Source organism: Acinetobacter sp. SM34 (assembly GCF_022012365.1).
In the GTDB taxonomy this organism is placed as follows: Bacteria; Pseudomonadota; Gammaproteobacteria; order Pseudomonadales; family Moraxellaceae; genus Acinetobacter.
Genome location: NZ_JAKLTP010000020.1, coordinates 1 through 52,357, shown reverse-complemented (window position 1 = coordinate 52,357; position 52,357 = coordinate 1). Strand labels below are relative to the sequence as shown.

General features: G+C 41.0%; 43 protein-coding genes and 4 pseudogenes. 23 read left to right on the top strand and 24 right to left on the bottom strand.

Going from position 1 to position 52,357, the window contains the following annotated elements:
• Nucleotides 1–559: 559 nt before the first annotated feature.
• Together LZZ98_RS14625 and tyrS are read right to left on the bottom strand one after the other, a co-directional pair.
• Entirely contained in the window at nt 560–853 is a 294-nt protein-coding gene (locus LZZ98_RS14625) for a hypothetical protein (protein ID WP_237788475.1), read from the bottom strand.
• A 529-nt stretch (nt 854–1,382) separates the two neighbouring features.
• On the bottom strand, nt 1,383–2,615 hold the full coding sequence (tyrS, locus tag LZZ98_RS14620) for a tyrosine--tRNA ligase (protein ID WP_171264069.1): 1,233 nt from the start codon (nt 2,613–2,615) through the stop codon (nt 1,383–1,385).
• A gap of 63 nt (nt 2,616–2,678) precedes the next feature.
• Between tyrS and LZZ98_RS14615 the strand changes: the two genes are divergently transcribed.
• Complete coding sequence (locus LZZ98_RS14615) at nt 2,679–3,806, top strand: anhydro-N-acetylmuramic acid kinase (RefSeq protein WP_237788474.1); 1,128 nt, start codon at nt 2,679–2,681, stop codon at nt 3,804–3,806.
• Nucleotides 3,807–3,897: 91 nt separating this feature from the next.
• On the opposite strand, the gene LZZ98_RS14610 is transcribed toward LZZ98_RS14615, so the two are convergent.
• The 4 genes from LZZ98_RS14610 to LZZ98_RS14595 all read right to left on the bottom strand — a co-directional run bounded on the left by LZZ98_RS14610 (nt 3,898) and on the right by LZZ98_RS14595 (nt 8,030).
• Nucleotides 3,898–5,187, bottom strand: a complete 1,290-nt coding sequence (locus LZZ98_RS14610) for a lytic murein transglycosylase (RefSeq protein WP_237788473.1) — start codon at nt 5,185–5,187, stop codon at nt 3,898–3,900.
• Between the two features lie 662 nt (nt 5,188–5,849).
• Nucleotides 5,850–6,971: a 5-(carboxyamino)imidazole ribonucleotide synthase gene (locus LZZ98_RS14605; RefSeq protein ID WP_237788472.1), complete on the bottom strand. Its 1,122-nt coding sequence runs from the start codon at nt 6,969–6,971 to the stop codon at nt 5,850–5,852.
• A 27-nt stretch (nt 6,972–6,998) separates the two neighbouring features.
• The gene (gene purE, locus LZZ98_RS14600) at nt 6,999–7,511 is read right to left on the bottom strand and encodes a 5-(carboxyamino)imidazole ribonucleotide mutase (protein ID WP_237788471.1); all 513 of its coding nucleotides are present in this window, start codon (nt 7,509–7,511) and stop codon (nt 6,999–7,001) included.
• Between the two features lie 180 nt (nt 7,512–7,691).
• Entirely contained in the window at nt 7,692–8,030 is a 339-nt protein-coding gene (locus tag LZZ98_RS14595) for a DMT family protein (RefSeq protein ID WP_086176740.1), read from the bottom strand.
• Nucleotides 8,031–8,286: 256 nt separating this feature from the next.
• Between LZZ98_RS14595 and mpl the strand changes: the two genes are divergently transcribed.
• The 3 genes and pseudogenes from mpl to LZZ98_RS14580 all read left to right on the top strand — a co-directional run bounded on the left by mpl (nt 8,287) and on the right by LZZ98_RS14580 (nt 12,061).
• Nucleotides 8,287–9,651: a UDP-N-acetylmuramate:L-alanyl-gamma-D-glutamyl-meso-diaminopimelate ligase gene (gene mpl, locus LZZ98_RS14590; protein WP_237788470.1), complete on the top strand. Its 1,365-nt coding sequence runs from the start codon at nt 8,287–8,289 to the stop codon at nt 9,649–9,651.
• A gap of 415 nt (nt 9,652–10,066) precedes the next feature.
• Nucleotides 10,067–10,393: pseudogene (locus LZZ98_RS14585) on the top strand (DUF4145 domain-containing protein); the annotation flags it as partial.
• Between the two features lie 585 nt (nt 10,394–10,978).
• Nucleotides 10,979–12,061: a zinc-dependent alcohol dehydrogenase family protein gene (locus LZZ98_RS14580; RefSeq protein ID WP_237788468.1), complete on the top strand. Its 1,083-nt coding sequence runs from the start codon at nt 10,979–10,981 to the stop codon at nt 12,059–12,061.
• Between the two features lie 55 nt (nt 12,062–12,116).
• Here LZZ98_RS14580 and LZZ98_RS14575 read toward each other — a convergent pair whose 3' ends face one another.
• A complete protein-coding gene (locus LZZ98_RS14575; protein ID WP_237788467.1) occupies nt 12,117–12,401 on the bottom strand; it encodes a GNAT family N-acetyltransferase in 285 nt (94 codons plus the stop codon).
• 53 nt (nt 12,402–12,454) lie between these two features.
• Nucleotides 12,455–12,723 (bottom strand): annotated as a pseudogene (locus tag LZZ98_RS14570) (GNAT family N-acetyltransferase).
• Nucleotides 12,724–12,897: 174 nt separating this feature from the next.
• Here LZZ98_RS14570 and LZZ98_RS14565 point away from each other — a divergent pair.
• The 5 genes from LZZ98_RS14565 to LZZ98_RS14545 all read left to right on the top strand — a co-directional run bounded on the left by LZZ98_RS14565 (nt 12,898) and on the right by LZZ98_RS14545 (nt 18,080).
• Entirely contained in the window at nt 12,898–14,088 is a 1,191-nt protein-coding gene (locus tag LZZ98_RS14565; RefSeq protein ID WP_237788466.1) for a sugar transporter, read from the top strand.
• A gap of 316 nt (nt 14,089–14,404) precedes the next feature.
• Nucleotides 14,405–15,355 (top strand): TerC family protein, encoded by a 951-nt coding sequence (locus LZZ98_RS14560; RefSeq protein WP_237788465.1) that lies wholly within the window; start codon nt 14,405–14,407, stop codon nt 15,353–15,355.
• A 220-nt stretch (nt 15,356–15,575) separates the two neighbouring features.
• Nucleotides 15,576–16,892, top strand: a complete 1,317-nt coding sequence (gene guaD / locus LZZ98_RS14555) for a guanine deaminase (protein ID WP_237788464.1) — start codon at nt 15,576–15,578, stop codon at nt 16,890–16,892.
• Between the two features lie 222 nt (nt 16,893–17,114).
• The gene (gene hpt, locus LZZ98_RS14550; RefSeq protein ID WP_237788463.1) at nt 17,115–17,642 is read left to right on the top strand and encodes a hypoxanthine phosphoribosyltransferase; all 528 of its coding nucleotides are present in this window, start codon (nt 17,115–17,117) and stop codon (nt 17,640–17,642) included.
• Nucleotides 17,643–17,822: 180 nt separating this feature from the next.
• Nucleotides 17,823–18,080: a GlsB/YeaQ/YmgE family stress response membrane protein gene (locus LZZ98_RS14545; RefSeq protein ID WP_086176722.1), complete on the top strand. Its 258-nt coding sequence runs from the start codon at nt 17,823–17,825 to the stop codon at nt 18,078–18,080.
• 84 nt (nt 18,081–18,164) lie between these two features.
• On the opposite strand, the gene LZZ98_RS14540 is transcribed toward LZZ98_RS14545, so the two are convergent.
• The gene (locus LZZ98_RS14540) at nt 18,165–18,866 is read right to left on the bottom strand and encodes a DsbC family protein (RefSeq protein WP_237788462.1); all 702 of its coding nucleotides are present in this window, start codon (nt 18,864–18,866) and stop codon (nt 18,165–18,167) included.
• 82 nt (nt 18,867–18,948) lie between these two features.
• Nucleotides 18,949–19,880 (bottom strand): annotated as a pseudogene (gene dmeF, locus LZZ98_RS14535) (CDF family Co(II)/Ni(II) efflux transporter DmeF).
• A gap of 118 nt (nt 19,881–19,998) precedes the next feature.
• Here dmeF and LZZ98_RS14530 point away from each other — a divergent pair.
• From LZZ98_RS14530 to LZZ98_RS14520, 3 genes are all read left to right on the top strand, one after another.
• Entirely contained in the window at nt 19,999–20,265 is a 267-nt protein-coding gene (locus tag LZZ98_RS14530) for a metal/formaldehyde-sensitive transcriptional repressor (RefSeq protein ID WP_086176739.1), read from the top strand.
• Between the two features lie 122 nt (nt 20,266–20,387).
• Nucleotides 20,388–21,566, top strand: coding sequence for an MFS transporter (locus LZZ98_RS14525; protein ID WP_442862723.1), 1,179 nt, complete (start codon nt 20,388–20,390; stop codon nt 21,564–21,566).
• Between the two features lie 1,022 nt (nt 21,567–22,588).
• Nucleotides 22,589–22,807 (top strand): hypothetical protein, encoded by a 219-nt coding sequence (locus tag LZZ98_RS14520; RefSeq protein ID WP_237788460.1) that lies wholly within the window; start codon nt 22,589–22,591, stop codon nt 22,805–22,807.
• Nucleotides 22,808–23,443: 636 nt separating this feature from the next.
• On the opposite strand, the gene mnmE is transcribed toward LZZ98_RS14520, so the two are convergent.
• The 5 genes from mnmE to rpmH all read right to left on the bottom strand — a co-directional run bounded on the left by mnmE (nt 23,444) and on the right by rpmH (nt 27,544).
• On the bottom strand, nt 23,444–24,799 hold the full coding sequence (gene mnmE, locus LZZ98_RS14515; RefSeq protein ID WP_237788459.1) for a tRNA uridine-5-carboxymethylaminomethyl(34) synthesis GTPase MnmE: 1,356 nt from the start codon (nt 24,797–24,799) through the stop codon (nt 23,444–23,446).
• A 100-nt stretch (nt 24,800–24,899) separates the two neighbouring features.
• On the bottom strand, nt 24,900–26,654 hold the full coding sequence (yidC, locus tag LZZ98_RS14510; protein WP_237788458.1) for a membrane protein insertase YidC: 1,755 nt from the start codon (nt 26,652–26,654) through the stop codon (nt 24,900–24,902).
• Between the two features lie 5 nt (nt 26,655–26,659).
• Nucleotides 26,660–26,980 (bottom strand): membrane protein insertion efficiency factor YidD, encoded by a 321-nt coding sequence (gene yidD / locus LZZ98_RS14505; protein WP_086176716.1) that lies wholly within the window; start codon nt 26,978–26,980, stop codon nt 26,660–26,662.
• Nucleotides 26,981–26,989: 9 nt separating this feature from the next.
• Nucleotides 26,990–27,379 (bottom strand): ribonuclease P protein component, encoded by a 390-nt coding sequence (gene rnpA, locus LZZ98_RS14500; RefSeq protein WP_086198919.1) that lies wholly within the window; start codon nt 27,377–27,379, stop codon nt 26,990–26,992.
• A 30-nt stretch (nt 27,380–27,409) separates the two neighbouring features.
• Entirely contained in the window at nt 27,410–27,544 is a 135-nt protein-coding gene (gene rpmH, locus LZZ98_RS14495; protein WP_000831329.1) for a 50S ribosomal protein L34, read from the bottom strand.
• Between the two features lie 664 nt (nt 27,545–28,208).
• Here rpmH and dnaA point away from each other — a divergent pair.
• The 5 genes from dnaA to LZZ98_RS14470 all read left to right on the top strand — a co-directional run bounded on the left by dnaA (nt 28,209) and on the right by LZZ98_RS14470 (nt 35,013).
• Nucleotides 28,209–29,588 carry a chromosomal replication initiator protein DnaA gene (gene dnaA, locus LZZ98_RS14490; protein WP_237788457.1) on the top strand — a complete coding sequence of 460 codons (1,380 nt, stop codon included), beginning with the start codon at nt 28,209–28,211 and terminating at the stop codon, nt 29,586–29,588.
• Between the two features lie 108 nt (nt 29,589–29,696).
• Nucleotides 29,697–30,842: a DNA polymerase III subunit beta gene (gene dnaN, locus LZZ98_RS14485; RefSeq protein ID WP_237788456.1), complete on the top strand. Its 1,146-nt coding sequence runs from the start codon at nt 29,697–29,699 to the stop codon at nt 30,840–30,842.
• A gap of 27 nt (nt 30,843–30,869) precedes the next feature.
• Nucleotides 30,870–31,952, top strand: coding sequence for a DNA replication/repair protein RecF (gene recF, locus LZZ98_RS14480; protein ID WP_237788455.1), 1,083 nt, complete (start codon nt 30,870–30,872; stop codon nt 31,950–31,952).
• Between the two features lie 53 nt (nt 31,953–32,005).
• Complete coding sequence (gyrB, locus tag LZZ98_RS14475) at nt 32,006–34,474, top strand: DNA topoisomerase (ATP-hydrolyzing) subunit B (RefSeq protein ID WP_237788454.1); 2,469 nt, start codon at nt 32,006–32,008, stop codon at nt 34,472–34,474.
• A gap of 191 nt (nt 34,475–34,665) precedes the next feature.
• Nucleotides 34,666–35,013, top strand: a complete 348-nt coding sequence (locus LZZ98_RS14470; protein ID WP_086176710.1) for a hypothetical protein — start codon at nt 34,666–34,668, stop codon at nt 35,011–35,013.
• Nucleotides 35,014–35,704: 691 nt separating this feature from the next.
• Here the strand turns inward: LZZ98_RS14470 and LZZ98_RS14465 are convergent.
• Nucleotides 35,705–36,876: pseudogene (locus LZZ98_RS14465) on the bottom strand (zinc-dependent alcohol dehydrogenase).
• A gap of 337 nt (nt 36,877–37,213) precedes the next feature.
• The gene (locus tag LZZ98_RS14460) at nt 37,214–39,154 is read right to left on the bottom strand and encodes an ATP-binding cassette domain-containing protein (RefSeq protein WP_237788453.1); all 1,941 of its coding nucleotides are present in this window, start codon (nt 39,152–39,154) and stop codon (nt 37,214–37,216) included.
• Between the two features lie 231 nt (nt 39,155–39,385).
• On the opposite strand from LZZ98_RS14460, the gene LZZ98_RS14455 reads away from it, so the two are divergent.
• From LZZ98_RS14455 to erpA, 4 genes are all read left to right on the top strand, one after another.
• Nucleotides 39,386–40,393 carry a putative solute-binding protein gene (locus LZZ98_RS14455; RefSeq protein ID WP_237788452.1) on the top strand — a complete coding sequence of 336 codons (1,008 nt, stop codon included), beginning with the start codon at nt 39,386–39,388 and terminating at the stop codon, nt 40,391–40,393.
• Between the two features lie 234 nt (nt 40,394–40,627).
• A complete protein-coding gene (locus tag LZZ98_RS14450) occupies nt 40,628–41,638 on the top strand; it encodes a putative solute-binding protein (protein ID WP_237788451.1) in 1,011 nt (336 codons plus the stop codon).
• Between the two features lie 238 nt (nt 41,639–41,876).
• A complete protein-coding gene (locus tag LZZ98_RS14445) occupies nt 41,877–42,887 on the top strand; it encodes a putative solute-binding protein (RefSeq protein ID WP_237788478.1) in 1,011 nt (336 codons plus the stop codon).
• A gap of 117 nt (nt 42,888–43,004) precedes the next feature.
• On the top strand, nt 43,005–43,340 hold the full coding sequence (gene erpA, locus LZZ98_RS14440; protein WP_086176706.1) for an iron-sulfur cluster insertion protein ErpA: 336 nt from the start codon (nt 43,005–43,007) through the stop codon (nt 43,338–43,340).
• A gap of 86 nt (nt 43,341–43,426) precedes the next feature.
• Here the strand turns inward: erpA and LZZ98_RS14435 are convergent, their stop codons facing one another.
• The 6 genes from LZZ98_RS14435 to LZZ98_RS14410 all read right to left on the bottom strand — a co-directional run bounded on the left by LZZ98_RS14435 (nt 43,427) and on the right by LZZ98_RS14410 (nt 49,521).
• Entirely contained in the window at nt 43,427–43,804 is a 378-nt protein-coding gene (locus LZZ98_RS14435) for a hypothetical protein (RefSeq protein WP_237788477.1), read from the bottom strand.
• A 119-nt stretch (nt 43,805–43,923) separates the two neighbouring features.
• A complete protein-coding gene (locus LZZ98_RS14430; RefSeq protein WP_237788450.1) occupies nt 43,924–44,835 on the bottom strand; it encodes a matrixin family metalloprotease in 912 nt (303 codons plus the stop codon).
• Nucleotides 44,836–45,002: 167 nt separating this feature from the next.
• Nucleotides 45,003–45,446, bottom strand: a complete 444-nt coding sequence (locus LZZ98_RS14425; RefSeq protein WP_237788449.1) for a hypothetical protein — start codon at nt 45,444–45,446, stop codon at nt 45,003–45,005.
• Nucleotides 45,447–45,561: 115 nt separating this feature from the next.
• A complete protein-coding gene (dnaK, locus tag LZZ98_RS14420; RefSeq protein ID WP_237788448.1) occupies nt 45,562–47,508 on the bottom strand; it encodes a molecular chaperone DnaK in 1,947 nt (648 codons plus the stop codon).
• Nucleotides 47,509–47,631: 123 nt separating this feature from the next.
• On the bottom strand, nt 47,632–48,180 hold the full coding sequence (gene grpE / locus LZZ98_RS14415) for a nucleotide exchange factor GrpE (protein WP_237788447.1): 549 nt from the start codon (nt 48,178–48,180) through the stop codon (nt 47,632–47,634).
• A gap of 804 nt (nt 48,181–48,984) precedes the next feature.
• Nucleotides 48,985–49,521 carry a hypothetical protein gene (locus LZZ98_RS14410; protein ID WP_237788446.1) on the bottom strand — a complete coding sequence of 179 codons (537 nt, stop codon included), beginning with the start codon at nt 49,519–49,521 and terminating at the stop codon, nt 48,985–48,987.
• A gap of 203 nt (nt 49,522–49,724) precedes the next feature.
• On the opposite strand from LZZ98_RS14410, the gene LZZ98_RS14405 reads away from it, so the two are divergent.
• Nucleotides 49,725–50,795, top strand: coding sequence for an alpha/beta hydrolase (locus tag LZZ98_RS14405; RefSeq protein ID WP_237788445.1), 1,071 nt, complete (start codon nt 49,725–49,727; stop codon nt 50,793–50,795).
• Between the two features lie 54 nt (nt 50,796–50,849).
• On the opposite strand, the gene LZZ98_RS14400 is transcribed toward LZZ98_RS14405, so the two are convergent.
• On the bottom strand, nt 50,850–51,518 hold the full coding sequence (locus LZZ98_RS14400) for an acetoacetate decarboxylase family protein (RefSeq protein WP_237788444.1): 669 nt from the start codon (nt 51,516–51,518) through the stop codon (nt 50,850–50,852).
• Nucleotides 51,519–51,620: 102 nt separating this feature from the next.
• On the opposite strand from LZZ98_RS14400, the gene LZZ98_RS14395 reads away from it, so the two are divergent.
• On the top strand, nt 51,621–52,190 hold the full coding sequence (locus LZZ98_RS14395) for a peptidylprolyl isomerase (protein WP_330848259.1): 570 nt from the start codon (nt 51,621–51,623) through the stop codon (nt 52,188–52,190).
• Nucleotides 52,191–52,357 lie beyond the last annotated feature (167 nt).

Here is a 52,357-nt window from a genome sequence, read left to right as displayed (position 1 = left end):
AATACCTCGTCAGTATTAAGAGCTGGACTTCAATAAACTTAACAACTCAGCGCTTCGCGCTTCGTTCGTTTCCGTCTATCTCGTCGGTATGGGGTGCATTCTAGAGGATTTCAGAATCATTGCAACCCCCAATTCACTATATTTTTCACGTATGTATCTTTTTTCAACGAAAATCACCAAAAAATCGCTTTTTCATCTAAATTTTGAGCATTTTTATGAAATAAAATCTGTATTCAGTGCAATTCATTTTAAAACAGCCCTTTTTATTAAGACCTAATAACTCTCAAAAAAGTGCTAAATTTTAATAAGACCACAAAATTTCAACTTTACACCCAGAATTTTCCAAAACTTTCTTATATCAGGTTACATATTTTGCTGTTTGCTATCCGACTTATAGATATAAGGTAAATCAACAAAGTCAGTCTGCTGCTTCTATTAGACTTTTCCTTCTAATTCCAGATTTTAAGTAGCGAAAAATAAGTAAATCATCTTTATTAAGCTTTAGATAAGATAAAAACTTAATTTCAAACCTATATAAAGCTAAATAGGATTTTAAGACTTAAGCTGCATATTGGGGATTGTTACCCCCTAACCAGTGTTGCATGACTTCCTCGATCACTTCTTTCTTACCCTTATAATCTTCAGCAGCAAATAATAGTTTAGCCCGACGTGGCAAACGTTCTTTAACTAAGGAAAATAGAAGATAGTGTGAGGCAAGATCTAATTGCTGTAATAAAGCATGTGCCAGCTCAAAGGATTTCCGCTTCTGTTCAGCGGTCTCGTATTCAAATAGAAAACGTAAAATGAAATCAACTTCCTGATCGAAAATATCCTGAGTTTGATAGTGGTACATAAACGCTATTTACCCTCTTTTTATAAATTTATAGATCTTCTTTGAGACCTCATATCATCAGCATACTGATAATTTTCTGGATGTCAGTATCTATCGGGCAATCTTCACGGGATTTGAAGCAAATGAAAAATGTGACTCTTAAATGAGAACACCGAAAGTAAAGGTGAAATTTTGGAAATAAAAAAGGAAGAGATCTCTCCCAAAATCTCTTCCTTGGAGTTGAATCTTTATGCGATCCATCGTGTCATTATTATAGTTATCTGCAAAAATTTAAAAAAGTCCCTTGGGGAAGAGACGTAAAATTGTAGAGCTTTTTTGTTATACACGTACCCTCTAGATATGTTTTCTACACAATGTCTAGATGGATAAATCTTAAACATAAAATATGACAAAATCAAGACAATTGGAAAAATTTAAGTATTGTTTTTATAAGCTTTTTTTTGAATTTAGTTATTTAGAATATTAATATACGGTATAAAAAATAAAAGCAGGCCAAAGCCTGCTTTTATTTCAATAGCTTAGCTTAGGCTTAGTCAACAAAAATGACTTTTGCAATTGCTTTTTTGCTGGCTTGAATAATTAAAGTGACGTTTTCTTTCACCGAGAAATTGCCATCAACTGGCTCCCAATCTACTTTTACCGCACCACGTCCTACCGCATCTTTTGCCTGAGCGGCATTTTTGGTTAAACCGGCAGCACGTAAGATAGAAGCAATAAAGATTTCACCACCATATTCACCACGTGAAATGGTCACTTCAGGCGTACCTTCTGGAAGTTCACCTTCAGTAATCAGGTTACCCGCACCTTTATGTGCAGTTGCAGCAGCTTCCGCACCATGGAAACGCTCAACCAGCTCAAGCGCAAGAATTTTCTTCACTTCTTGCGGGTTACGACCTTCAGCCACTTCTTTTAACAACGCTTGAATTTCTTCAACTGATTTAAAGCTGAGTAAGTCAAAGTAACGTTCAATTAAGGCATCTGGCATAGAAAGTACTTTTTGGTACATCGCGCCCGGTGCATCAAATACCGCAATGTAGTTACCCAAAGATTTAGACATTTTATTCACGCCATCTAAACCTTCAAGAATTGGCACAGTAATACAGACCTGCGCTTCTTGCTCATAACGACCTTGCAAGGTACGGCCCATCAACAAGTTAAAGGTTTGGTCTGTACCACCCAATTCCACGTCAGCTTCGAGTGCTACCGAGTCATAACCCTGTACCAAGGGATACAAAAATTCGTGGATCGCAATCGGTTGATGGCTGTTATAACGTTTAGTGAAGTCATCACGTTCCAACATACGCGCCACAGTCTGCTGCGAAGCCAACTGGATTAAATCAGCTGCAGTTTTTTGAGCAAACCATTCAGAGTTGAACACCACTTTGGTTTTTGCTGGATCAAGGATTTTAAATACTTGTTCTTGATAGGTTTTTGCATTTTCCAGCACTTTTTCACGCGACAAAGGCGGACGTGTCGCACTCTTGCCAGTCGGATCACCAATCATGGCAGTGTAGTCACCGATCAAGAAATAAACTTCATGGCCCAAATCTTGAAACACTTTCAATTTATTAATTAAAACCGTATGACCTAAGTGCAAATCAGGTGCAGTTGGGTCAAAACCTGCTTTAATTTTAAGTGGACGATTCTGTTTTAATTTCTTCAGAAGATCTTCTTCCGAAATAATTTCGTGTGTGCCTCGTTGGATGAGGGCAAGTTGTTCTTCAGCCGGCAGGAAATTTGACATCACAAAACCCAAATACATCAGTTATTCAATTTGTGCGATATACTAACACTTTTTCAGCACATTGCAGGCTTAAGAATAATCATGACAGCGATCTATATTGGGGTAATGACCGGCACGAGCATGGATGGTGTCGATATTGTTGCTGCTTCTTTTGATCCTTTACAGCTTCATGCCACCCTCACTCTGCCTTTTGAACCGGACCTACGTGATGAGTTGATGGCATTAACGCTACCTTCAGACAACGAAATTGATCGTATGGGTAAAGCTGACGTTGCTTTAGCAACCATGATTGGTGAAGGAATCAATACGCTCATTGAAAAGAATCATTTAGATCGCACTCAAATTAAAGCCATTGGTTCGCATGGACAAACCATTCGCCACCGCCCCGAACATGGCTTCACCTTGCAAATTGGTGATCCCAATATCATTACCGAAATGACGCAAATTCCGGTGATTTCAGATTTTCGTCGTCGTGATATGGCTGCTGGCGGACAAGGTGCTCCCTTAGTTCCCGCATTTCATCAGGCCTTGTTCCAGCATGACAGCATTCATCGTGTGATTCTGAATTTAGGCGGGATTGCCAATGTCAGCATGTTGCCTGCAGGCAAACCCGAAGCAGTATTTGGCTTTGACACCGGTCCCGCCAACATTCTCATGGATGCCTGGTGCCACCGATACACGGGTCAGCCTTATGATGAAAACGGCAACTGGGCAGCATATGGACAACCGATCCGCAGCCTGCTCGACCGCTTGCAAGCGCATGAGTTTTTTTCAAAAGAACCACCCAAAAGTACCGGTCGTGAAGACTTCAACCTTGAATGGCTAGATGAACAGATTCTGGATTGGCGTAATGACCTTGAATATGACGAGTTAGAAGATACGCCTGAAAATATCCAGGCGACTTTAATGAAACTCACCACCCGCGCGATTAAAAAAGCCATTTACCGTTCTGAAATGCAAACCGGCGAAGTCTATGTTTGCGGTGGCGGTGCCTATAACTCGAACTTACTTGAGCAATTGCGCTGGCGTTTACGCAAACACGAATGGACGGTACAAAGTACCGCTGATTTAGGTCTAAGCCCAACTTGGGTCGAAGCCACTGCTTTTGCATGGTTGGCGATGCGCTTTGTGAATCAGCAAAGTGGTAATCTGCCGGCAGTGACAGGTGCTGCAGGTTATCGTATTTTAGGTACGATGACTGCGGTATAAGTTTTTATTCCAAAAGACTTATATAAAAGGTCTGCATCAAGCAGACCTTTTATTTCTATACTTTTATTGCTTCTATACTTTATATAGTCACTTACTTCATCAGTTTTTTGGCATTTTCCTGACGAAAAGCATTCAAAATCTGTTGCCCTGCCCGTCCCGTCGGACTTAGGCCCAAACGAATTTGTTCCTGACGGATGGCTTGACGGGTTTTATCACCAATCAGACCATCTACAGTACCAATATCATAACCGCGATTGGCCAAGAACTGCTGAATCTCACGACGTTCAGCGCGTGAAGTACCCGGATCATCAGTTGGCCAGGCTTTACTAAAGCCACCCGCCTGACCCTGTAAGCGGTCGGACAAATGTGCAATCGCCAAAGCATAACTTTCCGCCGCATTATAACTATATATAGCATCGAAGTTTTTAAAGACCAGGAATAACGGTCCGTTCTCACCGGCAGGCGCCATTAAACCTGCAGCAGATGACTCGCTTAAATTACCTTGAATTAACGGTGAACCATCTGCGCGAACCACGCCTTGACTGATCCAGCTACTTAAAAGCTTTTTATTACGACGGCTTTCACCCGCAATTGACATGCCTTCAGGAACTTTCACCTCAAAACCCCAAGACATACCCGTTTGCCAGCCGCGTTTTTTCAGGAAGTTTGCAGTTGAAGCCAAAGCATCAGTGGTACTGGACACCAGATCACGACGACCATCCCCATCAAAATCCACCGCCAGTTCTTCATAAGTTGAAGGCATAAACTGGGTATGCCCAAATGCTCCAGCCCATGAACCCTTCATTTGCTGCTCGCTTACATCGCCACGCTGCAAAATGCGCATGCTGCTAAAAAATTCGCCACGAAAAAAACTTTGACGCCGCCCTTCACAGCTTAAAGTGCCCAAAGCCTGTAATAAAGGATAACTTCCGGCGATATCTCCAAAATTACTTTCCACACCCCATACCGCAACCACCGTTTCAGCCGGTACACCGTACGTTGCAGCAACACGATTCAACACATCACGATGCTGGGCTAATTTTTGACGTCCAAGCTGTACCCGTTCTTCATCGACCAAGCCAGATAAATAATCCCAAATGGGAGTAGAAAATTCTGGTTGATAATTCAGTTTATCAATCACCGAATAATCCGGTGTTAAATTTTGCGTATAACGGTCATAAGTCGAGCCACTTACTCCAGCACTGATCGCTTGAGAACGTAAATTGGCAATACATTGCTGGAAATTATTTTGCGAACTAAAAATTTGATTTGCAGGTGGAGTTGAAGTGACTGTGACAGGTTGACCATTAATAATCAGCTCAGCATTGGCTTGAGTCATTGCAAGGAAAACTGAACCTAAAATGAAAGCTAAGCGCTGCATAGTATCCTTTACGATCTTTGAATTTAAATTATGCTTTTACCATACCACCATCAACACATCGTTTCTGAATCAAATCGTAAATTTAAATTTATTTTCTTTATTTTAAATTCATATTTAAGTTTTGAATTTAAAAAATCTATCCACAACCCTTTATTTACAAGTTTTTAAATTCAAAATATCTGGAAATATGAATTTAAATTCATTTCTATAAATTTAAAACATTATTTTAAATTCAAATGGCTTGTGGATAAGTTAATTTCTTTTATTCTTATAGCTTTAAATAGCCAAAACTTTAAATTCAAAATCCCGTTTTTAAATTTAAAAAGCTTAAATTCATATTTCATAAAATACTTTGAATTCATATTTTTTAAATTCAAATGCATGGGTTTAAATTTAAATTCATATTTTTTGAATTTATTTTTATCTTTTGAATTTAAAATTTCTGCAGCGTTTTACAGTGCTAAAACTGAAATACAGAACCATTCTATTTGTTTGTTTTTTATGCATTACATTTACAAAGCATTGTATAAATTACACACAATTATTTTTATTCTGTTCCGATAAATGGCGCATTCTCGAAAAGAGGCGCAATCATGCCCGAAGTGCAGGCATAAAAAAAGCGGTCATTGGCATGACCGCTTTTTTATCATTCAAACTTAGGTTTAAATGGTCATATCTTCGCTAAGTGCCAGTGGATTCGGCAAAATTTTCGCCAATGCACGGCATAAAGCAGTCAGTTCAGCACTGTCATTCGGCATCAAGGTGATGTGGCCAATTTTACGGCCTTCACGCTCAGTCTTGTTATAAAGGTGCAAATGTGCGCCATTTAAAGCCAAGACATCTTCAGACTTCGGATGTTGACCAATGATATTGATCATGACTGTTGGACGTACCACTTCGGTTGAACCCAAAGGTAAACCGGCAACAGCACGAATGTGGTTTTCAAACTGCGAACAAACAGCCCCTTCAATCGACCAGTGACCCGAGTTATGCACACGTGGTGCCATCTCGTTGGCATACAAGCCCTTATCGGTCACGAACAGTTCCAGCGTCAATACACCGACATAATTCAAATGATTCAGCAGGCGAGTGATGTAGTCTTGTGCCACAGGCTGCAAATCGGCACTGTTAGGTGCCGGCACAATTGAATGCGACAAAATGCCGTTGTGGTGATGGTTTTCCGCCAATGGCCAGGTTTTTACATCACCATTTAAACCACGCACCGCAATAATCGACACTTCACGTGAGAAAGTCACAAAACTTTCTGCAATGAGTTCACCGGCAGGACCCAGTTCTGCCCAAGCCTGATCAATCTGATCTGTTGAACGAAGAACAAATTGCCCTTTACCATCATAACCCCCACGTGAGGTTTTCAATACGATTGGTAAACCAAGTTCTGCGACAGCAGCCTGCAAGCTCTCAAGTGAAGTGACCGCTTTATACGGTGCGACCGGAATCGCCAGTTCATCAAACAAGGCTTTTTCAGACAGACGATGCTGGGCAATTGCCAGAGCCTGACGTGGCGGGTGCAATTCTTTTTGCTGAGTTAAAATATCTACATCTGCAAGCGGGGTATTTTCAAACTCAAGACTGAAAACATCTGCACTTTGGATAAAGTCATTTAAACCATTTTCAGCTTGGCTTGAAATGACTGGCCCCAAGGCTGCCGCAGGACAGTCGGTATTGGCTTCAAAGAAAGTGCATTGAATATTCAGCGGTAGAGCAGCTTGCGCCATCATACGGCCGAGTTGACCACCACCAAAAATACCGATGGTTTTATTCATAACATGTGTCCCGTTTTAAGCTTGGCTTTAGATTTGACCAGGAATATTTTTGCTTGCTACTTTTTCAGTTTGCGCAGCGCGGAATTTAGCAACATTTTTGGCAATTTCAGGACGTGTTAAACCTAAAATTTGTGCTGCCATAATGGCCGCATTGGTTGCGCCCGCAGGACCAATCGCCAATGTACCGACAGCAATACCTGCAGGCATTTGCACGATTGAAAGCAATGAATCTACGCCATTTAGAATGGAAGATTTCACCGGTACACCTAGCACAGGTAAATCAGTTTTTGCTGCACACATACCTGGTAAATGTGCTGCACCGCCAGCACCGGCAATAATCACCTGAATGCCACGTTCACGTGCTGTTTCAGCATATTCAAATAAACGGTCTGGGGTACGGTGTGCAGAAACAACTTCCGCTTCAAATGGGACGCCAAGCTGTTTCAGCATATTGGCAGTGTTTTCCAGAGTTGCCCAGTCAGATTGGGAACCCATGATAATTCCAACGAGAGGTTGAGTGTCTGCAGCAGCCGCATTCATTGCAAATGTTCCATAAACGAATGTAAGGAAGGATAAATCTCGACAAGAGCCAAGCTTTAAATGAATCAGAAGCTCGATATTATAGACTGATTTTTCATCTCACCAAAATTTAACAGCCTACGCAGGTGGATATTTTCAATCTTTTTTATAGAAATAGATAAAAATAGGGCAGTGGTCAGTTTATTGACTACGAAAGACAAAATAAATACAGCCCAATAAACATAGACCTGCCCACAGATAATCCAGTTTAAAAGGCTGCTTAAACATCAAAATCATAAAAGGTACAAAGACCAATAAAGTCACCACTTCCTGAGTAATTTTCATCTGTCCCATGGCCCAGCCTTGTTGCGCCAGCAGGCGGGTAGCCGGAATCATAAAACTATATTCAAGTAAGGCAATCAGCCAGCCAAATAAAATGGCTTGCCAGAGCGGGGCACCATGTAAAAATTTAAGATGCCCATACCAGGCCAAGGTCATGAAACAATTAGAAATAATTAAAAGCAATAAAGGAAAGAACATGGCAAATTGATCTGGTGCTGTTGTGCATATTTTACGTTTTTCCTGCAAAAAAGCATGTTATTTGCGTACCGTTTTTTACTCCCTAAATACAGCATACAGGCTCAAAATAAAGCACCTGCTGCAATGCTATGAATAGATACAAGAAAGACTATCTTTTCCATAAAACCCTTGATATCGTTGCTTTCAAATTGAATTGATAATGACAACACCACCAACAACAACGTGATGTGTCTAAAAAGCAGTGGAGTTAAAACGCATGCATCTGCATATTTTGGGTATTTGTGGCACCTTTATGGGCTCGCTCGCATTATTAGCACGTGATTTAGGACATAAAGTGACGGGTTCAGATGCGAATGTCTATCCACCCATGTCAACCCAACTGGAAAATGCAGGCATTGGCTTAATGCAGGGTTATGATCGCAGTCATTTGCAGCCACATCCCGATCTGGTGATTGTGGGTAATGCCATGAAACGTGGCATTGATGCTGTGGAATATATGCTGAATGAAGGTTTGCCTTATATTTCAGGTCCGCAATTTTTGGCAGATCACGTTTTACAAGGCAAACATGTACTTGGCGTCGCAGGCACCCACGGTAAAACCACAACCACGACCATGCTGGCTTGGGTATTAGATCAAGCCGGTTTAAACCCGGGCTTCTTGATTGGCGGCGTACCTTTAGGTTTCACTGAAAGCGCGCGTTTAGGTGGCGGCAAATACTTCTGTGTAGAAGCGGATGAATATGATTCTGCTTTCTTCGACAAACGTTCCAAGTTTGTGCATTACCACCCAAAAACTGCGATTTTAAATAACCTTGAATTTGACCATGCCGATATCTTTGATGATTTGGCTGCGATTCAAAAACAGTTCCACCATTTAGTCCGTACCATTCCGAGTGAAGGTCGCATTATTGCACCAATCACTGAAACCAATATTGATGAAGTTCTGGAAATGGGCTGCTGGACTCCAGTAGTTCGTACCAGTCTAGATAGTAATGAAAAAGCATCTTTATCTGCCGAACAACTTTCTGCAGATGGTTCACACTTTAAGGTACTGCAAAACGGCGTCGTGAAAGGCATTGTGAAATGGAATATGACCGGTCAGCACAGTGTTGCGAATGCTTTAGCCACCATTGCTGCGGCGGAACATGTCGGTGTTTCTATTGAAACTGCATGTGAAGCATTGTCGAATTTCGGCGGTGTGAAACGCCGTATGGAATTGCTGGATACCGTGAAAGGTATTGAAGTTTATGATGACTTTGCCCATCACCCAACCGCAATTGAAACCACTTTAGACGGCGCACGCAAACGTCTTGGCGAACGTAAACTTTGGGCCATTATTGAACCGCGCTCCAATACCATGCGTATGGGTAGCCACAAAGATGGTTTGGCGCATTCCGCACGTCTGGCGGATGAAGTAATCTGGTATCAACCTGAAGGGCTGGACTGGGATTTAAAACCTGTAATTGAAGCTGCACCGAACAAAGCTGTGGTTGCACGTAGCTTAGATGACATCATTCAAACTGTTGTCTCTGGGGCAGGTGAGGGCGATGCTGTGGTGATTATGTCGAATGGCGGTTTTGGTGGATTGCATCAGAAATTGATTACGGCTTTAAAAGCTTAAGTCACAATTAATATTTGAAAATTAAGGACTATTTTTATAGTCCTTTTTTATTAGACTCAATGAATCATCTATTTTTATAATAAAACTTATGACATAAAAATATTATCCACCAATATTCCAAAAAGAAGAGTTTCATTGCCTCTATTGTAAAGTCTATGCACACCAGAGGTGGAGCAATGATGCAAAGTTCCCAATTCCATTTCAAAATGATAGATATTTTCATGATCAAAAAGAGCTGAGGAGTAGCCAATGTACTTGTTGTCAACAGAGTACTTTATGGTTAGATAATGAAATTATTTACCCATTACTTGATGCTCAAATACAACCTCATGAAGACATGCCTGATAGCCTTAAAAATGATTTTGAAGAGGCTGTCAGCATTGTTAATAAATCACCATGAGGAGCTGCAGCATTATTACGTTTAGTAGTCCAAAAATTAATGATTGAAATTAATGAAAAAGGGGAGCGAATTAATGAGGATATTCTAAATTTAGTCAAAAAAGGATTAGATCCACATATTCAGCAAGCTTTAGATTATTGTCGTGTCATCGGTAATAATGCTGTTCATCCAGGCAAAATTAATTTAGAAGATTCTCCTGAAATTGCTCAGACATTATTTGAAATGATCAATTACATTATTGAAGATTTAATCGCGAGACCTAAAAAAATTCGCGATCGTTTTGAAACTTTACCTGAAGGTGCTCGGGCAAGAATTGAAGAAAAAGATAAACCTAAAATATGATTCGTTGAAAGCGACACGGATGTCGCCATGTTGAACTGTGGTATAGGGATATACCATCAGTTCAACAGAAGATTTTTGTTACTTTTGATCTTTCAAAAGTAAGGCAATACTTACTGTATATATTTTGAATATTTCTATAAATTTGAAGTTGTGCAATAAAATTTAACTATTTAGCCAATATTCTTCAGACTTTTATCACATTCTAAATATTAAAATAATATAAAAAATTTCAGACATTATTTTTATAAAAACAGTCCTTATAAATCACCTGAAATAAAAGTTCACATTTGTAAATTTTTTATCGTGAATAATTTAAGTTCACCTTCAAATCAGATCATTCTGTAAGAAAACCTGTCCAAGTAATGACTTCGTCAACGACTATTGCTAGCTTAGAGAGCGAAGCTCTGTGTATCCATGCCACAATTAAACAAGCGACAAATACCGCAGAGCCTCCAATATACTTCTTTCATGCTACTGCTCATATTTGGTTAGACTCAATTTAAAGCAACAGGTTTCAATTTTGAGAAAAATTTAAAATATATCAATACATAATGAAAGTAGGTGAATACTAAAAGGAATAAGCTAATGACAACAATGAAAGCAATGGTCTATTACGGCGAAAATGATATCCGCTTTGAAGACCGTCCCATCCCCCAAATTATTGATGCAACGGATGCGGTCATCCGGGTCACAAAAACCACCATTTGCGGTACAGATTTAGGCATATGGAAAGGTAAAAACCCCGAAATTCAGGAAGAGGCCAAGAAGAAGACCGGTGAATTTAACGGTCGTATATTAGGTCATGAAGGGATTGGTATCGTTGAAGAAGTCGGCTCAGCCGTCAAAAATGTGAAAAAAGGCGATCGGGTTATTATTTCCTGTGTCAGCCGCTGCGGGACTTGTGAAAATTGTCAGAAACAACTCTACGCTCACTGCCGTAACGGAGGTGGCTGGATTATGGGCTACATGATTGATGGTGCTCATGCAGAATATGTGCGCACTCCATTTGCCGATACCTCTTTATATCCCTTACCAGAAGGCTTAAACGAAGACATTGCCGTGTTTTTATCCGATGTACTGCCAACTTCACATGAAATTGGTGTGCGTTATGGCAATGTTAAACCGGGGGATAGCATTGCAATTGTGGGAACAGGCCCGATCGGGATGGGCTGCTTGCTGACTTCACAATTCTATTCACCTGCAACCATTATCGCCATTGATATGGATGATCACCGTTTAGCGCTGGCTAAAGAGCTGGGTGCCACCCATACCATTAATTCCGGTAAGGAAGATGCGATTGCACGTATTCTAGAGATTACCGAAGGGCGAGGGGTCGATTGTGCGATAGAAGCTGTGGGTGCAGAACCCACCTGGAACATTTGCCAGAACGTGGTAAAAGAGGGCGGTCATATCGCCAATGTCGGGGTACATGGCAAGCCAGTCAATTTTGAACTGCAAAAGCTCTGGATTAAAAACCTGACCATCACCACCGGCTTGGTCAATACCAATACCACCGGCATGTTGCTGAAAACCTGTTGTTCCGGAAAACTGCCTTTGGAACGCTTAGCCAGCCATCACTTTAAATTTGATGAGTTTGAGAAAGCCTATGATGTGTTTAAACATGCCGCAGATGAAAATGCCATGAAGGTAATTATTGATATTGCCTAGTGGGCTGGAATGAGAAAAGCCCAGTTTTTTTGGGCTTTTTTAATCTATCTAGAATTTAGGCCGCAACATCTGTCAGGCTTTGATCACGTTTAAACATCACATCCACATAGGAACAGGTCGGTACAATTTTTAATTGGTTTTTACGAGCAAATTCCACTAAAACATCAAGCAACTGACGTGCTGTACCCTGTCCACGCAAAGAATCATCTACCCAGGTATGATGGGCAATAATCTGATGTTCACCGCGCCATAAATAGCTAATTTCTGCAACACGTTCTCCTGCAGCATTCAGCTGGAAAAACTCGCCTTGTTGGCCGTTATCGTCATGTTGAAACTGCATAACTCTCCCTCATTTTTTGGCTTTAACTATAATCAGAATACTTTAAAAATACATTATTTCAATAGATCATGCAGAGTTAAATCTCGATCAAAAACGGATTTTGCAACAGGACAGAATGGAATAATTTTGACCTGTTTTTCTCGGGCCAACTGCACCACAGGTCAATGCCTTGTCTACGCAAAGTATCATCCACCAGGGTATGGTCAATAATCAGGATACTGTCACCGACCCAGGTATAGGTCATTTCAGCGAAATGATGACGATGGTCACTGATATAAAATTCACCTTTTTTGCCATCATCCTTATGTTTAATCTCTAACATGATTATGCTCTGCTGAGGAGCAAGATATTCAACATGCCTTAACTGCTGGCGCCAGAGTGTTAAGTTTTTTACTGTTTTTGACCGCGCAGGATTTCTTTTTTTTAGCTGACTGTAAACTTAACAAGTGTAAGATTTCCACCTAAACTTCAACGCAAATTCTTATATTATTTCACTATGTCATCCCCATCTCCTAAAATTTCAGCCAATCCCACCCAGCAATGGATTTGTGTCATCACTTTAGCTTTTGCAGCCTTTATTTTTAATACCACTGAATTTATTCCTGTGGCCTTGCTGAGTGATATTGGCCATAGTTTCAACATGCCGGCCACCGATGTCGGCATCATGATTACCCTGTATGCTTGGGTAGTCGCACCCATTTCACTGCCGATCATGTTGATCACCCGCAATATTGAACGACGTTTTTTACTGATCAGCTTATTTATCGTGTTTATTGCCAGTCATGGCGTATCGTATTTCGCATGGAATTTTAACATGCTGTTGGCCAGCCGGATTGGCATTGCATTTTCCCATGCGCTGTTCTGGTCTATTACCGCATCCTTAGCGGTTCGTGTCGCGCCTAAAGGTAAAGAATTTCAGGCATTGGGTTTGCTGGCAACCGGGACGGCATTGGCGATGGTCTTGGGCATTCCTTTTGGCCGCATGATTGGTGAGGCCTATGGCTGGAGAAATACCTTTGCTTTAATTGCTATTGGTGCGGCAATCATCGGTCTAACACTGGCAAAAACCTTACCCAAACTGCCCAGTGTCAATTCCGGTTCACTGAAAAGTCTGGGCATGCTATTTAAGCGTCCAAGCCTGATGATGGTGTTTGCTTTAACGGTGATCATCATTACTGCCCAATTTACCGCATACAGTTATATTGAACCCTTTGCGCTGAATATTGCCCAGTTTAGCTCGGCACAGACCACCAGTTTATTGCTGATTTATGGCGCTGCCGGTTTTATTGGTTCTTATCTGTTTGGGAAGTTTGGCAATCAATATCCCAAACTGATGATTCCCTTAAGCTGCTCTTTGTTAGCTTTTTCAATGTTGCTGTTACTGCCCCTTGCTCAAGGTTTTATCAGCCTGAGTACACTCAGCTTATTTTGGGGAATGAGCATTATCTGCTTCAGCTTGGCGCTACAAGCCAAAACCCTGAATCTGGCTTCGGATGCAACCGATGTCGCCATGGCGATTTACTCCGGCCTGTATAATGTCGGTATTGGCGGTGGGGCATTGTTGGGGGGAATAGTCACGGCACATTATGGCTTAAGTCAGATTGGAATCGTGGGGGGCTTGATTGCTGTGCTGGGTACAGTGTTGGCATTCATTTTAGTGCAACGTAAAGACTTCATTAAAATGTAAATGGAATAGATAAAATTTGCACAATCCACATAAATATGCGATTCTTCCCGCATATTTGGAGTTAATCCAAAACAAATTTGAGTAGAACAAGGGGAGTAGCCTCCTCCAAGCCATAGCATTTTGAAGTTTTAAAATGCGGTGGTGTCAGAATATCGTCATTACACTTTGCAAAAAGTCGGTATCTGAGCATCTGAATTTACAAAATGTGGATTTTCAGATGTAGGCAAGACCTTGATCATGTTGACATAGATGTTTAATTCATCTGGCAACAGGTCAAGGTTTTTTTATGGCCAGTTGCCGGGTGTGGAGTTTTGTTATGGAATCCATCGGTACCCCGGGATTGTATCTGGCTTTTTTTGCGATGGTGGCAGTCATGCTCATTATCGACTTCATTGGCTTCAAACACAAAGAAGACCAACCCGTCAAAATTAAATCAGCAGCCTATTGGAGCATTGCCTGGGTCAGTGTGTCCATACTGTTCGCTGGCGGTTTATGGCTGTATTTACAGCAAACAGCGGGTGTTGCCTTAGCTAATCAAAAGACCATGGAATATTTTGCCGGTTATCTGTTAGAGAAATCACTGGCGATTGATAACGTGTTTGTCTGGCTGATGATTTTTGCTGCCTTCGCCATCCCTCCGGCATTACAACGTAAAGTGCTGCTGTATGGCGTACTCGGTGCCATTGTTTTACGTACCATCTTTATTTTTATTGGCGCATGGTTCGTTCAAGAATTTTCCTGGATTCTGTATATTTTCGGTGCTTTTCTGGTCTATACCGGTTTTAAATTTCTTAAAGGTCATGAAGAAAACCCGAATATTGAAGATATGGCCTTACTCAAGTGGTTACGCAAACATATCCGTATTACCCCTCAGCTAGATGGGCATAAGTTCTTTGTGCGTCAAAACGGCGTGTTATGGGCAACGCCATTATTTCTGGTGTTGATTTTGGTTGAAGCATCCGATGTGATTTTCGCGGTGGATTCTATTCCAGCTATTTTTGCAGTGACCAGTGATCCCTTTATTGTGTTAACCGCAAACTTAATGGCTATTTTAGGCTTGCGTGCCATGTTCTTCTTACTGGCAGGCGCGGCTTCTAAAATGCATTATTTACCCTATGGTCTCGGGATTATCCTGCTATTCATTGGTTTCAAAATGTTGATGCTGGATGTGTTCCATATGCCAATCTGGATTTCACTTGGCTTTATTGTGATTGTACTGGCAATTACCACCTGGTTATCGCTTCGATATAACAAGCAGCAAGAGTAACTGTAATTTTTAAATAAAAGATCCAGCCTTCCATCTCAAAGATGGAAGGCTTTTTTATCGGTTCTATTGCCATATTTTCCTGTTGTTACAAACTTCGAAACCCTCTTCAAAGCCCTGCTTAATTTATAAAAGAGAGAAGGGGTTAAAACCAAGCTGTTACGGTTTAAATAAAAATTTCAGGTACAATCAATCGAAAAAACGAGAAATTAAAGGTTATTCCATGTCTTCCCTTCAAGCACAACGCGCCGTTCGTGGCCGCTTTCTTGATATTCAACACACCGTTTCCCAAGCCTCCGACATTGCTCCAGCCATACGTTATATTGAAGATGGTTTAATCCTCCTGAATGCGGGAAAAATCAGCTGGTTTGGAACATGGGAAGAGGGAAAAGATCTGCTCAGTGCCGATACGCCATTTGAGCATTATCCAGACAAGCTGATTGTGCCGGGATTCATCGATACCCATATTCATTTCCCGCAAACCGAGATGGTCGGTGCTTATGGGGAACAGCTACTGGAATGGCTGAATAGCTATACTTTCCCTACAGAATTGCAGTTTAAAGACAAAGCCTATGCCGATAAAATCGCGCAATTTTTTGTTCAGCAATTATTGAAAAATGGCACCACCACCGCTTTAGTATTTTGTAGTGTCCATACTGAATCAGTCGATGCATTATTTGAAGCCGCAGAACAGCAGCAAATGCGTTTAATTGCCGGCAAGGTGATGATGGATCGCCATGCGCCTGATGAGCTGTGTGATACAGCAGAAAGTTCCTATCATAACTCTAAGGCACTGATTGAAAAATGGCACGGCAAAGGTCGTAACCTGTATGCGATTACTCCACGTTTCGCACCAACATCCACACCGGAACAACTGCAAAAAGCAGGGCAGCTCAAAGCTGAATATCCCGAAGTTTATATCCATACCCATTTAAGTGAAAACAAGAATGAAATTGCCTGGGTCAAGGCGTTATTTCCCGATCAGAAAGGCTATCTGGATGTTTATCATCATTATGGCCTGACCGGAGAGCGTTCGATATTCGCGCATTGTGTACATTTGGAAGATGCCGAATGGGACTGTATGCATGCCACCCACTCAGCAATCGCCTTTTGCCCAACCTCCAACCTGTTCTTGGGCAGCGGTTTATTTCCCTTAAAAAAAACCTGGGAAAAACAGGTGAAAGTTGGCTTGGGCACGGATATTGGTGCAGGCACTTCATTTAACCAGCTGCAAACCCTGAATGAAGCCTATAAAGTGCAACAGCTTCAGGGCGATAAACTCTCGGCATTTGAGTCCCTGTATCATGCAACCTTAGGCGGAGCCAAAGCTCTAGATCTGGATGATAAACTGGGTAACTTTAACTTGGGTAAAGAAGCCGATTTTATTGTGCTGGATTTAAAAGCCACAGCACTGCAAGCACTGCGTCAGGAACGCGCCAAAGGCATTGAAGATGCTTTATTTGCCCTGATGACCATGGGCGATGATCGTAATATCCAGGCAACTTATATTTATGGAGAACCGGCATATGTCAAAGCATAAGACGACAAAAATATCCTATAAAAAGATGTTGTTGTTGGTTGGAATAGGTGTGGCTTGTGCTGTGCTGCTTAAGCGCGATACTGCACAGCTCAAGGTCTGATTACATTTTCAGCCGCAAAAAAGATGCATCTCTCGGGCAGATGTATTAAAATTACAACCTCTTTTGAGGTGTTGCTGGTCAACACCTTTTTTATTTTTTGATTTGCTTTTAGGTATCTCCCAATGACCGTTCATATGAGCGTAATGATCTCAGCAGAAGAAATTCACGCTAAAGTCAAAGAGCTTGGTGCAAAAATTGATGCTCACTATGCCAATAGTGACAAAGAACTTGTACTGATTGGTTTACTGCGTGGTTCAGTTATTTTTATGGCTGATTTATGTCGTGCAATTAGCAAACCGCACGAACTCGATTTTATGACGGTATCCAGTTACGGTGGCGGTACAGTTTCAAGCCGTGATGTGAGAATTTTAAAAGACCTCGACGGCGAAATTCGCGGTAAAGACGTGCTGATTGTTGAAGATATTATTGACTCAGGCAACACCCTCAGCAAAGTACTGGAAATTTTAAGCACACGCAGTCCTAACTCAATTGAGCTATGTACTTTAATTAGCAAACCTTCACGCCGTGAAATTGAACTTGAAGTCAAATTTCTGGGCTTTGAAGTCGAAGATAAATTTATTGTCGGTTATGGCTTGGACTATGACCAAAAATATCGCCATATTCCCTTTATTGGTGAAATTGGTCTATAAGACTCGGATCAGATACTTAAGTGGCTTCGGCCACTTTTTTTATCCTTAAAATTTGATAAGGAACAAAAAAACAACAGTTTTTAGCAGGACTCAGCTGTTGTATTTTTTATAAATGATTAATTATGAACATGAAAGCGAATTGAAACAAAATAAACAAACGATAACAAAAGGAGAAGCCTCATGTGGTCACTTATAGTTGCGATCGTGGTCGGTTTTATTGCGGGTTTAATCGCACGTGCGATTCATCCCGGAAATGATAAATCAGGATTTATTGTCACCACCTTATTGGGTATTGCAGGTTCTTTACTGGCCACCTACGGTGGACGCTTACTCGGACTGTATGGTGAAAACTCCGCAGCAGGCTTTATTGCCTCGGTCATCGGTGCCATTATTATTCTGTTTATTTATAACCTCATCACCAAAAGATCAGGCGTTTAACCGCTATCCCATGATTGATTTAATCTCATAAAAAAAGCACCTCAACAGGTGCTTTTTTATAGGGCTATTGAGCAATCGAGAGAGTTACAAACCTAGCTCTTTCCAGATTTGTTCAATTTCTTGGGCAGGGTAGGCACCCATCACTTTAAATCCATTCGAGAAAATAATGGCCGGTGTGCCATTTAAACCCAGGGATTTTCCTAAAGCCAAATTACGATCCACAGGATTGGCACAAGTTTGTTTACTGGCCGGCTGAATACCTTTCGCAATCAAATTTGACCAGGCCAAGGCAGGATCTTTTTCACAGAACACCTGTTTGGAAACGGCCACCGATTGGGTTTTGATTGGATAAATAAAAGTATAGATGGTGACATCATTTAACTTGCTTAGTTCAGTCTCAAGTTTTTTGCAATAAGGGCAATTTGGGTCAGAAAAGATCGCGATCTGGCGTTTTCCATTACCTCGCACAGTTTTGACTGCATCCTGCAAAGGCAGTTTTTTCCAGTCGATGCTGTTTTGTTTCAGCATTAAATCTTTGGTCAGATTTTTCTGGTCAGTTAAACGGAACATCGAACCAACCAGAATATGTTGCGCATCTTCGTTCAAGTACACCACCTGACCATCCATCGAACCGCTATAGATTCCTTTCATTTCGGTAGTTTGAATATTTTCAATTTTCAGTTTGGGATGTTGTTTGCTCAGGTTACTTTTAACCGTATCAACATTTGCCAAGGTTAAAGTTGAAATAAAACTGACCAAGGCAAATGCCAATGTTTTTTTAATCATATTTTTTTGCTCATTGCTTCAAAATTTTTCAGGCTGATTCTACTCAAAAATCAGCCAGCAATGCTTAAAATTTTAGCTCGCCTTACTGAAAACTCACAGATTTGCTCATCAAGGTTTCACGTGGAACATTGACATGATTTATAGCGGATTAATTTCTACCGAGATATGCACAATTTCCTCATGTATAGATAATGCTTCCCGTACCTGATCGGCATTTAGGCTGCTATTGGTGGCTAAAGCCAAAATGCAGGAAAATTTACCTTTGCCCACTTTCCAGACATGCAGGTCGGTAATTTCTACACTGGAAAATTCCTCAATGACCTCACGAATTTCCTGCACCACAGGATGATCCATTTCGGCATCCAGTAAAGTTTTTCCGGTTTCTTGAATAAGGCCCCAAGCCCATTTTGCCACCAGTATAGATCCAATAATCCCCAGCAACGCATCCAGAAAGCTCCAGCCCAGATATTTGGCGGCAAACAGCGCAATAATGGCAAAGACCGAAGTCACTGCATCTGCAACCACATGCATAAAGGCTGCTTTTTGGTTTAAATCATGATGGTGATGATGACCATGCCCGTGTTCATGGTGATGGTGATGGTGATGGTGATGGTGATGGTGATCATCATGCAGTAGCCAAGCACAGATCAAATTGATCACCAAACCCAAAATCGCAATCGGAATGGCTTGGTTATAATGAATATCAATCGGATTGAGCAGTCGCTCTATGGATTGAAAAGCCATAAACAGCGCCACCACCATCAACAAGATGGCACTGCTATAGCCGGCTAAAATTTCAATTTTCCAGGTGCCAAAACTAAAACGGCTATCTTGTGCATAATGTCGGGCAGAACGGTAAGCAAAATAGGCTAGCCCCAATGCCAGCATATGTGAACTCATATGCCAGCCATCCGCCAGCAAGGCCATAGAGTTGTAAATCCAGCCCCCAATCACTTCTAATAGCATCATCGCTGCCGTTAGAATGGTCGCCAGCAAAATGCGTTTTTGTGCCAGTGGATTTCCCTCATCAAACTAATGGGCATGTGTCCTGGTGAATGGGGCTTTTTGCATCGTCTTAATCTTAGTGTTTAAATATACTCCCCCGTAGTATATTTATTTTTGGAGTATTGTGTTGGGCCATTTACATCAAGACAAGAAAATTCTTAATCGTGTCAAACGCTTACAAGGGCAAATTCATGCCGTAGAGCAGGCTTTGCAACAGCCGGACAATTCCTGTATCAGTGTTTTACAACAGGTGGCAGCCATTAAAGGTGCGGTCAATGGTTTAATGAATGAATTAATCGAATCCCATTTACGTCATCACGTGATTGGGGAACAGGCCGACATCAATCAACAGGAACTGGATGAATTTTTAAAATTATTAAAGCGTTACGGCTAAATCTTTACATCTTGTAAATTGACCTTCCAAGTAAATCGCAATTAAACTCCTGGTATATCTCTTCTACTTTCTCAATACGTGAAATTTAGCTTTAAACTTCGCGTATTTTTGCGACCCTCTAAATGACACATTCTCAATCATGGCGACCTTTTATCATGGTCAGCCTAGCACTAATTATGGGAACAATCGGAACTGCACTGGCTAGTCCGTTATATCCCATTTACCAGGCACTCTGGGGTTTAATGCCTAGCCAGATCACCTATATTTTTGTCGCTTACATGTTTGGCTGTCTGGCTACCCTGTTATTTCTGGGCCGTCTCAGTAATAGCATCGGTTTTTTACGTACCCTGCAAATTGGCATAGGTTTTATTATTCTCGGTTTGGGTCTGTCCAGCATTGCTGCAAATACGGTATGGCTGGCTGTCGGCCGTTTTATTATTGGCATTGCCTCCGGTCTGATTAGTACCTCAGCCATGCTGGGACTGGTTTATACCATTCCTGAACCTTACAAAAACAGTGCACCTCAGTTGAGTTCAGTGATTACCGTCATCGGGTTTGGATTGGGACCGTTTATTGGCGGGGTAATAGCCCAATTTTCCGCACATCCCGTGCTAACGCCTTATCTTCCAGTGATATTGGGAGCCATTATCTGTTTAGGCGGTCTGTATGCGATTAAAACACCGAGCTTTGAATCACAACCATTTTCTATGGCACCTCATCTAGAGCTGCCCGAACCGCAGTATAAATCGTTGTTTTATATTGCCGGGTTTACCGCATTTGCTGCATTTGCTTCATTCAGCCTTTTTGCCTCACTTGCACCTTCCTTTGTGAAAGAAGCCATTCCCTGGCATGGTCCTTTGGTCAGTGGTTCAACCATTGCCAGTATTTTGCTGGTTTCAGCCCTGGTGCAGTTCTTTGCCAAATCAGTTCCCTCAGACAAATGTCTGAATTACGGTTTAATCACCTTAATGATGAGTTATCTACTCCTCGGTTTATGTATGACCCAGCACTGGAGTCAGCTGTTCTTTATCAGTGATATTCTGGTTGGCATCGGTCATGGGTTAGGGCTGCTGGGAGCCTTTGGTCTGGTGCATCAGATGACCAATAGCAACAACCGTGCTGCAGTGATCTCCACCTATTTGTTTATTGGTTATCTCGGCACCATTATCCCGATTATTGCGGCAGGCTATCTGTCTGACCATTTTGGCTTGGTGAGCGGTGTTTTGGGTTTTTGTATCTGTGTAGGCTTACTCTGTTTAAGCTTATTGCTTTGGCATAAAAAACTTGAGCACGCAGCATAAAAAAGTCCTCAGTTGAGGGCTTTTTTATTTCATACACATAAATTTACCTGCCATACAAAAAGCTATCGAAATAGGCTTAGAGTGTAATGGATAGAAGTGCTAGTTATACATGCTTGCATTTCTGATTGATTGAGATGGAAGATGAAAAAGATGAAATTGTTAAAGGTGATTGGTACATGTGCGATAGCCGGTTATTGTTTTAAGAAGGCTACATGTAAGCAGAAAAACCCAAAAACCAATGACTTTCGAGGCATTGAGGAACATAACAAGACACAAAATGATACTGTTTAATTGACTAACAGGCCTCACAATTTTGTGAGGTCTTTGATTTTTCAGAGGCATGCTTTTGAGCAAACAGCTAAATTTTTTTTAATTTATGGGGAAGCTAAAATCGATTTTAAAAATGATGATCATTGTCTATCAAAAAATTAAAAAATAACCCAAAACAAACAAGAAAAAACGATTTCTGTATATTTTATATACTTTGTAATTTGCTTCGAAGTGATAATTTTTTAATCACACTAAAGAGAATGCAGCGTTAATAAAAATAATAAAATGGTCATCAAACTCAAGCCCGCTTAACTCAATCCCCAAGTTAAGTGGGCTTTTTTAATATTTAATGGTTTTTTAGTAATTTCTACCTAATAATATGATTTAATTAATAATAATGTTTTAACTTTTGGTGTATTTTACCACTGAAAATTAGTTTATTAGTATATGAAATGATCAACAGAAACAGCTGTAGTTTCTGAATGGCCTTTCGAGGTCCTTAATTTTTGCCCATACATCCATGTTAGGGTATTTTTTTTGCCAGGAGAAAAGTGATGCTCCGATTTTTAGTGTGCTTATTTGGTTTTCATGGTGCCACTAAAAATGATTGCTCAATGGATAATGAAGAAATCAAGGTGTGTGGTGATTGCTTGAAATAAAATAGGAGGGTCTAAAGGTATAAAATTATTCTCTACATTTGGGATTTTGTATTCAGGTTATAATTGTATTTTTGGTAATGAATGGTGACCCAAATGACCTATCCCACCCCCATAACATATGAAGAATTATTTACTAAACTCCACGAAGCTATTGCTAAGCGAGAGAATAATCCGGTTCGTTTAAAAGAGCCTTTAGATGCTATCAATAAGGGCGCTATTTTAGAATTGGAAGAATATTGCCGCAAACACGCTTTTAATTTTCAAACTCATTTAGAGGGCGAAAATACATTTGTGATTACCGTAGAGTATTAATTTAATCCAGTTTTTAAAAAAATTATTCTGTATTCATGTATTTGATTATGAGTCTGACATATTCGCTTATATTGAATGCTGAAAGGTGTGGCAATAAGTAATTTCCCTCTTGCCCAACATGCTTGGCACATAAGATCCTGTCTAGATAACCCACTTGGCGAGGTTGAACGATTTGATTCGTACCACTGATACGAATGTGGATTCGTTCAGTAAATACCTAAACGACATTCATACATTCAGTAATAAGCATGAATGTTATCTACATACGCCAGATAATTTGATGTTTGCGTGGACACCTATTTATCAGTAAGAATGGAATCACAATATTCGAACCATACAGTTTCTTACCAGAATTACCTACATTGAATAATTCTAGTTTTGCGAAAGTGTTTCTCTGACCCATAGAAAGCGTTGAGTAAGCCAAGCCAAATCCATAAGATCAGGATATTGCTGCTGGGCTATTGATATAACTTCACCTCCATCAATTAAATCTCCTATATTTAATTTAGGAGGAATCTTGCTTTCTACAGTGATGATATAAAGATATTAAAAAAGCACTAAGTCTTTATAACTTAATGCTATTTAATTCTCACTGGAACTTATTAGAACTTATTGGAATATTGGCTCAATCTGAGATTACTTTCCAATACAGAACGATCCAAAGATTTTTCCTAATAAATCATCTGCACTGAAGTCACCGGTAATTTCACCCAAGGCATTCTGGGCAAGTCGCAGTGACTCCGCGACCAACTCACCGGCATGGTAAACCACCAATTGCTCTTTTGCCTCAGCCAAATATGCCTGAGTGCGTTTCATTGCGTCTAAATGGCGGGTACGTGCAATAAAGGTATCTTCTTCCGGCTGGAAGCCCGCATGCGCTGTAATCGCTTCTATGAGCGATTGAACCCCAGTTTCCTGCTTGGCAGAGACGGTAATATGACGGAAACCTTGATAATCGCCAATTTCAGCCGCTGCACCGGTTAAATCACATTTATTGGCAATCAACATTAAACGACGTGGTTCCAGATGTTCGGCAAAATAGTTTTGTGCCAGTTGCAGCGGATCATCACCCTGGCTTAGGTCATAGACCAGCAGCAACAAATCAGCCTGTTCAATTTCTTTAATCGCGCGGCGAATCCCTTCTTTTTCCACCACATCGCCGGTTTCGCGCAGTCCGGCAGTATCGGTCAGGGTAATCGGCAAGCCATTTAAAGTGATTTTTTCATGCAGCACATCACGGGTGGTACCGGCAATATCGGTCACAATGGCACGCTCATTTCCGGCCAGAGTATTCAGCAAGGAAGATTTACCGGCATTAGGTTTACCCGCAATCACCACCTGTAAGCCTTCACGCAATAACTGACCTTGGCGTGCCGAGGTTTGTACTGCAGCCACAGAACTCTGCACATCTTCCAGCAAAGCCAAAATTTTGCCATCGGCCAAAAAGTCGATTTCTTCTTCCGGGAAATCAATCGCAGCTTCCACGTGTAAACGCAGGTGAATCAGTTTTTCTAAAACCGTATTCACTCGGGTCGAGAATGCACCCTGTAAAGAGCGTACCGCAGAACGAGCCGCTGCCTGTGAAGTGGCATCAATCAGGTCAGCAATAGCTTCTGCCTGTACCAGATCCAGCTTGCCATTTTCAAAGGCACGCATCGAGAATTCACCGGCTTTGGCAGCAGTTGCACCCAGTTCCAGCAAGCGGCCGAGTAAAGCATTTTGAATCACCGGGCCACCATGACCTTGCAACTCCACCACATCTTCACCGGTAAACGAGTTAGGGTTGGGGAAGCAAATGGCCAGACCCTCATCCATCACTTCACCGGCTGCATCATAAAACTGGCGAAAACCGGCATAACGGGCTTTAGGCAGGGCTTTCTGGGTTAATGCTGCAGCAATGGCATAAGATTTTGGACCAGACAGACGAATTACCCCCACGCCACCACGCCCAGGCGGAGTTGCAATCGCAGCAATCGTAGTAAGGTTTTGCATAAAATTCACCTAAAAAAATCCCAAATCACAGCCAAATAAAAATCCGCCTAAGATTACCATCTTAAGCGGATTTATTCAGCTATTCGCAATCAGTCGTTACTTAAACAACGTCGCGTTTTTCTCTTTCTTTTGCCACACCTTTGTTGATCAGGCTTTGCTGCAAGATGGTAATACTGTTGTTGACAATCCAGTACATTACCAAGCCCGCAGGGAAGAACAACATAAATACAGTGAACATAATCGGCATGATTTTGAACACTTTCGCCTGCATCGGATCAGCCGGTTGCGGATTTAAAGACTGCTGAACAAACATGGTTAAACCCATCAGTAATGGCAGGATAAACCACGGATCCATTGCAGATAAATCTTGAATCCAGCCTAACCATGGCGCATGACGAAGTTCTACCGATTCCATCAATACCCAGTACAAGGCCAAGAAAATTGGCATTTGTAACAGCAGTGGCAAGCAACCTGAAAGTGGATTGACCTGTTCACGCTTATACAGCGCCATCATTTCTTGTGAGAAACGCATACGGTCTTCACCGAACTCTTCTTTCATGCGTTGCATTTCGGGTGCAATCACACGCATTTTCGCCATAGAGCGGTAACTCTTAGCCGATAATGGCCAAAGAATCATTTTCACCAACACAGTCAACAAGATAATTGACCAGCCCCAGTTACCCACAATGTTATGGAAGAACTGCAAACCCAAGAACAATAATTTGGCAATTGGCCACAACCAGCCATAATCCACAGTTTGATTCAAGCCTACAGCCAGGTCTTTCAATTCAGACTGTACTTTAGGACCTGAATAGAATGTGGCATCCACTTCCGCAGTTGTACCGGCAGGTACATTCATGGTCGGTGAAGTAAAACCAATAATATTCATTTTATCGGTAGATTGGCGAGATTCCAGTTTGGCACTATAAGGCTGACCATTGGCTTGAGTCAGTTTCAGATCACCAGGAATCCAGGCACTGACAAAATAATGCTGTACCACAGCCACCCAGCCACCTTTGGCTTCCACATTCAATTTTTCTTCATTGAAGTTGGCAAATTTCAGCTTGTTGTAATGTTCATCTGGCGTACCCCAAGCCCCGCCCAGGAATGTACCGAGGGTGAAAATACCTTGAGAAGACTTACCAGGATCATCCGAGTTATCACGTTTGATTTGACCAAACATCTGACCTTGCCAGTTCTGGCCACTACGGTTCACCACTTTGTGGTTCACAATAATCGGATATTCACCTTGTTTAAAGGTAAATGTTTTAATGATCTCTACACCATCGGCAGTTTTATAGACCATCGGTACTGATAAAACTTTAACCGCTTGACCATCTTTGGTTTTTTCTGCTTTGGCATCCGCCAGGGTATAAGATGCTTTTTCAATCTCATACACCGGACGGCCATTACGGTTACTGTCCGGTCCATTTAAACCAATCAGTCCAGACTGAGCAACATACGTACGTTTTGCATCGCTTTCCAGCATAACAAACGGAGCATTACTGTCTTTATCTTTATCATGGTTCAATAATTCAATACGAACAATGTCACCACCTTTAGGATTAATCCAAAGATGGTAAAGGTCAGTTTGTACTGAAATAAGCTGTTGACTTACAGGTGCTGTGGCAGCTGTTGTAGTTTGCTGAGTAGCAATATTCGCTTGAGGCATGTCAGACGCTGTAGTCGCGGTTTGACCATTTGGCAAATCTGCAGATACTTCATGTGAAACAGCGGCAGTTTCTTGCTGCGGTTTAGTTTCTGCATGACCATAATCTTTTTGCCAAGCCAAAATAAGCAAATATGCGACGACAAACATGGCCCCTAGAATTGCAAACCTGGCCCATTGTTGCATATCTATTATCCCAAGTAGTTAGAGTGATTTCGGTTCAATAAACGATCACGAAAGGGTACAACAACGTGAAGCGTTTGAGAATCTATTTGCTGAAATGAAATAAAACGAATTGCCTTTGGCGGAACCGGATCATAACCCGAGCCCCCCCAAGGATGACAACGGCAAATACGCTGAGTCGCTAACCACGCACCACGCACAGCACCATAGCTATGGACTGCTTCCAAAGAATATTGAGAACATGTTGGAATATAACGACAGCGGGGTCCCAATAAAGGACTAATCGCGATCTGATAGAATCGAATCAACCAATGCAGTAAACGTACCATTGGCCTTCTCTACTTTTGTGGGGAGGGAGCTATCTTTTTATGCTTTTTGGCAAGGCGTTGCAATTTCTGCCAAGCAAATTGTAATTGCTGCTGCAATTCCTCATTAGGGATTGCTTCAATACCCATTTTAGGCATGACCACAATATCTAATAAATCTAATTGCTGCTGATGCAGGCGAAAACTTTCACGAGCAAGACGCTTTACTCTATTTCTTTCATGTGCGCGACGCACTTTTTTCTTAGCAACAACAATACCCAAACGGCTTTTAGGCTGTTCGGAATTTTTTGCCAAAAATAAGAAATGGGGTTGATGCACTTTAAAAAGCGCACCATCAAACACACTTTTATAATCGGCAGCACAGCGTATGCGTACATCTGTGCTGAAGCCATAAAGTGTCATAACACCCAAAATCGTAATAGCTTTAACAGATTAAACAGTTAAGCTATGACGACCTTTTGCACGACGGCGAGCTAATACTTGACGACCAGCTTTAGTAGCCATACGAGCACGGAAACCATGAACACGCTTACGCTTTAATTCTGATGGTTGAAATGTACGTTTCATATTGAAACTCCAAAAATGATCTTTCTATGAAGGTTCGCGATTTTAGTGTTCATTCAGTGAGCTGTCAATCAAAAACAAACTTTCTTTCAAAATAAGTGGGTTTTTTAAAGATTGATCTGGTGAGTGTATTTTCTAAATAACTAAATGTTGTATCTATTTTATACACAGTGTAAATTATTGATTAATAAAACAACATAAGTTATAAACAGAAATATTCACAATATTATCCACAACTTACTGTTGATAAAAATGAATGTTGCTGGTTTTGAATTTAAATTTAAAACTTTTGCAAGTTATCCCCACAAAATCGTGTCTCTATAAATAAATTCAAATTTATAAATTTAAATTTATTATTATTAGGGTGGGTTTTTTCTGTGGAAAAGCATATTTTGTTTTTTATAAACAAGAATTTAAATTGTGGATATCTATGTTTTTATGATTTTATTAAATTGTGGATAACTTTATGGTATATTTTATCCACAGCTTGCGGATAAACTTATCCACACCGTGATTTAAATTTAAATTTAATCGGAAATTTGCTTTTTTGAGTGATATTTCCTGAATTTTGCCATGACAGATGTGGATAACTTCGATAGAATGGCGACCCGCTTGGTCGGACTCAAATGTTTTTTGTTATTAACAATGGAATGAATAGGGGTTTCACATGCTTTGGACAGACTGTCTAACTCGTTTGCGACAAGAGCTTTCGGGAAATGTCTTTACCATGTGGATTCGCCCCCTGGTTGCCGAAGAGCTTAATGACACTTTAAGACTGTATGCCCCCAATCCTTACTGGACCCGTTATATTCAGGAACACCATCTGGAACTGATCACCATTTTGGCTGAACAGATGTCTGAAGGTCGGGTGCGTAAAGTTGAGATTTTGGTCGATTCTCGTCCAGGGGCAATTTTATCTGCCAATGAACAACCAGCAACTACTACAGCAGCCTTGCAATCAGTTCCGGCGCCTGTTTCCAAACCGAAAAAAGAAAAAGATGAAACCGGCAGTAAAAATAGCCGTAAACGTTTACTTAATCCTTTATTTACTTTTTCACTGTTTGTTGAAGGCCGTTCCAACCAAATGGCCGCGGAAACCTGCCGTAAAGTTTTAACCCAGTTGGGGGCTTCACAGCACAATCCTCTATTTTTATATGGACCGACCGGTCTGGGTAAAACCCATCTCATGCAAGCTGTCGGCAATGCCTTGTTACAGGCCAAACCCAATGCACGGGTGATGTATATGACCGCCGAGAGTTTTGTACAGGATTTTGTCAGCTCTTTACAACAAGGCAAGGTGGAAGAGTTTAAAAAGAATTGCCGCTCGCTTGATCTGTTGTTGGTGGATGATATTCATTTGCTGGCGGGTAAAGAGGCCAGTCTGGTGGAGTTCTTTTATACCTTTAACGCGCTATTAGATGAATCGAAACAGATTATTCTGACTTCGGACCGTTATCCCAAAGAACTCACCGAACTGGATGCGCGTCTGGTATCGCGTTTTTCCTGGGGCTTATCGGTTGGGGTGGAACCACCGGATATTGAAACCCGAATTGAAATTTTGCTAAAAAAAGCCGAAAGCAGTGGGGTGGAATTACCGCGTAACTGTGCCTTGTTTATTGCTCAGCAAGTGGTGGCCAATGTTCGTGAACTGGAAGGTGCACTGAACAAAGTGGTGGCAATTTCCCGCTTTAAAGGCACACCGATTGATCTGGATGTGGTGCGTGAATCGTTAAAAGACGTGTTGGCGATTCGTGCCCGTACCATCAGTACTGAAAATATCCAGCGTGTGGTCAGTGAATATTTCCGTATCCCTTTAAAAGAAATTGTGGGTCCAAAACGTACCCGTATTTATGCCCGTCCACGTCAACTGGCCATGGGCTTGGCACGTGAATTAACTGGCGACAGTTTCCCGGAAATTGGCATGGCATTTGGTGGTCGTGATCACAGTACTGTCATGCATGCCTGTGAAAAAGTGATCAGCCTGCGTGAGGAAGATCCGATCTTCAATGAAGACTATAAAAACTTGCAACGGCTGTTGCAAAGCTGATCCGATTTGATCAAATTCTATTCTTGCAATGCGGCATATTCTGCCGCATAGTACACTGCTAAAAACCCATTTATTTATTTTAATCTTCAGTCGTTAGAGGAATGTACCGTGCGTTTGAAAATCGCGAAAGAAAGCTTACTTAATGTTCTGTCACATGTCGTAGGAGCGGTTGAACGTCGCCATACTTTAAACATTCTGTCTAACGTCAAGATTCAAGTGAGCAATGAATCTTTAACCATTACCGGTTCCGATCTGGAAGTGGAATTGGTGGCGAGTACCACGCTGGCTGAAGGTGCTTGCTTGCAGGCTGGTGAAACTACAGTTCCTGCACGTAAACTGATGGATATCTGCAAATCATTGCCTGCTGCTGCATTGATTGACCTGCAAATCACTGAAGATCGCTGTATTTTAAAATCGGGCAATAGCCGCTTTGTACTGGGTACTTTGCCAGCTGAAGATTATCCATTGTTAAGCACTGAAAATGCTCAAGGTACGCAAGTGACCGTGACTCAGCGCGAATTAAAACGCCTGTTTGAAAAAACGGCTTTTGCAATGGCTGTGCAGGATGTACGTTTTTATTTGACCGGTACCTTGCTTGAAATTGACCAAAATCAATTGCGTGCTGTAACGACTGATGGCCACCGCCTTGCGCTGTGTGAAACCGTTGCACACTCTACTGCAACTCAGCCGATTCAAGCGATTGTGCCTCGTAAAGCGGTAGCAGAGCTGCAGCGTCTGCTCAGCATTGAAGATGAGCAGTTATCTTTGTTGATTGGCCGTGAACTGTTAAATGTAACCATTAGCACCCCAAGTCGCGATAAAGAGCAGGGTGACATCACCGTTCGCTTTACTACCAAACTGATTGATGGAAAATTCCCGGATTACCGTCGTGTGATTCCACGTGGTGGCGATAAAAATGTATTGATCGCGCATGATGTGTTTAAACAGTCATTGCAGCGTGTAGCGATTTTGAGTAATGAAAAATTACGTGGTGTATTCCTGAATTTTGGTGCCGATTCTTTACAGCTGCGTGCCAATAACCCTGAGCAAGATGAAGCGATTGAAGATTTGGCTATTCAATATGCGGATGCACCGATGGAAATGTCATTCAATGCCCAATACTTGTTAGACGTATTGGGAGCTCTGGATGGTGACGATGTTTCTATGACCATGACTGAAGCCAACCAGTCGGTATTGGTGCATGATCCAGCACAACAGGATCAGACCTATGTGGTAATGCCGATGCGTGTTTAATTTGACGATTTTCATTCAGATCAAAGCATGTATATCACGCGTTTAAATATAGAGCGTGTGCGAAACCTAAAGGCGGTTGCACTCCAGGAGTTGCAGCCGTTTAATGTCTTTTATGGGCAAAATGGTTCAGGCAAAACCTCGATTTTAGAAGCCATTCATTTGCTGGCGACCGGGCGTTCTTTTCGTACCCATATCCCTAAAAATTATATTCAGAATGAAACCGGCGACGCGATTGTATTTGCACAATCGGCGACAGAAAAAATTGGCATGCAAAAGCTGCTATCTGGTGAACAGCTGATTAAGGTCAATGGCGATCATATTGCCACCCAGGGGCAGCTGGCTAAAATTCTGCCTTTACAGCATATTGATCCACAAAGTACCGATATTATCGATTATGGCGCCAAGCCACGCCGACAGCTGATTGACTGGTTGATGTTCCACGTGGAACCGGAATTTTATCATGCCTGGCAGTACTATTCGCGTGCCTTAAAGCAACGCAACAGTTTGCTGAAATCCCGCCGTAATCTCAGTCTGCAAGATTTGGAACCGTGGAACAAAATGCTGGCTGAATATGGCGAAATGCTGAATTCGCAACGTAGTGGCATTGTGGAACAGTGGAAAGTCTATTTTGAGCAGGATTTAAAACATTTGTTGCCCAATCTGGATGTTCAACTGGAGTATAGTCCCGGTTTTCATACTGAGCTTGGCTTGCTGCATGACTTGACTGCACATCATCAGAAAGATGTGGATCGCCGCTATACCGAATACGGTCCACATCGTGCAGATTTGCGTTTAAAAACAGCCATGGGCGATGCCGATGTAGTGCTTTCCCGCGGTCAGAAAAAGCTGCTGATTATGGCCTTAAAACTGTCACAGATTGCAATGCTGCATGCCTGTAATAAGGAAACTGTGGTATTATTAGATGATCTGACAGCAGAATTAGATTCAACTGCACAACGACGATTAATTGAACGATTGAGTCAGCTGGGTAGTCAAGTTTTTATTACCACTTTAGAGCATGAATCAGTCAAAAAACATTTACATGATTTGTCAATTCCATATCAATTATTCAAAGTTGAAAATGGTCAAGTTCAGGTTGTTGTGCACTAATTTTTAAATTTTACCCATCTTTGGATAGACCTATATTTCACTAGGGAGAAACCATGAGTTCAGAAGATCAAGCTGCTTCTCAAACAGAACAAACCAATGAAAAAGCTTATGATTCCTCTAGTATCAAGGTATTACGTGGCCTAGATGCTGTGCGTAAGCGTCCGGGTATGTATATTGGTGATACGGACGATGGCTCGGGCTTACACCACATGGTGTTCGAGGTGGTGGATAATGCCATTGATGAAGCCTTGGCGGGGCACTGTGATGAAATCTTGGTAATCATCCATGAAGATGAGTCGGTCAGCGTATCTGATAATGGTCGTGGTATTCCGACCGATATTCACCCTGAAGAAGGCGTATCTGCTGCGGAAGTGATTTTAACCATTCTGCATGCCGGGGGTAAGTTTGACGATAACAGCTATAAAGTTTCCGGTGGTTTGCATGGGGTGGGTGTTTCTGTTGTAAATGCTTTATCAAGTAAATTATTACTAAATATTCGTCGTGCAGGAAAAGTATATGAACAGGAATATCACCATGGTGATCCTGTCTATCCATTACGCGCGATTGGTGATACTGAAGAAACCGGTACCACGGTTCGTTTCTATCCAAGTGCCGCAACTTTTAGCCAAACCATTTTCAATGTCGATATTTTGGCACGCCGTTTACGTGAACTTTCTTTCTTGAATGCGGGTGTTCGTATTGTGCTACGTGATGAACGTATCAATGCAGAACATGTATTTGATTATGAAGGTGGTTTGTCTGAATTTGTCAAATATATCAATCAGGGTAAAACCCACCTAAATGAAATTTTCCACTTCACCACACAATCGGAGAACGGTATTGGGGTTGAAGTTGCCTTACAATGGAATGATACTTACCAGGAAAATGTACGTTGTTTTACCAACAACATTCCACAAAAAGATGGTGGTACTCACTTGGCAGGCTTCCGTGCAGCCTTGACCCGTGGCTTAAACAGCTACATGGAAAATGAAAACTTGCTCAAAAAAGAGAAAGTTGCAGTTTCGGGTGATGATGCGCGTGAAGGATTAACCGCGATTGTTTCAGTCAAAGTGCCTGATCCTAAATTCTCTTCCCAAACCAAGGAAAAACTGGTTTCAAGCGAAGTCAAACCTGCAGTTGAGCAGGCCATGAACAAATCATTCTCTGAATATTTGTTGGAAAATCCGCAAGCAGCCAAATCGATTGCCGGAAAAATTATCGATGCTGCACGTGCGCGTGATGCTGCACGTAAAGCACGTGAAATGACCCGTCGTAAGAGTGCCTTGGATATTGCCGGTCTGCCAGGTAAATTGGCGGATTGCCAGGAAAAAGATCCTGCATTATCTGAACTTTACCTGGTCGAAGGTGACTCTGCGGGCGGTTCTGCAAAACAGGGCCGTAACCGTAAAATGCAGGCGATTCTGCCATTGAAAGGTAAAATCCTGAATGTGGAACGTGCGCGTTTTGACAAAATGATTTCTTCGCAAGAAGTTGGCACACTGATTACTGCACTGGGCTGTGGTATTGGTCGTGAAGAGTACAATCCGGATAAATTGCGTTATCACAAAATCATTATCATGACCGATGCCGACGTCGATGGTTCGCACATTCGTACGCTACTATTGACTTTCTTCTTCCGTCAAATGCCTGAACTGGTAGAGCGTGGTTATATCTATATTGCACAGCCACCGTTATATAAACTGAAAAAAGGCAAGCAAGAGCAGTATCTTAAAGATAATGATGCTTTGGAAACTTTCCTGATTTCAAATGCGATTGATGATTTATCCTTGCATATCAGTGCTGAATCTCCTGCAATTACAGGTCAAGCACTGGCAAAAGTCATTGAAGATTACCAAGTTTCACAGAAAAGTTTGACTCGTTTAACTGTACGCTATCCTGCAAGTTTACTTGATGGTTTACTGGGATTAGAGGCATTCAAACTTGATCAAAATCATGATGAAGATTATGTGAAACAATGGTCTGAACAGTTACGTGCTGCAATTGAAAAATATCAACCAAGTTTACGTCCTGAAATCACTTTAGAAGTGTTTGAAAAAGAACATGCTGATGGTTCTAAAGTGGCTCATTTCTGGCCACGTGTAACAGTTTACGTGCATAACTTGCCGCATCAGTATTTACTTGATTCAGGCTTGCTGGCTTCAGGTGAATATAAGCGTTTACTGCAAAACTCGAAGAGCTGGTTTACTTTGCTTGAAGAAGGCGCTTATTTGCAGAAAGGTGATCGCAAAATTAATGTCACTACTTTCCATCAGGTTTGGCAGCATATTTTATCCGACTCACGTCGCGGCATGATGATCCAACGCTATAAAGGTCTGGGTGAGATGAATGCGGAACAGCTGTGGGAAACAACTATGGATCCTGAAAACCGTAACATGCTGCAAGTGACCATTGATGATGCAATTGAAGCAGACCGAATGTTCTCTTGCTTGATGGGTGATGATGTGGAACCACGTCGTGCCTTCATTGAAGAGAACGCACTGAACGCAGATATCGATGCCTAATTGATACACAATACATTTAAAAAAGCACCTTTCGGGGTGCTTTTTTTACGAAAATTTTATGCTAATGTCATGTTAACTTGTCAATATAAACAGGACCTGATCGGTGAACTCAGGCCTTATGCCGGGTACTATTTTTAGACTTCATTCTCTCCCTGATCAAGGCCAGCTTACAACAATAAAGAGGTTTATCCATGGATAACCAGCTTGAAGAAGTCCGTAATATATGGACTGATGCATTTTACAACGGTAACTATGAGGTGCTGCGTCATTATGAGCATGATGATTTTAAGGTGGTCTATGAGCAGGATGGCCGCGTAGAAACCAGCTATGTGCGTTATGACCGGATTGCTCATGCCGTACAGAATGGTGTATGGAGACCGCACCGGCCAGAAGTGGAGTTTGAGGAGTATGAGTTTAATCCGGATCAGACAGAATGCCGTGTCCTGATTGGGCTTGAACAGGACAAGCAGCGCCTGCAGGAGTTGTGGCGCTATGATACAGAATGGAAAATTATTGAACTGAGATTCCTAAAGGCCTGATCTTTCAGCAAGTTGGATAAAATCATTAAAAGTAATTAAATTATATGTGAATAATACTTTTTATAATCAGTTCAAAGCTTGGTCAATATTGTGGATAACTTTTAAGTTATCCATATTTTTATGTGAATAATAAAATAAATATCCAAAATTTCTCTTTATAGAAATTATTATATTTTTTAAATTTAAAAATTAGTCTGTTTGCGGCTTGTGGATAAGTATTTTTAAATTTAAAATACGATTTTAAATTTAAAAGAGGTGTTTTAGTTAAATGTCACGACAGGGCACTTGAAGTCTCAATATTGTGTATTTTTATAATAAAAATTAATTACTTATTTTATATGTGTAGTTCTAATAAACAATCGGCGTGGAACATGAAAATTACAGATAAATTATTAGTGTAGTTAAACTACACAATTATTTTAATAATCAAGTGAACTTTCAAATTATTATATTTATCTTATTATTCTTGGCATCTTTGGTTGTACGACCTGTAAGGCTTGAGGAAATCCTGGTATGGATTCATAAAGATTGGAATGTGTCAGATAGGCTGGAAATGGCTAAAGAATCTAAGACTATCGAGGTTACCAGCATCTACTTGCTTCCTAGGTGTAGTGACATGCATTGTCTATCGTTCGCTGATTTAGATTTCAAAAAAGCACCTGATGCGGTGCTTTTCCTGCTTCAGTTCTGTCTAAGGGGTCAGAATAATTTTGCGACAGTCCTGTTCACGTTTATCAAAAATACGATAGCCTTCAGCCGCATCTGACAGATTCATACGATGGGTAATAATCACCTAAGGGGAAAGATCGCCATTTTCAATAAATTCGAGCAACTGAGGCAAGAACTTATGCACATGGGTTTGCCCCAGTTTAAAGGTCAGGCCCTTGTCAAAGGCATCGCCGAACAGGAAGCCGTGAATTGGACCGGCATAGACCCCGGGCACACTGACCACACCGCCACGGCGGACGGCCGCAATACATTGACGTAAGGCAAAGCCACTAGAACCTTCAATTTTCAGATTGGTCAATACAGTTTCCAGCACGCTGCCTTTGGCCTCAAAACCTACGGCATCAATGACAGCATCCACACCGCGGTAACCTGTACTATTCTGAATGATGAATTCAGCTGCATCGACTTTATCGAAGTTGACCGGAATTGCACCATAGGTCTGATGGGCAAAGCTTAGGCGATAGGGATGATGATCGACTATAAAGAGATCTGTTCAGCACCAAGCATGCGTGCACAGGCAGCGGACAGCAGGCCTACCGGGGACCTGCACCATAAATGGCAACCGTTGAACCTCGGCCGACTTGGGCATTGGTGACCGCCTGCCATGCTGTCGGCAGGATATCGGTCAGGAACAACACCTTTTCATCCGGCAGTGATCCCGGGCACTGTAAAGGGACCGACATTGTCTTTGGGCACGCGTACGTATTCTGCTTGGCCACCCGGCACCCCGCCATACAGATGGCTATAACCAAACAGGGCTGCCCCAGGAGGAATCTGTTTTTTGTTTATGATGGCACCACGTCCACTGTTGGTATTTTCACAGGCAGCAGTAAGTTCATGTTCACAAAAAAAAAAGCAGTGACCACATGCAATCACAAATGGGATAATGACCCTATCTCCTTTTTTTACCGAAGTGACTTCAGAACCGACTTCCTCGACTACTCCCATGAATTCGTGGCCAAAAATGTCCCCTTGTTCAATGGCGGGAATTTTGCCACGATAAAGATGCAGATCTGAGCCACAGATAGCGGTGGCTGTTACCCTTAAAATGACATTATCTGCTTCCTTAATAACCGGATCAGCAACAGATTCAACTCGTACATCCCGAGTACCATGATAGGTAAGTGCACGCATATGGTTTTCCTCTCTAGTTCAACATTAAAACAAACCTCAATAAGGCTGCCGAAAATGACAACGCCTTTTTATTAGAGCCACATGATGTGGGGCAGGGCTGTAAATTAATGTATGAAATAGGGAACTCAACTGTTTAAAAATAAGCTTATAGGGTGCTTGCGTAATTCATTATCAGATGGGTTAAACAGAATAGGTATTCAGGAGAGAAAGGCAGAGATCACACAACAATTGTGGATATTGCACAGAGGATAGGACTTGAATATTCCAGTAAAAAAAGAGACCAGTGATGCTGATCAGTGATCACTGGTCTCTGAATGCTGAAAAGCGGGTTTAGGGCTTAGCTTTCCTCAAAGGATTGCTCCAGACTTTCCAGTTCCATCATGAGTTCTAACATTTGTTCTTCAGCAGTTTCCAGCTGATTTTTTAACTCAGCCTGCTCATTCATCAGCTTGAGTAAATCATCTTTACGACTTGCTTCATAAATTGCCGTATCAGCCAGTAATACTTCAATTTCAGCCAAACGTGGTTGAAGCTTGGTGATCTGTGCTTCATTTTTTTCAATATTTTTACGAATCGGACGGCCCAGTTCACGGCGACGCGCAGTTTCCTTACGCTGAGCCTCTTTATCGAGTTTTGAAATTGCCGGTTTTACTTCAACTTGTGACTGAACAGGGGCAGCAGGTTTTTGACCATTTTTCATCATCTCGATACGTGCCTGACGCAACCAGTCTGCATAGGCAACCAGATCACCATCAAACTCACGGCATTGACCATTGTGTACCAACAATAATTCATCACATACGCTGGCAATCAATTGACGCTCATGCGATACCAACACCACAGCACCTTCAAAGTCTTGTAAGGCCATAGTCAGGGCATGACGCATATCTAGGTCCAAATGGTTAGTCGGTTCATCCAGAATCAATACATTTGGACGTAACCATACAATTAAAGCCAAAGCTAGACGTGCACGTTCCCCACCTGAGAAGCCCTCACTTGGTGTATCCATACGTTCGCCACTAAAGCCAAAGCTGCCCAGGAATGAACGTAAAGTTGCTTCACTGATTTTTTTCTCCGCAATGCGTGACAATTGCAACATTGGGCTGGCGCTACCATCCAGGGCATCCATTTGATGCTGGGCAAAATAACCAATATTGAGTAATTCTGAATCTTTGCGCGTACCTTTAAGTAGTTTGAGATCACCCACTAAAGATTTGATCAGGGTTGATTTACCTGCACCATTCATCCCAAGTAAACCAATCCGGCTGCTGGGTGTGATTTGCAAATTGACGTTAGTCACAATCAGCTTGTCACCATAACCAATATCTGCATTCTCAAGTTCAAGCAGTGGCGAACTCATTTTAGTCGGTTCACGGAATGAGAAGGTAAATGGTGTATCAACATGCGCTGCAGACAACTCTTGCATACGTTCAAGTTGTTTAATCCGGCTTTGCGCCTGTCTGGCTTTGGTTGCTTGTGCTTTAAAGCGGTCGATATATTTCTGTAGATGGGCCCGTGTTTCTAATTGCTTTTCATAAGCTTGTTGTTGTTGTGCCAAGCGTTCACTACGGGTACGTTCAAATGTGGAATAATTCCCTGTATAGAGGGTAAGTTCCTGATTTTCTATGTGTAATATATGATCGGTAACGGCATCCAGGAAATCACGGTCATGTGAAATTAAAATCAGGGTGCCTTCATAGGCTTTTAACCAGTCTTCCAGCCATAAAATGGCATCTAAATCTAAATGGTTGGTCGGTTCATCCAGTAACAGTAAGTCGGAGCGGCTCATCAGGGTGCGGGCCAAATTTAAACGCATACGCCAACCCCCAGAGAAACTTGAAACATTCAGTTGAGACTGATGTTCAAAGAAACCCAGACCGGCCATCAATTGTGAGGCTTTTGATGGGGCAGAGTAGCCATTAATTTCGTCAAAGCGGCCATATAAATGCGCAAGTTCTTCATTATCCAAGTCTTCAGAATGTTCCAGTTTGTGCTGGATGTCCCAATATTCTTCATCACCTGACAGGACAAAATCGATAGCCTTCATCTCTAGGGCTTTAATTTCCTGCGCCATATGGGCCACAGTCCAAACAGCAGGACGGGTCAAAGAACCGCCATCCGATTCCATGCCACCCAACAATGCCGCAAACAGGGTCGATTTTCCTGCGCCATTGACACCGGTTAGGCCAATTTTCCATCCTGGATGTAGCTGCATAGACGCTTTTTGAAATAAAACACGTCCACCGCGACGTATAGAAAGTTGATCTAACTGAATCATTGAAATATCTAAAAGAGAAGAATGATGGGCGTATTCTAAAGGAAGCCACTCAGAAAAGAAAAAGACAGTGCATTATTCTTTCCTATAAAAGCATAATTTTAAGTAGATCAATAAAAATGTGACAAATTGTACAAAAAAGTGCCTTTCGTCAGAAAGGCCTGAGCAGCTCTATTTTTAGTATAAAAAGAAAATTATAGTGATTTTCTAAGAGAAATAAGAATAAGGTACATCATGAAAAAAAGGACTTTTATTTTATCTACACTCACGCTTTTGAGTTTTTCCAGTTTGGCGCAGGCAAAACAAAATATCTGTGTATTTGACCTGTTAGGTAAAGCAGGTGAGTCCTATAAATTAATTGAAGAATGGGCTTTGGCCAGTAAAAACTGGGGTGCTGAGGTCAATCTAATGCCGTATCAAGATGAAGCAAAAATAGAAAAAGATTTTAAAGCCGGTGTTTGCGATGCTTTTTACATGACCTCAATGCGTGCCCGTGCCTATAACAAATTTGCCGGTTCAATTGATGCATTAGGTGGTGTTCCCAGTAATCAGATTGCACAAAAAGCCATTTCTTTTGTGCTGGATAAACGCAATAAAAAACGGCTTATCAGTACCATTGGCAATGAAAAATATGAGGTAGCAGGGATTGGGCAAATTGGAACTGCCTATCTTTTTGTACGTGATAAATCAATTAACTCTATAGAGAAGACAAAAGGTAAAAAGTTTGCCATTCTGCATTACGATCAGGCGCAAAAAATTACTGTACAGCGTATTGGTGCAGTACCGGTTATGGCCGATATTTCTAATTTTGTGAAAAAATTCAACAATGGTGAAGTCGACATGATTGCTGCACCTGCCTATGCCTTTAAGCCGCTAGAAATTTATAAGGGTTTAGGCTCTACAGGGGCAATGATTAATTTTCCAGTGGTCAACGTGACTGCAGATCTGGTCATTCGTCCGGAGAAATTTCCTGAAGGTTTTGCAGAGCAGTCGCGTAGCTGGTTTGTACAGTTATTACCGAAAAGTTTTGCCATGGTACGGCGTCTGGAAGCAGGTATTCCTGCAAAATATAAAATAAATTTAACCAAGGAAGATCATGACAAGTATCAAAAATTACTACGGGATGGACGTTTAGATCTGACTAAACAAGGCATTTACGAACCAACCATGATGAGCGTACTTAAAAAAGCCCGTTGTACAGTGGAGCGCACCAACTTTGAGTGTTCATTAAGTGGTGAATAAATCGATTGTTGTGTGTTAATTTGTAAAATAGCTCAAATTTCATAAGTTATACGTAAAAAACGTTATTGAATAAGACTATGATTTTTAATATGAATATCGAAAAATAAAAACCAATTGGCATTTGAGTTGTAATTAATTGGAGTAAATGCTCTATTTTTTTAGAATGAACTTGCTTAATATTTGTGGCGTGAACGGATACTCGTCAAACAACAAGATTCCAAAAGGACAGAAATAATGAAAAAAACAATTTTTGCATTCGCTACATTGGCTGCTGTAGGCCTAGCGAGTACAGCGCAAGCCGCTAAAGTCGATGTATGTGTATTCGATTTACTGGGTAAATCGGGTGAATCTTTTCAAATGGCTCAGGAATGGGCGCTAGCTGCCAAAGGATGGGGCGCGGAAATTAATCTTATTCCACGTCAAGACGAAGCAGTGGCTGATAATGACTTTAAAGCAGGCAAATGTGACGGCGTGTTTATGACTGCAATGCGTGCCCGTCAATATAACAAATTTGTAGGTTCTATTGATGCTTTGGGTGGTGCACCAAGTAATGCTATTGCTCAGCGTGCCATCACTTTTGCTTTGGATAAACGTAATGCACCGAAGATGGTCAGTAATTTAAGCGGTAAAAAATATGAAGTTGCCGGGATTGCACCTTTAGGTTCCGCATTTATTTTTGTGCGTGATAAAAATATTAACTCGATAGAAAAAGCGGCAGGCAAAAAATTTGCTGTGTTGGGTTATGACGATGCACAAAAAATTATGGTACAACGCGTGGGTGCACAAGCGGTGATTTCTGACGTATCTAACTTTGTCGCTAAATTCAATAATGGTCAGGTCGATATGGTGGGTGCACCTGCCTATGCTTATAAACCTTTAGAAATTTATAAAGGTTTAGGTTCAAATGGCGCGATGTTCAATTTCCCGGTACTTCAGGTGACTGCAGATTTTGTTATCCGTCCAGATCAATTCCCTGCAGATTTTGGTCAAAAATCACGTGATTGGTTTGTGAAAAACTTACCAAAAAGTTTTGCCATGATTAATCGCCTGGAAGCCACCATTCCAGCCAAGTTTAAATTGAACTTAACTGCAGAAGATAAAACCAAATATCAAAAATTATTGCGTGAAGGCCGTATGGATATGACCAAGCGTGGTATTTATGATTCAGGCATGATGGGCGTTTTGAAAAAGGCACGCTGTTCTGTCGATAAAGCCAATTTTGAATGTTCACTTGGCGGTGAATAACTTTGATTTTAAAAAAGAAAGCCTAGATTTAATCTAGGCTTTTTTGTCGCTTGGATTTTGTCATTTTTGCCATTGTGGTCAGTAAAAAAAGGCGTAATCTTAAAAAATAACAGCAAAATTTTATCAGTCCAATAAAACAACAAGTCTTAAGGACTGGTGATGGATGATGAATAAAAAAGCAAAAACAATTCAATCTCCGATTGAATAAAATAATGAAACAAGGAAGAAAAAAATCATGATGCCATCGTCTAAAACACTGCTGCTTGGTTTGGGTTTGTGTGCCGTAACCAGTGTTACTCAAGCCAAACAAGTAATTTGCGTATTTGATTTAGTCGGTAAAAGTGGTGATGTTTTCGCCCTGATGAAAGATTATCAATTGGCCGCCAAAAATTGGGGTGCAGATATTGAATTACGCGTGGGACAAAACGAAGCTGTCATCGCTGAAGATTTTAAAGCCGGCAAGTGTGATGGGATTAGTGTGACCGGTATGCGTGGTCGTCAGTTTAATGAGTTTACCGGGTCTCTTGATGCAATTGGTGCAATTCCTGATTTAAAACTGGCTGTAAAAGTGATGCAGGGTTTAGCCAATCCGACTTTTGCCAAACATATGGTGCATGGCAAATATGAAGTGGTGGGTGTTATTCCGGTAGGCGATGCTTTTTTAATGGTGAATGATCGTCGCATTAATACTGTAGCCAAAGCGGCAGGTAAAAAAATTGCAGTGCTGGATTATGATGAAGCACAAAAAATTATGGTTCAGCAAGTTGGGGCACAGGCTGTCAGTGCAGATGTCACCAATTTTGGCGCGAAATTTAACAATGGTCAGGTCGATATTATTGGTGCACCTGCTGCCGTGTTTAAACCTTTAGAACTCTATAAGGGTTTAGGAAATAAGGGCGCGATTGTGAATTATCCTATTTTACAGGTGACCGGTAATGTAATTATCCGTCCCGATAAATTTCCGGCAGGGTATGGGCAAAAATCACGTGAATGGGTGAAAAGCCAGTTACCGCGTGCCTTTGGTATTTTAGGCAAAATGAAAGCTGATATCCCGCAAAAATATTGGATGCAAATTCCTGAAGTAGATAAGTCTGGCTATCAAAAGCTCATGCGCGAGTCGCGAGTCGATTTAACCAAACGTGGGGTTTATGATAAACGGATGATGAAATTACTGTGGCAATTCCGTTGTAAGGAAGATCCGAAGAATTTTGAATGTAGCCTGCAGGATGAAAACTACAAACAATCTTGAGAAAAATAGTCTGATTTAACTTTAAATCTGCAAATACTGACCATATATTGGGTATGCTATACTTGATATATGGTCTTTTATATTTCAAGACACCTGAATTGAACAGAGGAATCCGACATGAATGCCCAAGCTCTGGTGCTGACCGACAATGCTGCGAATAAAGTACGCCAATTGCGTGATAGCGAAGGCAACCAAGAATTAATGTTACGCGTTTATGTTACAGGTGGTGGTTGTTCTGGTTTCTCTTATGGCTTTAACTTTGCTGAAAGCATGAATGAAGATGATGCTGAATTTGTCAATGGCGACGTGAAAATGCTGGTCGATTCACTGAGCTATCAATATCTTGTCGGTTCAGAAGTGGATTATGTAGAAGGTTTGGAAGGTTCACGTTTTATCGTGCATAACCCTAATGCAACAACAACTTGTGGTTGTGGTTCATCTTTCTCGATTTAAGCAAATTTAAAAAAAGCCCTCCTTTTTTGGAGGGCTTTTTATTGCCAGTCAGTAGGCGGAACTGCCATTTTAAACTGGTAAAATGATTAAGCTTCTAGTTTTGCCGCTTCTAAAATATCAAAAATAACGGTAGTCACATCTTGGCTTAAATCACGGTTATTAAAAATTTCATAAGCACTAATGGTGATATCGGTATCACTTGGAAGTAAGCGTTGTTCTTCTTCAATCAGATCCTGAATAGGTAACAGCGTCTGTTTGACTTGTAAATGTAGAATATCTTTGAATTCTATATTTTCATCTTCAAGTTCAATTAGTTGCTCATTGAAATAAGGCAACAGAATGGAATGGAGATAAGGCTGAATCTCAATAATATCAAAAATTTCAATATCACGAGTTTGTTCAATCGTACTGATGTGATCATTTACTTCAATAACAATATGGTAGTAACTCACATGCATCTCCAGAGATTTTCTGTTGTCATTTCGGGTATTACAATAACATGAAATCAGCTTTATTACCGCTGTATTGCGAGGCATATGCTTATAAAAAGTAAGGGCTTTTTTCATTGTATCGCGGTCATGCTTTAACGCGCTTGTAATAAGGCAATATCTGCGGTGGATAATTTGAAGTTTTGCAGATTTTGCTCTTTCATGAGCGGGTACATCAGTGCTTGAGGATCTTGATTATGTTTGAGTTCGAGTGCATGGCCAAATTCATGTGCCAGAGTTAAACGTAAATCATCTTGCGATTCAAATTCATAAATATTAATTTGTTGGCCATTAAACGAGCCTTTATCAAATAATCGCGGCTGAAAACGCTGATTAAAGCTTTGTACCGAGCTATCAATCTGTTGATTAAGCTGATTAAGTTCATCAACCTGAAAATTGAGTTGCTGAATTTTTTGGTTGTAAATATTAATTTCTTGTTGCAGTACAAAGATTTGCTGTTGTAATTGACTTTGTTGCTGGGTCATCTGCTCGCGTTGTGCAGCCGGGATTCCGCCATTTTGATTAATGATAGCAATATGCTGATTATATTTATTTAATTGTGCATCAAGTTGTTTTTTTTTCATTTCCAGCTCAGCATTGTTTCGGTCTAGTTCATCTTTAAAATGTTTCAGTTGTTGATTTTTATTGGACCACAATTGCTGGCTTTGTTGAATCTGCCCTAATTGCTGCCGGCGCTGCACCGATTCATCTTGGCGTTGGTCATAAATTAAATGAATGCTTAGCCGGGCCTGCGGATCATAGACAAAATAATCTTGGCCTGTGCCATCTTTCCAAATATCAGTGGCTTGTTGGCTAATCTGTTTTAACTCATGTTCAGTAAGACCAAAACGCGAATCCACTTCAGCAATCCGGTAACGTAGACGTGTATCGAAAGGATGCTGAATCCGATCCAACAGCTTGTTGTAGCGAATTTGAGGATGATTTCGGGTTTGATAGGTCATGCCAGATAGAAAGATGAGCAAAAGACCCAGTAGCACTAAGCGCATAAAAGCTTAAAGATATTTGTTTTTCTATACTGTATAACAATTGGACAAAAATAAGAATAAAAAAACCGCGCTTTCGTGCGGTCTTTTTCTTTACTCTTTCGAGTACAGTTAAAGCGACAAAGTATTTTTTGTCATGCTTAACTTCAGGAAATTTAGCATCTTAAGCTTTATTTTTTTTGTTTTTTAAACTGATCAATTTGTTTTGGCAAATTAGAATGATAGACCAAGATTAGACCTAAAAAATTGAATAAAAAAATAATAAGTTCAATTAAATATTTAACATTGTAGGAATTTTCATTTTGATGATTGAAAGCATATAAATTCACTTCATATTTATACACCTGGAAAATAATATAGCTGATTAATCCCAAGCCCAATAATATAAAGCCTTTTCCATAAGGGTAGCGCTGAGGTATCGATAACATCAGCAACACTATTGCTGAAATTAAAAAACCAAGAGCAAAGGCAGCCTCTATACCTAAAGCTTGCAAATAATTAAATGGGGAAAGAAAAACACTAGAGGGCAGTACGATAAACAGATTACCCATCGGGTAGAGCATCATAATTGCAAAGCTAGAAGCAATGAGTAGAAGTTTAATAAAATTTTGCATATTTTTATTTTTCAGTGATTTATATAATTATATAGTAGTTAAAATCCATCCTGTTGCCTATAAGATCACCAAAAAAAGACCGCACAAAGTGCGGTCTTTTTTTCAAAGCGACAAATTATTTTTTGTCATCTTTTACTTCAGTGAACTCAGCATCAACTACGCCGTCATCCGCTTTTTGTTGTTGACCAGCAGCATCACCTTGGAATGCATTTGGATCAAAACCTTGCGCACCACCTTGAGCACCTTGCGCTGCTTCATAAGCACGTTGGCTAATCGGCATGATGATGTTTTGAAGTGCTTCAGTTTTCGCCTTGATGTCATCAACATCATTCTCTTTGGTTGCAGCTTCAAGCTCTGAAACCGCAGTTTCAATTGCAGTTTTTTCGTCTGCAGTCACTTGTTCGCCAAGATCTTTCACTGCTTTTTGCGCGCTAGAAACAAGTGCATCTGCTTCGTTACGTGCTTTAGCCAGTTCTTCGAACTTACGGTCTTCTTCAGCATTCGCTTCAGCATCTTTAATCATTGCTTCAATTTCAGCATCGCTCAAACCTGAGTTTGCTTTAATTTGAATGGATTGTTCTTTACCAGTGCTCTTGTCTTTTGCAGATACTTTCAAGATACCGTCAGCGTTGATGTCGAATGATACTTCAATTTGTGGCACACCACGTGGAGCAGGTGGAATGTCGCCCAATTGGAAGTTACCCAACAATTTGTTTTGTTGAGCCATTTTACGTTCACCTTGGTAAACTGAAATGTCTACAGCAGGTTGGTTGTCAGCAGCAGTAGAGAACACTTGAGATTTCTTCGCAGGAATCGTGGTGTTTTTCTCGATGATTGCTGTTAACACGCCACCCATAGTCTCAATACCTAGAGTCAATGGAGTTACGTCAAGTAAAAGTACGTCAGTTTTGTCACCAGACAATACCGCACCTTGAATCGCAGCACCCATTGCTACAGCTTCGTCCGGATTCACGTCTTTACGTGGTTCGCGACCGAAGAATTCTTGTACTTTTTGTTGTACAAGTGGCATACGAGACTGACCACCAACCAGAATTACATCAGAGATCTCTGAAGTTGAAAGACCGGCATCTTTAAGCGCAATACGGCAAGGCTCAATCGTACGAGCAACTAAATCAGCAACCAAACCTTCAAGTTTCGAGCGAGTTACGTTGATCACTAAGTGTTTAGGACCAGTCGCATCAGCAGTGATGTATGGAAGGTTGATTTCAGTTGCGTTAGAAGAAGAAAGCTCGATTTTTGCTTTTTCCGCAGCTTCTTTCAAACGTTGTAACGCAAGTGGATCTTGTTTCAAGTTCACGCTTTGCTCTTTCTTGAATTCTTCAACCAAGTATTCAATTAACGCGTTATCGAAGTCTTCACCACCCAGGAAGGTATCACCGTTAGTAGATAACACTTCAATTTGTTGGTCGCCGTCCAAGTCAGCAATTTCGATGATTGATACGTCAAAAGTACCACCACCCAAGTCGTAAACCGCGATTTTACGGTCGCCTTCTTTTTTGTCCATACCGAACGCAAGAGCCGCAGCAGTTGGTTCGTTGATGATACGTTTAACATCAAGACCGGCAATTTTACCTGCATCTTTAGTTGCTTGACGTTGTGCATCGTTGAAGTATGCAGGAACGGTAATCACTGCTTCAGTAACTGTTTCACCTAGGTAATCTTCTGCAGTTTTTTTCATCTTTTTCAAGATTTCAGCAGAAACTTGTTGTGGTGCCAATTTTTTATCGTTTACATCTACCCAAGCATCGCCATTGTCCGCTTGAATGATTTTATAAGGTACTAAACCGATATCTTTTTGTACCGCTTGGTCTTGGTATTTACGACCGATCAAACGTTTGATCGCGAATAAGGTGTTTTTAGGGTTAGTTACTGCTTGACGTTTAGCAGATTGACCCACCAGAATTTCACCATCTTTATAGGCAATAATAGATGGAGTTGTACGAGCGCCTTCAGCGTTGTCGATGACTTTAACTTTGTCGCCTTCAAGTACTGCAACACAAGAGTTTGTTGTACCTAAGTCAATACCAATGATTTTAGCCATTTGGATGCTTCCTCAAAATTATTTTTTGCAATGTTTTTTGCTTGTTATCCGATATGAGAGCCATTCAAAATTTTTCAAGTTCTTTCAATGAAAAAAATGGAAAAACTCCCGAATTTCTTTGTCTTATTGACCCACTAAGACCATAGCTGGACGGAGTAAACGGTTCGACAAGGTATAACCTTTTTGCAATACCGTACCGATTTCACCGGCTTTAGCATCGGGTGCAATACCGACTGCCTGATGCAAATCTGCATTGAAACCGTTGCTCATATTGACTTCTACAACGTTAAATTTTTCCAGTGTATTAAGCAGGGATTTCAGCGTCAGTTCCACGCCTTCAAGTAATGGAGACTCAATACCTCCAGCAGCTTGAATGGCACGTTCTAAATTATCTACAGAGTCGAGTAACTCTTTCGCAAATTTTTCAATCACTGTTTCTTTATGCTTTTCAGCATCACGTTGAATACGTTCTACACTTTTTTGTGCTTCATAGACCGCATTGGCTGTACGTGCTTTTTCAAGTTTTAAACTTTCTTCCAGCTTGGTGATTTGATTTTGTAAATCTTCAACTGAAACTTCGGCTTGCTCTGTTTCAGCTTGAGTTTCTACTGTTTGCTGCTCAGCTTGCTCTTGCCCTAGATCTTGAGCATCTTGATTTTGCTCAGTTGCCATAGATTTACTCCGTTTGAATGGGTTTTTAAACATGTCAGTCCTTTTGGCTTCAGTGCTAACCGCGTTAATCCTGAACTGCCATGAGTGATAATATTCATGATTAATACAAGAGTTCGGGGCAGACGGTAAAAATTCAAGCGAGACAACTAATTAAATATGTTTAATTTGATTAAAATTATTAAAAAGTATTATTTTTTCTAAAAATAGAGTGCAAAATTGTGATGCGATCGCTGGTGAATACTGGAATTTATCCTTGGTTAAGCCGAGCAGTTCAGATTTACCCATATTGCGCAGCTGATCGTCTTGTCTACATATACTATTTATAAGGTAGTAAGCGAACGGCTCAAAACGAAGTAGTAAAAAGCTTGGATAAAGTAGAGATATACAAAGGTCAGGGGAAATCATGACCAAATGGAAATCCTGAATGTATAGCTTAGACTTAAAAACGATCAATATTGAATAAATAATATATTTCACAAAAATGCTTCAGATGCTTATTATTTAACCCAGATTCTATCGCTGTAGTTTCTTCTTGGTATTTAAGAAATGTGTTTTCTAAGCTTATCCAACCTCCGGATAAGCTTTTTTTTGCCTTAAATTAAATAACTTACCGAAACTGATCTCATGCTTTGATTGCGCAATGGCATTTCTCTCATTTTTTAAATAAAAACCCTCAGAGATAAAAGAAGATTTGAATTGGGTTGATTCTTTGAATAAAAAATAGGTTGAGCTATTCAACATTTTGACTTGGTCATTTATATAAATAATGCCCTTTTTAGAAAGGGCATTATGAGAAGAAATAATTTAATGGTCGCGACGATGATGTTGCTGTCGATTGGTCTCTCGACGACGGTCATCCCAGCGTTTTTCTTGTGCTTGACGTTGCTGTTGTACTCTAGGGTTAGGCTGTACATTCGCTCTATTGCGCTGCTGTTCTAAACGCTGCCGGTCAATTTCATGGTTTTTACGATCCCAGTCAGACGGACTTTTATGATTCTGTTCAGCCACTCTTTTACGTTGTTCTAATAAACGCTGTTGTTCACGTCTTCTGCGTTCCCAATCCGATTGTTGTTGCCGGTTCTGTTCCCATTGGCGATGCTCAAGCTCACGTTTTCTACGCTCTAGTTCCAAGCGGTTTTGTTGCTGTTGATATTCCCAGCGTTGACGGTCTCGCTCACGAGCATAGCGATCATCATAATTTGTGCCATAACCCCGATCATAACGAGGGTCATAGCGATCATCATAACGGCCATCGTCATAGCCACCATTCTCCGGAAATGCGACACATCCCACCGCTAAAAATGTTGTTGCTAATGAGAGCATGATCAGTCTTTTAGCCATAACATTTATCCTTCTTGTGGTAAGGAGTAGCAAAACACTCCCAAATATACGTGGAAATTGTCAATGACAAGGTATAAAAAGAAGATTAGCGTATGAATGTTTTTACTGTGTATACAGATGACTAGACTTATATAAGATTATGGTCACCTATTGGCTTGATCATGTAGAAAATGTGAAGATTAAAATAAAAGGAAGGTGCGTTTATGGTTGCTTTTAATCGAACTCTACAGGCTGTGTTAGAAAAAGGACAAGGCACAGCTGCACGCACCTTGGATCGCTTGCCTCGCTTTGCACAAAAATCTCTAGTTAAAATTTTAAGATATCCTCATCAATATCCTGAGCTTGATCCACTCGTGCAGTGCATGATGGCGGCCCAGTTAAAGCGGGGAAATAGTGGTTTTGTCACTGAAGATCTTATTCAAGCCCGTAAAAGTTTTGATCTGCAAATACAGTCTATCAAGAGTAAACCTACACCGGTGAAACGGGTCGAAGATTTACGTTTACCTTTACACAGTGGCACCATCTTTGCGCGGCATTACAATCCAGCTCCCAGTAAAAAGCTGCCGATGGTAGTGTTTTACCATGGCGGTGCTTTTGTGATGGGAAGTCTGGATTCACATGATGAAGTGTGCCGTTTACTTGCTGTGCATGCCAAAGTACAGGTCCTGAGCGTAGATTATCCTTTGGCACCTGAAAACAGTCCAATGAAAATGATCCAGACCTGTGAAGATGCGCTGGCATGGGTATATCAAAACCGAAGACAGCTGAAAATCTTAAAGAATAGAATCTCGGTAGCAGGGGATAGTGCCGGCGGTAATATCTCTGCGGTGGTTGCACAGCGCAGTACCCATAAAATATATGCACCGCAAGCGCAGTTACTACTTTATCCGGCTGTAGATTTTAAAAGCCGTCATCCATCTTTTTATGCTTATAAAGACGGCTTGGTGCTTACCGGGGAAGATGTTGATTTTGTGACGCACTATTATGCAAATACCCATCAGGTTGAACTGGATGATCCACTCATTTCACCTACTTATGGTAAGCATGAAAAATTAGCGCCTGCATTTGTGGTTACTGCCGGTCATGATGTATTACATGATGAAGGGGAAATTTATGCTTACAAGTTACGCCATCGTGGGGTAAAGGTGCATTATCAGGAGTATCCCGATCAGGCCCATGGTTTTGTCAATCTAACGCCTATTTCTTATCGGGCTAAAAAATATTTTATTGAAATCAGTAAAAATTATAGAAAGTTTTGGGATAAACACGCTTAATTTTTTAAGTCGGGTATTGATCTGGGAAAAAGTGTTTCACGTGAAACACTTTTTTTATTTTTTCTCAATTTGGGCTTTAGGTAAGGTGAGGCTAAATTCTGGCACATAAAAGCTGTGTAAATAGCGGGCTTGAGAAAAATCAGGGAAAATGCCCTGAGTGTTTTTCCAGCTGGCTTGTTTTAATTTACTCAGTTTGCCGCGAAATTGTGGCGTGAATTGATAACGTAAACCTTGCCAGGCTTGTTGAATGTTGAGCAGCCGTGCTGGCAAATGATGACTATTAATATAAAAAGTTTGACTATGTTTATATTTCTGCAAGCACAAACTCATTTCTTGCTGTTCAAAGTACACATTGCAATACACCACATCATCATTGATCAGCCATTCAAATTGGGCCAGCTGTTTTGGAATTCCCCAAAAATGTTGACCATTGAGCATAGAAGCTTTGGTAGAAACATAAATTTTAGGAATGGAAGATAAGCGTCTTTTACTTATTAAAGGATGATCCAAGATCAGCAATTCATCATACGGGCCCACAGGAGAATCATGATAACGCACCAATATGACCTGTACCACGCGACCAATCGGAGAAGGCGCAATATAAAAAGCCCGATGCTGATCAATAAAGTTTGGCGTTAGCCAGTAATTCAAAATAAACGCGTCACCATGTAAATGCCAGGGTGGATAAAGAGGAAAAGAAGTCGTGTTTAATTCGTCACTCATTGTAATTCTCGTTTTATCTCAAAAAGAGAGACTGTTATATTTATATTGAAAGATTAATATATAGACATTCACAATTACAACTTAACGTAGAAGAGTAAAGAAATGTTAAAACAAACCTTATTCGCTATCGCTGCTGCTGGTATGAGTTTGCAAGTGATGGCTGCAAATACCCTGGTAGAAATGAAAACTTCAATGGGTAATATAGAAATAGAGCTGTTTAACGATAAGGCTCCTATTTCGGCAAAGAATTTCGAAGCTTATATAAAAGATAACTTTTATAACGGCACTGTTTTTCACCGCGTCATTCCTGGCTTTATGATTCAGGGTGGGGGAATGGATGCCAACATGGTCGAGAAGCAGACTAAAGCACCAATTCAGAATGAATCTTATAATGGTTTAAAGAATGCGCGTGGCACTTTGGCCATGGCTCGAACCAACAATCCTAATTCTGCAACCAGCCAATTCTTTATTAATACAGTAGACAATGACTTTTTAAACAGAAGCCAGATGAATGCGGGTTATGCGGTGTTTGGTAAAGTGACTAAAGGTATGGATGTGGTTGATAAAATCACTCAAGTACCAACGGCAAACTTTGGAATGCATCAAAATGTACCAAAACAAGCAGTGAAAATTGTCAGTGTGAGCATTAAAGCAGCAGCTGAGAAAAAGTAAGAAAAAAATAAAGCAGAAATATTTTATTCATATTTCTGCTTTAAAATTAAATATTTATATTTAAAATAGAATAAAAACGATCCAATATGGTGCGCAAAAATACAACACTCAATAAAACAATCAGTTAAAAGCACTTGCACGGGTACGAAATTGCCCTATAATGAGCT

Coding starts and splice junctions, on each gene's coding strand:
- LZZ98_RS14625 (WP_237788475.1), bottom strand. CDS start 853: ATGTACCACTATCAAACTCAGGATATTTTCGATCAGGAAGTTGATTTC.
- tyrS (WP_171264069.1), bottom strand. CDS start 2,615: ATGTATTTGGGTTTTGTGATGTCAAATTTCCTGCCGGCTGAAGAACAA.
- LZZ98_RS14615 (WP_237788474.1), top strand. CDS start 2,679: ATGACAGCGATCTATATTGGGGTAATGACCGGCACGAGCATGGATGGT.
- LZZ98_RS14610 (WP_237788473.1), bottom strand. CDS start 5,187: ATGCAGCGCTTAGCTTTCATTTTAGGTTCAGTTTTCCTTGCAATGACT.
- LZZ98_RS14605 (WP_237788472.1), bottom strand. CDS start 6,971: ATGAATAAAACCATCGGTATTTTTGGTGGTGGTCAACTCGGCCGTATG.
- purE (WP_237788471.1), bottom strand. CDS start 7,511: ATGAATGCGGCTGCTGCAGACACTCAACCTCTCGTTGGAATTATCATG.
- LZZ98_RS14595 (WP_086176740.1), bottom strand. CDS start 8,030: ATGTTCTTTCCTTTATTGCTTTTAATTATTTCTAATTGTTTCATGACC.
- mpl (WP_237788470.1), top strand. CDS start 8,287: ATGCATCTGCATATTTTGGGTATTTGTGGCACCTTTATGGGCTCGCTC.
- LZZ98_RS14580 (WP_237788468.1), top strand. CDS start 10,979: ATGACAACAATGAAAGCAATGGTCTATTACGGCGAAAATGATATCCGC.
- LZZ98_RS14575 (WP_237788467.1), bottom strand. CDS start 12,401: ATGCAGTTTCAACATGACGATAACGGCCAACAAGGCGAGTTTTTCCAG.
- LZZ98_RS14565 (WP_237788466.1), top strand. CDS start 12,898: ATGTCATCCCCATCTCCTAAAATTTCAGCCAATCCCACCCAGCAATGG.
- LZZ98_RS14560 (WP_237788465.1), top strand. CDS start 14,405: ATGGAATCCATCGGTACCCCGGGATTGTATCTGGCTTTTTTTGCGATG.
- guaD (WP_237788464.1), top strand. CDS start 15,576: ATGTCTTCCCTTCAAGCACAACGCGCCGTTCGTGGCCGCTTTCTTGAT.
- hpt (WP_237788463.1), top strand. CDS start 17,115: ATGACCGTTCATATGAGCGTAATGATCTCAGCAGAAGAAATTCACGCT.
- LZZ98_RS14545 (WP_086176722.1), top strand. CDS start 17,823: ATGTGGTCACTTATAGTTGCGATCGTGGTCGGTTTTATTGCGGGTTTA.
- LZZ98_RS14540 (WP_237788462.1), bottom strand. CDS start 18,866: ATGATTAAAAAAACATTGGCATTTGCCTTGGTCAGTTTTATTTCAACT.
- LZZ98_RS14525 (WP_442862723.1), top strand. CDS start 20,388: ATGACACATTCTCAATCATGGCGACCTTTTATCATGGTCAGCCTAGCA.
- LZZ98_RS14520 (WP_237788460.1), top strand. CDS start 22,589: ATGACCTATCCCACCCCCATAACATATGAAGAATTATTTACTAAACTC.
- mnmE (WP_237788459.1), bottom strand. CDS start 24,799: ATGCAAAACCTTACTACGATTGCTGCGATTGCAACTCCGCCTGGGCGT.
- yidC (WP_237788458.1), bottom strand. CDS start 26,654: ATGCAACAATGGGCCAGGTTTGCAATTCTAGGGGCCATGTTTGTCGTC.
- yidD (WP_086176716.1), bottom strand. CDS start 26,980: ATGGTACGTTTACTGCATTGGTTGATTCGATTCTATCAGATCGCGATT.
- rnpA (WP_086198919.1), bottom strand. CDS start 27,379: ATGACACTTTATGGCTTCAGCACAGATGTACGCATACGCTGTGCTGCC.
- rpmH (WP_000831329.1), bottom strand. CDS start 27,544: ATGAAACGTACATTTCAACCATCAGAATTAAAGCGTAAGCGTGTTCAT.
- dnaA (WP_237788457.1), top strand. CDS start 28,209: ATGCTTTGGACAGACTGTCTAACTCGTTTGCGACAAGAGCTTTCGGGA.
- recF (WP_237788455.1), top strand. CDS start 30,870: ATGTATATCACGCGTTTAAATATAGAGCGTGTGCGAAACCTAAAGGCG.
- gyrB (WP_237788454.1), top strand. CDS start 32,006: ATGAGTTCAGAAGATCAAGCTGCTTCTCAAACAGAACAAACCAATGAA.
- LZZ98_RS14470 (WP_086176710.1), top strand. CDS start 34,666: ATGGATAACCAGCTTGAAGAAGTCCGTAATATATGGACTGATGCATTT.
- LZZ98_RS14460 (WP_237788453.1), bottom strand. CDS start 39,154: ATGATTCAGTTAGATCAACTTTCTATACGTCGCGGTGGACGTGTTTTA.
- LZZ98_RS14455 (WP_237788452.1), top strand. CDS start 39,386: ATGAAAAAAAGGACTTTTATTTTATCTACACTCACGCTTTTGAGTTTT.
- LZZ98_RS14450 (WP_237788451.1), top strand. CDS start 40,628: ATGAAAAAAACAATTTTTGCATTCGCTACATTGGCTGCTGTAGGCCTA.
- LZZ98_RS14445 (WP_237788478.1), top strand. CDS start 41,877: ATGCCATCGTCTAAAACACTGCTGCTTGGTTTGGGTTTGTGTGCCGTA.
- erpA (WP_086176706.1), top strand. CDS start 43,005: ATGAATGCCCAAGCTCTGGTGCTGACCGACAATGCTGCGAATAAAGTA.
- LZZ98_RS14430 (WP_237788450.1), bottom strand. CDS start 44,835: ATGCGCTTAGTGCTACTGGGTCTTTTGCTCATCTTTCTATCTGGCATG.
- LZZ98_RS14425 (WP_237788449.1), bottom strand. CDS start 45,446: ATGCAAAATTTTATTAAACTTCTACTCATTGCTTCTAGCTTTGCAATT.
- dnaK (WP_237788448.1), bottom strand. CDS start 47,508: ATGGCTAAAATCATTGGTATTGACTTAGGTACAACAAACTCTTGTGTT.
- grpE (WP_237788447.1), bottom strand. CDS start 48,180: ATGGCAACTGAGCAAAATCAAGATGCTCAAGATCTAGGGCAAGAGCAA.
- LZZ98_RS14410 (WP_237788446.1), bottom strand. CDS start 49,521: ATGGCTAAAAGACTGATCATGCTCTCATTAGCAACAACATTTTTAGCG.
- LZZ98_RS14405 (WP_237788445.1), top strand. CDS start 49,725: ATGGTTGCTTTTAATCGAACTCTACAGGCTGTGTTAGAAAAAGGACAA.
- LZZ98_RS14400 (WP_237788444.1), bottom strand. CDS start 51,518: ATGAGTGACGAATTAAACACGACTTCTTTTCCTCTTTATCCACCCTGG.
- LZZ98_RS14395 (WP_330848259.1), top strand. CDS start 51,621: ATGTTAAAACAAACCTTATTCGCTATCGCTGCTGCTGGTATGAGTTTG.